The organism is Streptomyces sp. SAS_272 (assembly GCF_052543235.1).
The window spans coordinates 1-57,671 of record NZ_JBMNDR010000040.1 but is presented as its reverse complement, the minus strand read 5'-3'; the positions used below and the strand labels follow the sequence as shown (position 1 = coordinate 57,671).

Below are 57,671 nucleotides of genomic sequence, written 5' to 3'. Positions count from 1 at the left end.
GCCCGGCCCGTGCCGTTCCTGGCCGACGCCCTCACCTACGCGGCGGCAGCACTGGGCGTACGAGCCCTCCGCACTCCCCTCGACTCCCCCGCCCCCGCCACGGCCCCGCACAGGCCGTCAGGCACCGGTAGCGGTGCCGGTATTGATGCCGGCACCGGTAGGGATACCGGCCGGCGCGCATCGTGGACCGACCGGCTGGGCGCCGCGAAAGCCGGTGTGGTGACGGTGGCCGCCTCCCCCGTGCTGCGCCTCGTCCTGGTCTGGACGTCGACGGCCGGGGGCGCCCTGACGCTGCTGTTCTACACCGCGCTGTTCCGGCTGGGCGGCGACGCACGAAGCGCTGCCGCCGGCCTGGTCCTCGCCACGGCCGGAGCCGCCGGTCTGCTGGGCTCGCTGGTCGCCGCCCCCCTGGTGCGACGGCTCGGTGCGGTACGCCTACTGACCCTGGCAGCCTGGCTGTTGCCCCTTCCCTGCGGCTCGCTGGTGTGGGCGCAGGGCGCGATCGGCTGGGGAGCGGCGTTCGCCGGGCTGTCCTTGCTCGTGCCGTTGATCACCGTGGTCCTGTCCAGTGCCGCCGTGGCGTGCACACCCGTCGCCCTCCAGTCGCGCACCGCGAGTGTGCTCGGCTCGGCCTCCGCGCTGGCAGCGGCGAGCGCACCGCCGCTCGCCGGCGTCCTCGTCACCGCAGGCACCGTCCGCACGCCCGCGTTGCTGTGCACCGCGCTGTTCGCCGCCCTCGCCCTGTACACGCAGCTCAGAGCCACAGCCGTGCTGCGCGCGGGGGCGTCGGCCGCCGCGCACAGCAGGGCGGGGACGGGGGACGGCCGTGGGTGACGCCTTCAGGGTCTACCTCAGCGCGCTGCCGCACGTGTGCCCCGGCGACGCCCGGCGCATGGTGCTGACGGCCGACGCCGACGGCCGATGCGAGGTCTTCACCTGGGACGCGGCCACCCGACGCACACGACAGGTCACCGACCGGCCCGAGGGCACGGTGCACTGCGCCGTCGACTCCGACGCGTACGTATGGTGGTTCGACGAGGACGCCGCCGGCCGGGGGCACTGGTGGTTCCAGCCGTTCGACGGGGGCTGCCGGCTGCCCGGCCTGCCAGGGGCCCCGGCAGGCCTCCCGCGCGGACTGGCGGTCACGGCCGACGGGACGGTCGCCGCGGCGCTCGCACCCCGCGACGGCGGCACCCGGCTGCTGCTGGGCCGGCGCGGCCGGGCCCCACGCGACGTCTTCGGCGTCACCGGGGAGGGCCGGCTGGGCGGTGTCACGCCGGAGGGCGACCTGGTGGCCCTCGCGATCGTGTCCGACGGCGACGCGAGCGTCAGCGTCGTCACCTCGACGGGCCGGGTCGTCGCCGAACTGCCCGAAGCGGGCAGCCCCGAGGGAAGACTGTGGTGCCGGGGCTTCTCGCCACGGCCGGGCCGTCGCGAACTGCTGCTGGTGCACGAACTGGAGGACGGCTACCAGCTGGCCACGTGGACACCGCACCGCGGCCTCGTGACCCACCCCTGGTGCGATTTCGACACGGAGATCACCGCCCACTGGTACCCCGACACCGACGACGTGCTGGTGCGTCAGGAGCGCCACGGACGCTCGCTGCTGCACCGGGTGTCCCTGCACCGCCGTACCCGCCGTATCGTCCCGACCGCCCCGGGCACCCTGCTCGACGCGGCCCCGCGCGCGGGCGGGGCCCTGCACTACCTGTGGACGGACACCGCCCACCCGCCCGTGCCGCGCGCCACCGACGGGGTCGCCCTGCCGACGCCCGGTCTCCTGCCCCGCGTTCCCGGACGGCACACCGAGCTGTGGACCCCGACGCCACACGGCCCGGTCCACACCCTGCTCAGCCTGCCGCTCTCCGAAGGCCGCCCGCCCGCCGGCGACCGCCCGCACTCCGACGCGGGCCCCGGCGGCGACCCCGTGCCACCGCCGACCGTGTTCCTGGTGCACGGCGGGCCCGCCGACCACGACCGGGACGCGTACGACGCCACGGTGCACTCCCTGGTGGCCTCCGGCTATGCCGTCGCACGGGTCAACTACCGCGGCTCGACCGGCTACGGCCCCGCCTGGCGACGGGCGCTCGCGGCAGGCGTCGGTCATCCACAGGTCGACGACCTGGCCGCCGTCCGGGCCGACCTCGTCCGTCGCGGGCTCGCCGACGACCGCGCCACCGCCCTGTGGGGCGTCTCCTGGGGGGCGTACCTGGTGCTGCTCGCCCTCGGCACCCGCCCCGGGCTGTGGCAGGCCGGCGTCGCGGTGAAGCCCGTCGCCGACTGGGTGACCGCCCACCGGCTGACCACACCCGCGCTGCGCGCCCTCGACGTGCGCTGGTTCGGCGGCACTCCGCAACAGGTTCCCGACCGTTACGCCCGCAGCTCGCCCCTCACCTTCGCGCCGCAGGTGACGGCGCCTCTGCTCGTGGTCGGCGCGGACAAGGACGTCAAGTGCCCGCCCGAGCAGATCCGCAGCTACCTCGACGCCCTGACCGCCGCGGGAGTGGCCCACGAGCAGATGTGGCTCGACACCGGCCACGACGGCTACGACGGGGCGACGCACGTCGCCGTCCTGCGTCGTTCCCTGATCTTCCTGCGCACGCACCTGCCCGTACCGGCGCCCCGCGCCCCCTCGCGTCCCCCGGCACAGCCGGGTGGACCCCGGTCCCGCTGCTGACCGACGCAACGGGACCGGGCCGTGCACAGCACCACCCGCCCGAAGCACACGCCATGAACCCGAGAAGGAGGACGACCATGCAGAAGGACATCATCCACAACGATCCGCTCGCGGGCGACGAGGAGAACCGCAAGCCGGGCATCGGCATCACGATCACGATCCCGTTCCGCAACGCCGCCGAGAGCGACGACGAGGAGTGACCCACGGCCCGGCCGGCCCGACGCGACAAGGGCCGGCCGGGCTCCCCGCATCTCCCGTCCTGCCGGCCGCCCGTGCGCAAGGAGCCCACCGTGCGCGTTCTTCTCGTCAACATGCCCTGGTCCCCGATCGACCTGCCCTCATTGGCGCTCGGCATCCTGAAACGAAGCGTCGACGACAAAGTCCGGGACGCGACGTGCGAGGTGCTGCACGCCAATCTGGAGTTCACCGACTGGATCACCAGCCGCACCGAGTTCACCGCCGAGGACTACGAGTACTACGCCCTGTCCTCCTACTTCCTCGGCTGCGGTGACTGGGTGTTCTCCTCGGCGCTCTACGACGACCCGGAGTGGAGGGAGTCCGAGTTCGTCGACGTGATGGCGTCGAAGCTGCGCCGCTCCAGGATGCGCATGACCCGTGAACTCCACCGGCTCGTGCCCGAGTTCGTCGCGGACGTGGCCCGCCGTGTGGTGGATCTTCAGCCCGACGTGGTCGGGTTCACCTCCACTTTCCAGCAGAACACCGCGGCGCTGGCGGCGGCCCGGCAGATCAAACGCCTCGCCCCGCACATCGTGACCGTCATGGGCGGGGCCAACTGCGACGCCGAGCAGGGCGCCGCCGTGCACCGCAACTTCCCCTTCGTGGACTACGTGGTCCGCGGCGAGGGCGAGGACGCCTTTCCCCGGCTGCTGTCCGCGCTGCGCGACGGCGACCCGACGGCCGCGGCGGCCGTCCCGGGGCTGTGCCACCGCACGCAGGACGACCGGCACACGGCCAACCCCATGCCGACCGGACCGCTGCCGCCCGCGGCGATCCTGCCGCCCGACTACAGCGGCTACTTCGAACGTCTCGCCGCGTCCGTGGCACGCAACTGGGTGGAGCCCAAACTGGTCGTGGAGGGTGCGCGCGGCTGCTGGTGGGGAGAGAAGCACCACTGCACCTTCTGCGGCCTCAACGGCTCCTTCATGGAGTTCCGCAGCAAGAGCCCCGACACCTTCTACCGGGAGATCATGGATCTGGCGGAGCGCCACCGGGTGCTCGACATGTACGTGGTCGACAACATCCTGGACATGCGCTACCTGTCCACCGTCCTGCCCCGCATCGTCGACAGCGGCTACGACCTGCGCATGCACATCGAGATCAAGGCCAACATGCGGCGCCCGCAGCTGCAGGTGCTGGCGGACGCCGGGCTCATCTACGTCCAGCCCGGCATCGAAAGCCTCAACAGCCGTGTCCTCGACCTCATGGACAAGGGCGTCAGCGGCTGCCAGAACGTCCGCATGCTCCGCGACGCGGCCGAGACCGGACTGTCGGTGTCCTGGAACTACCTGCACGGCTTCCCCGGGGAGACCCCGGACGACTACGAACCCGTCATCCGTCAGCTCCCCGCCCTGGAACACCTCAACCCGCCGGTCGACCTGTCCGCCCGCATCGCGATCGAACGCTTCAGCCCGTACTTCAAACGCCCGGAACTGGGCTTCACCGGGCTGCGGCCCGAGGAGCACTACCTGTTCACCTACGACCTGCCCGAGGCGGAACTGCACGACCTCGCGTACGTCTTCCAGGCTCCGGAGCGCGGCATCGGCGAACCGACGGTCACTCTCCTCAACGACGCCATCGCCGCCTGGAAGAAGCACCACGCCGACGCCCGCCTCACCCACACCGACCTGGGCGACCGGATTCTGCTGGTCAGCAGGCGGCCGTCCTTCCCCTGGCGGACGATGCAGCTCACCGATCCGTTCGAGACCGCCGCCTTCCGCCTCCTGGACCAGCCGCACACCGTCGCGGCGCTGCACCGCAAGCTGACATCGGCCGCCGGGCTCCCAGAGGGCGCGTCGTGCACGGCGCCGGACGTGGAGGCGCTGCTCAAGGAGTGGGTCGCCCACGGTGTGGTGTTCACCGACGCGGGCCAGTACGTGCACATCGCCCCCGCGGCCGTGAACCAGGACCTGCTGCGCCTGGACTACATGCGCCACACCCACACCCGCGGGGAGACCACGGCGGCGACCGGAGCGGGGACGCAGCCCGCGTCCGTCCCGTCCTGAGCGCCGGACCCCGATCACCGATCACCGATCACCGGACGGGATACCCGTCGACCGCCCGCCGACCGCTGCCCGCCGCCCGAACCGGACGAAGGACCACGCATGACAGCAACCGCACCGGAGTTCGCGATACGCGCCTGGCGCGACTTCGACCCGCAGGCCCGCCTTCTGCCGGGCATGTCGCTGGGATCCCTCCCGGTGACCGCGCAGACCCACGAGGTCGAACGCCTCTGGGACCTTGGCGTGCGCCACGCCGAACTCGACGCGGACGTCGACCTGTCCACCGGCGATCCGACGACCCATCGCCGGGCCGTCGACCGGCTGTGCCTGGTCCGCGACCTCACCGCACGCGCCGTCTCCGTCGACTGGGACCTTCGCCTCTCACCCCGGGAGTCCGCCCACCACTGGAAGGTCCTGTCCCACCTTCAGCCGCCGCGCGCCATCACCGGTCTCGAAGACGCGCAGGAGGCACTGCACGCCTGGCGGACCCGGCACTACCTGTGCAAGCTCGTCTGGCGTCAAGGGCCGGGGTTCGTCCAGATCCGGGACCGCCGTTGGGGGGACCTGCGCCGCTTCACCGCCGACGAACCCCGCTACCGGGAGGCCATCGCCCTTCTGGGTACGGGTGTGCACCACGCCGACGTGGACGCGGACGTCCTGCGGGAGTTCACGACCGAGCACCTCGTCCTGCGCGTCGGCGAGCTCGCCTGGTGGCTGCCCTATCGGGTCTCGCGCTGGCTCCAGGAGGCCATGGCCGTGTGAGCCGCGCGAGCCCTGTCACCGTCGCCGCGCTCGCCGCACCCCGGGCCGCCTCGTGCTGATCGAGGCCTCGCGGTCGACGAGTCGGGCAGCGAGGACGGCCACGAACGCGGCGAGCACGTCCCCGGGCGCGGCACGCCGGTCCTCGCCCCAGGCCGCAGGGACCGGGCGCCGAGCCGGCGGCGGCATGACACTTGTCATACGCAACACCGGACGAGCGGCACTGACACCCCGAACCGCCTCGTCCGTACGGTACTTCCCATGACGAAGAACAACGGGAAGAGCCCGCAGAAGACCGATGTCAAGGTGAGCCTGATCGGCGGTCACCGCCTGGCGGGAGCCACCCTGCACGAGCGGACCGTCACCGCCTCCCTCATCGGTGGCGCGGACATCGACCTGACGGACGTCGACATCCCCGACAGCGCCGAGCTGCGCATCACCAAGCTGAGCCTGATCGGCGGCGTCAGTCTCAGGGTCCGCCGTGACGTCAGGGGGCCCCGTGGAGGTCCGCGGGCTGCGTCTCGGCGGTGTCAAGGACGAAGGGCCGAGTGAGCCGGGCGGCCCGACGGTGCGCATCGACGCGTGGGGCCTCGTCGGCGGCGTCACCGTCCACCGCTCCTAGCGCCCTGACCCGAACTGGATTCGTCGGGCCTCCGCCTGGGCAGTGGACTCCCTGAATGTCATGAGCACGACTGCCCTTTCCCCACAAGGAGGTCGATCATGCACGTCCGTACGCTCACCGGCGGCCTGGCCGCTGCCTGTCTGATGTCGCTGGCCCTGGCAGGCGGTCACGCCTCGGCCTCCCCTCGCCTCACGAGCGCCCCGGCAGCCGCCGCCCGTGTCCTGACCTACGACGCCGGCGGCTCCGCGGAGTTCCGCAGCGCCGTCGACCGCGGCGCGGCGATCTGGAACGAGAGCGTCGACGCCGTGGTGCTCCGGCCCGCTGCCGCCGGGCAACGGGCGAACATCCGCGTCCTCGCGGACGACGGCTGGCCGCGTGCCCTGCCCACCGCCCTGGGCAGCGGCACGGTGTACATCGGCCGCCAGGCCGTGGACCAGGGCTATGACACGGTCCGCATCTCCGCGCACGAACTCGGGCACATCCTGGGTCTGCCGGATCGCAAGCCGGGTCCGTGCTCGAGTCTGATGTCCGGTTCCAGCGCGGGCACCTCGTGCACGAACCGGTACCCGAACTCCGCGGAGAGGACCGAGGTCGAGGGGAACTTCGGCGGCGCCCTCGTCGGCCGGGATCCGGCGGCGGGCCGCGAGGTGATCGTGGACTGACGTCCCCCAGAGCGTCGTCGGCCGCCTGGCGCCGTACCACGCGCCGGACTGCGTCAGGCGGCAGGCGCCGGGCGCCTGCGCCGGGTGCGACGTGGACCGGGACCGTCCGGTGTGCCGCGGCGGTCCGACCGTCGGCCCGGCGTCAGTCCGCCGTCTGCGCCGGGCCCTGTGTCACCCTGCGCAGCAGCGGCCTGCTGCCGGTGATCGCAGCGAGCATGGCCAGCCCGCCGACGGTCACGCAGATCACCAGCTGCACGGCGCCGGAGGTGTTCATCGTGGTGCCCGCGGCCTTGTTGAGCTGCATGGCGCCGAAAACGCCCATCGCGGTGGTGCCGCCTGCCAGCACGGCCAACGGGATGACGGTCTCGCGGATCCGGGCTCGATCCAGCATCTTCAGCGGGGCGCCGGACAGCCGCAACAGGCCGTACACCCGGCGTCGGTCCAGGACGTTCGCTGCGGCCGTCAGCCCTGCGGAGGCGGCGGCGACGAGGAAACTCAGCACCAGGGTCGCGGTGCTGACGGTGGCGACGCGGGCGATGACGATGTCGTCCGGCGCGGACACGTACTCCTGTGTGACCGGGTACCTGCCCGACCCGAGGGGCGTCAGCGCGGTGACCGCCGTGTCGATGGCCGCCCGGCCGCCGGACACCTGGGCGATCACTCCGTCCACACCACCGAGCAGGCCGTCATAGGCGTCCTCGTTCGTCACGGTGACGGTCGCCGTGACGTCGGCCCTGTGCAGCAGCGTGCGGGCCTCGGCGGCGGCGTGCCGGGCGTCGGCGGCGTTCGCGGTGATCACCGCGACCTGACCCTGGTGGTTCGCGCCGTCGATGCTGAGCGTACTGACCGAGAAGAACCCGGCCACGAACCCGGCGAGCACCAGGCCGCTGACGGTGCGCCAGGCCCCGCGCGGGTCGTCGCTGAGCCGGCGCGCGGCGAGCAGCGTGGCCGGGCGCCTGGCCCGGCGACCCACGATCCGCCCCAGCCGGTCCACGACCCAGGGGCCGAACAGCCAGAACGCGCCGTAGAAGAGCACCAGCAGGGCGGCCAGCTGACGAGGCTTCAGCTGGCCGCTGTCACTCGTGGTCATCCAGATGTAGCCGAGCACTGCGACGAACAGCACCAGGCGGATCGCGCGGGTGCGACGCGGATTCGCCTGCTGGGCGACGCCCAGAGGTGAGGTGGCCACCTGACGGAGCATCGTCACCGCGCTCAGGGTGATCAACGCGGTGACGGCCGCCACCACCGCCGTGAGCCAGGGCAGTCCCACCCACAGCCGGCCGGTGTACCAGGCGCCGACGCCGTACGGCAGCGCGGCGAGCGCGGGCAGCAGTGCCGTGTAGGCGAGCGCCCCGGCCAGCGCGCCGACCGCGCCGACGGCCGCCGCCTCGACGGCGGTCATCGCGAGAATCTGCCGCGGGGTCGCCCCGGCCAGCCGCAGCGCGGCGAGCCGCTGTTCACGGCGGGCCGCGCCGAGCCGTCCGGCGGCCGAGGCCAGCACCACGACCGGCACGATCAGGAGCACCACGCCCAGCAGGACGGATCCCTGGTCGACGGCGGTGAACACACTCGGCCCGGCGCCGGTGAATCCGGAGATCAGCGCGCGCTCGGTCAGCCTCTCGTCGAAGTAGCTCTGCCCGCCGGCGGTCGCGGCGACGGTCGGATCGGAAGGCGCTCGTCCGACCACCGCGACCAGTTCGTCGGGCGAGGCGAGGCCGGCGGCGCCGATCGTGCCGTAGGACCTCACCTTCGGGAAGCGGTCGGCGAGTTGGCCGGCCGGAAGCTCGTGCAGCAGCACCGCAAGGGCGGGTGAGACATACACCTCGCCCGGCTTCGGGAAGGCGGTCAGACCGGGAGGCGCGGGCGTCCTGTCCCGGCCGGCCAGCTGCGCCAGGTTCACGACGGTGACGGGTTCGTCGCGGGCGTACGTGGCGGTCGTGACCTGCACGGCCGTCGCCCGCTGCACCGGTACCGCATCAGGGGCGCGCCATGTGGTGTGGTCTGCGCGAGCGCCCGCGCCGAGCGTGGCGGCGATCATCACCAGCAGGAGGAACGCGCCCATGGCGGCGGCGCCGGCCGCGAGCACCTGGGACTGGAGGCCGCGGCGACCGGAGGATTTGGCGAGGTGCCAGGTCAGGGGCAGGACAGGGGAACGCACGGGAGTCACTCCAGCGGGATCAGGCGACGGTGTACTGGGTGTGGCCGCTGATGCGGCCGTCGCGGACCTGCAGGACCCGCCCGCAGTGGGCGGCGACGTCCGCGTCGTGGGTGACCATGACCAGGGCGGCGCCGGTCTCCCGGGTCGCGAAGGTCAACAGCTGGACCACTTCCGTGCTGGTGCGCTGGTCGAGGGCGCCGGTCGGTTCGTCGGCGAAGACCACGTCCGGCTCGACGGCCAGGGCGCGGGCGATGGCGACCCGCTGCGCCTGCCCTCCGGAGAGCTGGCCGGGGCGGCGGTGTTCCAGGCCTTTGAGGCCCAGCGGGCCGAACCATCGGCGGGCGCGGGAGACGGCCTCGCGGCGCGGCACGCCCTCCAGCATCAGCGGCAGGGCGGCGTTCTCCTCGGCGGGCAGCTCGGGCAGCAGCTGGCCGAACTGGAAGACGAACCCGAAGCGCTTGCGCCGCAGGGCGCTCAGCCTGTTCTCGCCGAGGTCGTCGATGCGCCTCAGATCCTCGGCCGGGGGCCCGCTCTCGCTTCGTTCGGCGCGCAGCAGCACCTGCCCGTCGTCGGGGCGGACGATGCCGGCGAGGAGGTGCAGGAGGGTCGACTTGCCGGACCCTGACGGACCCATGATCGCCAGTGAGTCGCGCTCGCCGACCTCGACGTCCACGCCGTCCAGGGCGGTGGTGGATCCGTACTTCTTCACGAGGCCGTGACCGGCCAGTACCGTGCTCATGGTCTGTCGTGTCTCCGTCTCAGCGCTCGAACGCCCAGGTGAGGCTGTGAGCGCCGGCCTTGGTCACCCGCACGGGGATCTCGACCGTCTTGCCGTCGCTCTTCTTGCCGGTGCAGGTGACGGTGGCTCCGGCCACCGCCTTGAGCCCGGTCGGGCAGGTGACGCCGGAGACCTTGTCACCGACCCAGGGCAGCGGGTGGTACTTGCTCTGGGTGCGGCCCGCGACGATGTCCGCCGAGAGCGCCCGGTGGCCGTCCACCGACACGGTGGTCCGGGCGTCCAGGCCCGTGGTCGACTCGGTTCCGGAGAGCAGACAGGTGCCGATTCCGCCGAGCGCGACCACCGCGGTCGCGCCCCCGACGGCGCCGACGAGGAACTTGTTGCGCTGCATCGCCTACTCCTGATGTCCGTGGTGAGGATGTGGCTCCACCTTGGCCCGCGCCCCCGGGCGCACGCCTCGGCCGAACGGTCAGGATCGGTGGTCCGGGCTCGCCGGGGCCCTCGGCCGTTCGGCTGATCCCGCTGCCGGAGCTCCCGGCCGACGAGGCGTCGCACGCCGACGATGCCGGACCGGGAATGGTTCATCCGGCAGGGTGCGGTGTTCCTCACGAGACGTAGTCGGCGATCCCGTTCCGAGACCGCTCCCCCACCACGTAACATTCAGGCCGAATCAGTCAACTGCCGCGGTTGCCCGCTTAGTTGGAGAATTCTCCGCACCACGACCAAGGGCGACCGCGCAAGGGGGAAGGAAAAACCGAGATGACGTCATCCAGTCTGCGCCGGCGCGTCGCCGGAACCGCAGCCACCGTTCTCCTGATCGGCGCCGGCGCCCTGGCGACCGCGCCCTCCGCGTCGGCCAAGGCCAATCTGCTGTCCATCGAGAAGGTGTCACTGCGCACCCCCGGCCTGCAGGTGAAGGTCACCTACTCCTGCGACGTCGGCATGGACCACGAGCTCGTCGCCAACGCGAGGACGCTCAACCACAGCTCCCATGACCAGTCCATCGCTGCGGGCACCGTGAAGAAGGACCAGCTGGTCTGCGACTACAACGACCATGTCGCGCTGGTGACCATGCGCCCGGCCGCAGGGTCGCACTTCGACAAGGGGGACAAGGTCGAGGTCACCGTCTTCTACTTCGACAACGACGGGTTCAGGTACGCCGACGACGAAGCGACCGCCGTCCTCTAGGGCGGGCCTGCGCCGAGGCGGGCCACGTGCGCGACCGCGAACCGCCGAAGGACGGACCGATGTCGGGTCATCCAGGGGTGGAGACCCGACATCGGCTTCGACCTGTCGCGGCGCAGACCGCCGGGCCGTCCCGTGCCGTCCGTCCTTCTCGGCGTCCGCGCCCACCAGGAGGCCCGCTCTCAGGCCGGCGGGTCAGCCTGCGGCGCAGGAGACGGTGGGCCAGGTCCAGTTGCCGTTGGGCTGTACGGTGACGCCGAAGGTGTTACCGCTGCCGTTGGGTTTGCCGGTCAACACCTGAGGGCTCGGGTAGGTGGCGTTGACGTTCCAGGTGGAGAGGACCTTCGCGGGCGAGGGCAGGTTCATGGTGACAGTCCAGTCGGCGGCTCCGGTGACGGACACGTCGAGGTTGTACCGGTCACTCCACTGCTGACCGGCGGAGAGGGTTGCGGTGCACCTGCTGCCGCCACCGGAGCCGCCGCCGTCGGGGGCGACGGCTCGACCGGTCTGCGGGGAGATCATGCCGGCGCACAGTCCACGTGCGGCCAGCCCCTGTGCGATCCGCGGGACCGCCGCCCGGGTGTTCGCCGGCCAGTCGTGCATGAGGATGACCTGGCCGTTGGTGAGCCGGCCGGCGGCCTGCACGATCGCGTCGGTACTCGCGCCGTTCCAGTCCTGGGAGTCGACGTCCCAGATGATCTCGGTGAGACCGTACTTGGCTTCGACCGCCCTCACCGTCGAGTTGGTCTCGCCGTAGGGCGGCCGGAACAGTTTCGGGGTTCCGCCGCCCGCGCCGGCGATGGCCTGCTGGGTCCGGGAGATCTCCGAGTCGACCTGCGCCTGGCTCTGCTGGGTCAGGTGCGGGTGGGTGTAGCTGTGGTTGCCGACCCACATCCCGGCGTCGGCCTGGGCCCGCACCAGGGACGGGTTGGCCGCGGCGTACTGGCCCTCGTTGAACATCGTGGCCCGCAGTCCGCTCTGCCTGAGGGCGTTGAGCAGGGCGGAGGTGTTGCCGGACGGGCCGTCGTCGAAGGTGAGCCCGACATACCCGTTGCAGGTCGCGGCCTGCGCCGGCGCGGCGGCCGGGACGGTGAGGGCGCCTGCGGCGGCCATGGCGACGACGACCAGTCTGACGACCAGTGCGCGTAACGAGCGGGGTGGTCTGGTGCTCATGAGAAGTGGTCCTCCAACCGGGGAGCAGGGGTGGGGACAGGCTGCGATGGCAGGAGCGGGGTCGTCGTGACGGACGGGATCAGCCTGCGGCGCAGGAGACCGTCGGCCACGTCCAGTTGCCGTTGGGCTGGACGGTGACGCCGAAGGTGTTTCCGCTGCCGTTGGGTTTGGCGGTCAGCACCTGGGCGCTCGGGTAGCTGACGCTGGTGTTCCAGGTGGAGAGGACCTTCGCGGGCGAGGGCACGTTCATGGTGACCGTCCAGTTGCTGGATCCGGTGACCGAGACGTTGAGGTTGTACCGGTCGCTCCACTGCTGGCCCGCGGACACTGTCGCGGTGCACGCGCTTCCGCCGCCGCCCCCGCCTCCCGAGCCGGTCCCGCCCACCGTGATGTTGGAGCTGCCGCTGCTCTGGTAACCCTCGGTCGCGAGGATCATGTAGTAGTTGAAACTGCCGAGCGGCATACCCGCCCGCGCCCAGGCGTCGAAGTGGTTGCCGGTGGTGATGGTGCCACCGGTCCGCTTCGACTGCCGGACGCTCCAGTACTGGTCGAAGGTCCGATTGCCCTCGACGGAGGGGGCGTTGTACCGCGTCGTCCGGTAGATGTCGTACGTGCCGCCGTCGCTGGTCACGGTGCCCTTGTATGTGCCCGTGGGCCGGTACGTGCCCCAGTTGTCGACGATGTAGTACTCCACGAGCGGATTGGACGTCCATCCGTAGAGGGCCAGGTAGGCGTTGCCGGACGGATTGAAGGTGCCCGAGTACGACACGCTTCGCCGTCCGCCGTTGCTCCAGCCCTTGCCGGCGACGAAGTTGCCGGTGTTGCGCCAGGAAGTGCCGTAGTTGCCTGCGGAGCCGAGGTTCATGGAGACCGAGCCGGGCGAGTCGGTCCAGAACGAGTAGTAGTAACCGTTGTTGGTGCCGGTCTGGTTGCTGGTGACGACGGTGTCGGCGTGGGCGGTGCCGGGCGACGTCAGTGCGGCGACGGCGACCAGGACCGTGGTGCAGACACCGCTCATGAACAGCCTGAGGCGTGCGGGTGCGTTCATGTCGCGCTTCCTCCTCGTCCTCGTGAGGTCGACGGGGGCCGACGGGCGCAGGAAGCCCCCGGATTGACCGACAGTTTTAGTATGCGCATGCCAACTGTCAATCCTTTCGGCAATGATCCCGAAACATTCGCGAGTGGAGCAGTTGCGTCAAGTGCACATAGCCGCTGGCCACAGGCTTACCGATAAGCATGGAAGGGGAAAGGCATTCGGAGACTCGAGCTTCAAGATCCCGTGCTCTTTCAGAAAATCTCGAATGTTTCGACATGCTTCCGGTCCGTATGCCGGCACCTCCGACTGGTGGATCATGGTGAATCACCCGACTCCACGGATCCGGAACAGGCGAGGTGCACCCCACATGGCCGAGCTGTACCCACCGATCGAGCCCTACGAGCACGGCGCTCTCGATGTCGGCGACGGCAACCGCCTGTACTGGGAAGCCTGCGGAAACCCCGCAGGCAAGCCCGCCCTCGTCCTGCACGGTGGGCCGGGCTCCGGCGCAGGACCGTTCTGGCGCAGGCTGTTCGACCCCGCGGCCTACCGGATCGTCCTCTTCGATCAGCGTGGATGCGGGCGGAGCACACCCGATGCCGCTGATCCTCGGACCTCGCTCGCCGCGAACACCACACCACACCTGATCGCCGACATCGAACTGCTGCGGCAGCGCCTCGGCATCGAGACGTGGCTGATCTTGGGCGGCTCCTGGGGTGCGACCCTCGCGCTGGCCTACGCCGAGCAACAGCCGTCACGCGTATCGGAGCTGGTGCTCTTCAGCGTCACCAACACCACCCGGAGCGAGGTGGAGTGGATCACCCGGCACATGGGGCGGGTCTTCCCCGAGGAATGGGCGCGTTTCCGTGACGCCGTCCCGGAGCGGGAGCGCGACGGCGACCTCGCGGAGGCGTACGCCCGGATGCTCGCCGACTCCGATCCGTCCGTACGGGAGAGGGCAGCCCGGGAGTGGTGCCGGTGGGAGGACGTGCACGTGTCCACGCGCCCCGGGTCAAAGCCCGACGCCCGTTACGAGGACCCGCACTTCCGGCTCCGCTTCGCCCGCCTCGTCACGCACTACTGGCGGCACTCGGGCTTCCTGGAGGACGGCGTGCTGCTGCGCGACGCCGGAAAACTCGCCGGCATCCCCGGCGTCATGGTCCACGGGCGCTTGGACGTCAGCAGTCCCCCGGACGTCGCGTGGCGGCTGGCCCAGGTGTGGCCGGACGCGGAGCTCGTACTGATCGGCGAGGAGGGACACGGACTGTCCGGCGGAGGCACTATGGAGGCCGTCCTGACGGCCACCGACCGCTTCCGGCGTTTGTGAAGCCCGTCGTTCGAGACCCCCGAAGCATGTGGGGCCGGGGCCGCAGGTGCCGGGACAGAGCCACGATCGGGCCTGCGGAACGCCTCGACGGCACCACGAAACGCAGACCGCAACGGCTTCACCCCTCCCCCGGCCGCCCGGCCTCAAGGTTGTCCTGCCCCCCGCGGCGGGGCAACCCTGAAGCCGGACCAGCGGCCGAGGACACCGGCTGTGCGGGTCAGAGCCTGACGGCGGCGGAGCAGTTCCCGATTCCCGTCCGGCAGATACGGACGGACCACAGCGAGCGGGCTCCCGTCACGTACTGGTCGGCGGAGGAACAGACCATGTCGCCGTACCAGCGCCAACCGGTGTCGTCCGTGTCCTTCACCTGGAAGCGGGCGCAGTGGCCGTCGGTGAGCGGGTCATGGGCGTGGAGCGACCAGTCGCCGTTCCCGACATAGGTGGCCGTACCCGCGGCGCCCGTCGTACTCATGTTGTAGGTCAACGCCTGGGCGGGACCTGCCGAGAACCCTACGAGGGCGGCGGCGGCCGACACGGCGACGACGGCCAGCCGTTTGGGCGTCGATGCCTGCGTTCTGAATGTCATATGCGTCTCCTTCACATCGCGAGCGACCACACGCACCCGCACGCTTTCGGCCGGTCGCGGCTCCGAGGTCCGGCCCACACCGGCCGGCCGACCACCGCCCGGACGAAGCCCGCCGACGGACTGGGCCCCTACGGCCACGGGGCGCCTGTGGCCGGTCAGGGGCAGGAACGCCGTTTCCCGGTCGAGGACGTGCGCGTCAGCCCACGACAGCGGCGCCGTCCGGCGCGGCGACGACGACGACCGAGCGGACCCGCCCGGAGCCGAGCCGCTGAGCGCGCCCCCTCGTGTGCATCTGCACGCACCCTCCTTGCCGGGCGGCGACCACCCGCCGCGCGACCGTCCACGTGTTTCGTGACGCCAACGCTGGACCATCGACCTTGCGAAAACCTTGCGGCACCTGCCGGACACCGTCCCGGGCCGGCGACGGCCTCACCACGAGGACGAGTGCAAGCCCGCGTCGGCGCATCATGGTCCGGACGATGCGAACCCGCACCGTGCGGACGCGCCTTCCCCCTCTCGTACCTGGAGCCCGTGTGCCCTCGCATTCCCCCGTAGCGCTGCGCCCCAAGAACGTCGCACGGGTCGCCACGGTCTTCGGCACGGCGACCGTCCTGGGAGCCGGGCTGCTGTCCTGCCAGGCCGTCACCTCGGACGGCCCGCAGTCGGACACCCGGAAGTCCGCCACGGCGAAAGTCGCCCTGCCGACCCCGAACCAGCAGTTCGACTACCAGATCGGCCACCCGTACACCCCGCCGAAGGACGTCGAGGCCGTCTCCCGGGACCGCACCGCGAAGCCCCGACGCGGCCTGTACAACATCTGTTATGTCAACGCCTTCCAAGCCCAGCCGGACGCGCTGGACTGGTGGCAGAAGAACCATTCCGACCTGCTGCTGCGTGACGGTTCCCACGCGCTCGTCGAGGACGAGGACTGGGGCGAGGCACTTCTCGACACCTCCACCGCGAGCAAGCGGACCCGGCTTGCGAAGATCGTCGGCGGCTGGATCGACGGCTGCGCCGCGAGCGGATTCCAAGCCGTCGAGCCGGACAACCTCGACTCCTACGAGCGGTCCGGCAACCGGCTCACCAAGCAGCACAACGCCGCGTTCGCCAAGCTCCTCGCCCAGCGCTCCCATGCGGCTGGGCTCGCCGTCGGCCAGAAGAACACGACCGGCCTGCTGCCCGAACGCACGGCGATCGGCTTCGACTTCGCCGTGGTGGAGGAGTGCGGTCAGTACCACGAGTGCGGGGACTACGCCGAGGCGTACGCCGACCGGGTCTACGCGATCGAGTACACCGACAGCGGCTACCGACAGGCCTGCGCGGGCTGGGGCGGCACGCTGTCGATCGTCCAGCGGGATCGGGGCGTGAGCGCGCCCGGCAGCGGCGCTTACCGCCACCGTGCCTGCTGATCACACCGACGTCGGTCCGTGCCCCGTGTGCGTGGCCGGTGAGACGGCGCACGGCGTCCAGGTCACCCCTGCTGCTCCCCGCCGAGCAGAAGTCCCGAGTCGCGGCGCCAGGCTTCGCCCTCGGGCGTCCACGCCACGCGGGTGCCGAGGCGGATCCAGCAACCGAACTCACCGGGGGACACCTCGGTGGTCTGCTCCGTCCAGACGCTGTTCAGGCAGAGCTGCAAGCCACAGTCCTTGACATATGACATGCCCCGCCAGTTGCAAGTCCAGCCGACGTTCAGGCTCAGCGGCCCGAGCACGGAGACCATCTGGTCGAGCTCTTCCTCGGTGCAGTCGTCCTCGGGCTCGACGCCGGGACCGCCGAAGGGCGGAAACGAATCCAGGGCGAGGATCACGCCCTCGGGCAGCGGCCAGAGATCGGCCAGGTCAGGTCCGAGCCGCAGGTCCGCTTTGAACCACGACTTCGGCTGCTCCGCATCGAACGTGACGGCATCGCGGCGCCGCAGTTCGTCCAGGAACGGCACGACGCCCGGCCCCAGGTCCCCGTGAATGCGGGCGACACCGAAGGAACGGAGGGCGTGTGCGTACTGCTCCGCCGTTGCGACCGGCTTCAGTTGGGGCCAGGGGTCGGAGGTCAGGTCAGCCAGGTCACGCAGGATCGCCCGCGCGCGCGCGAGTGCACTGGGGGCGTCGGAAAACGATTCGCGCACTCGGTAGAGCATCGAAGCCAAGGAGCGTGCCTTTCAGAATGGGGACGGAGGCGGACGCGTCCTCACGGTACGCATCCGCCCCTGTCCCGGATCACAGCCTGACGTCGATCAGCGGCGGCAGGCGGTTCAGTACGAGTACCCGTTCGGTGAATAGTAGGTATGTCCCTCGACATGCCCTTCGTCTTGACTGCCGAGGTCGAAGTCGCCCAGTTCGGCGCCGCTTTCGTTGTACACCTGCAGATGGAACCCGCGGAGCTTGCCGAGGCTGCTTCCCCGGGACACCCGGACGTTCTGATAGCTGCGGACCCACTGCTTGACGGCGGGAGGGTCGGCCAGGTCAGGGACCTGAATGAAGATCTCGTTGACGTCGGTGCCCCCCTTGTAGTCCTGGCGCCAACGCAACTGATGGACAGCATCGCGAAGCGTGTCCGAGAAGTGTTCGGCGTCGGCCTTGGCGAGCGTCTTCCACTCGCCGTAGCCGACGACTTCGCCCTGCTGGTCGAGATATTCGAGGTCGGGGTTCTTCGCACCCTTCACGTTCTTGATCTCGTTCTCTTCGGGCATCACGCGGGCCCGGGTGCCCTCCGGAGCACCGTCCAGCGATCGATAGGCGTTGTCCAGCGTGAGCTGCTCGGTCCTCCCGCCCTTCTTGTGTTCCTTGACCAGTGACTGGGCATCTGCATCCCGGCTCGGATCCTCGGAGGCCGAGCCGTCGGAGCCGCCCCCGTCGTCGCCGCTTCCCTCGCCGCCGTCGCCGTTCTGCACGGCGTAGGCGATGTTGGGCGCGGCGACCGCCGATGCCACCGTGGCCGTGCCGGTCACGGCGAGTGCGGAGCCCGCGAGGATCAGGGCCTCGCCCGGTCCGAGCGCTCCGATGCCGGTCGCCATGAGCGCACCGCCCAGGCCGTCCATGGCTCCGCCGAGCAGCAGCTGCCCGAAGCCGAGTGCGGCCATGGGGGCGTTGGTCCGGTCGATGACCTGCTGTGCGGTGTCCGCCAGGCTGGAGACCGCGTTGGACAGGGAGCTGAACCAGCTCTGTCCGGTGGGGTCGCTGCCGGTCACCGGGTTGTTGGCGGCGTAGTCGTAGCCCGTCAGCTGCGAGGGGTCGGTGGCCTCCAGCTGCGGGTCGCGGCTGATGAAGCGGCCGCTCTGCGTGTCGTACTCGCGCAGCCCGAGATTGATCAGGCGGGTGGCGGTGTCGGCGGTGCCGCCGACGTAGCCCTTGTCGCCGAGCCAGCCGGCCGGAGCCGCGCCGCGGGCGCCGCCGAAGGGCAGGTACTGACGCCGGGTCACGGCCTGGGTCTGGTAGTCGACGGACAGGTAGTCGGTGCCCTGCCGGTCGGGGATCAGGTACTGGATGTCGCCGGTGCTGGAGCGGGCGGCCACGGTGGTGCCGTTGACGGAGTAGTAACGGGTGCCGGTCACCGCCTTGGTGGAGGCGTTCTCCACCAGTTCCTCGTCGCCCAGGTACAGGGTGGTCTGGGTCGGGTCGGTGCGCAGGACGAGGCCGCCGTCGAGGCCGTAGAGGTAGCTGGTGGCGCCGGCCGATGTGGTGTCGGTGTCCAGGCGGTTCTGGTGGTTCCAGCCAAGGGTCTGGTCGCCGGCGGCTCCGCCCTGGATGGAGGTGGTGTTGCCGGAGGCGTCGTAGTGGTAGGACGCCGTGTTCCCGGCGGCCGCCGGGCCGGTGGCCGTGGTGCTGCCGAGTGTGTGCGGCTGGTCGGTCGCGGAGCCCGCAGCCGGGTAGTGGTAGGTCGTGGTGTTGTCGGCGGTGCTGTTTCCGCTGGTGTCGTGGTCGGTCTGCGTCTGGCGCTGGCCGTCGGCGGCGTAGGTCCAGGTCTGCCAGTAGGGGTTGGGGCCGCCGACGGTGGCGCTGCTTCCGGTGTCGGGCGTGGCGGCGCAGTCGTCGGTGGCGGTCCAGGCCGAGGTCAGGCGGGCAGCCCAGTCGTAGCCGTAACACTGGGTGTCCACGACCGAGCCGCCGCTCTGGCTGTCGGTGGTCGCCGTGAGCAGTCCGGCGCCCTTGGAGACGGCCGGGTTCCCCCAGGTGTAACCGGTGTCGTCGACGACCGTTGCGCTCGTGGAGTCGGTGGTCTTGGCGTCGGTGGGCTGGCCGGTCTGCGGGTCGTACTTCAGGGTCAGGTCGACCCAGTCGGTGGTCGGGCCCATGGAGTACTGGAGCGGGTCGCCGTACTCGTCGTAGCCGATGGCGGAGACGTACGTCCAGGCGGTGGTGCCGGTGCCGGCGACGCTGGTGGGCCGGCCGTACTGGTCGTAGCCGTAGCCGACCGTCTCGGCGGGCAGGCCGCCGCCCGCCGGGGACTGGCTGGTGGCCAGGGTTCCGGTGGTCTTGTACGTGTACGACTCCGTGTAGCCGGCGGACGGAGCGAGCGGAGCCAGATCGCTGGGCAGGTTGGCCAGGGTGGTCTTCGCGGCGGCGACCTCGCCCATGCTGGTGTAGGCGAGCACCGCGTTGGTGACCGAGGGGCTGCCGGTGCCGAGCTGGTAGGAGGTGGAGGAGGTGAGAAGCCCCTTCTTCAGGGTGTCGTACGTCCAGGAGGCGATCTGGTCGGCGGTGGACGGGGTGGCGTTTGCGGTGGTGTCGTAGACCGCCGTCCTACGGCCGTCCTTGTCGTAGCTGTAGCCGGCCCGGTCGCCGCGGGCGTCCGTGGTGGTCAGCAGCTGGCCGGCGTTGTCGTAGGTCGCCGAGGAGGCCCCTGCGTCGGGGTCGGTCGCGGCGATCTGGTCGCCCAGGAGGTCGTAGGTCCAGGTCCAGGTGTTGCCGGCCGGGTCGGTCTGGCCGGACTGGTGGCCGTCCGGGTAGTACGTGTAGTGCGTGTCGGAGTAGTCCGAGGCGTCGTCGTGGACCGGGTCGGCCTGGGAGCCCGCGTGGTACTGGTAAAGGTCGGTCTTGCGTCCCCGGGCGTCGGTGAGCGTCGTCTCGGCCACGCCGCCCTTCGGGGGCACGGTGGTGGTGAAGTCGCCGCCGAAGACCGTCGTGGTGTTCCAGGTGGCGGTGCCCAGCGCATAGGCGGTGGCCACGGTCTTGCGTCCGGCGCCGTCGTAGGTGAAGCCCGTCTCCGACGGAATGTCACCGTCCTGGGCCTGCACCAGTGTTGCGCTGGGGGCGCCGGCCGCATAGTAGGGAGAGGTGGTCTTGGCCACCCATCCGTTGGTCTCGTAGACGGTGTCGGTGACGTCCCGGCCGCCGTCCACGGTGGCGATCTGCGTCTCGCGGGGTCGGAGGAAGGCGTCGAGCAGGAGTTCACTGCTGCGGTAGCTGCCGTCGTCGTTCAGGGTCTGGGTGATGACGGAGCTCGGCTTGTCGGCGGCGAGCGTGTAGCCGTACTTGGTCGCGGCGGCGGTGATCCCGGGCCGGAACACGGCGGTGATCCGCCCCAGCGCGTCGTACTGCGCCTTGGTGACGTAACCGGCCGCGGTGGTCTGCGTCAGCATCAGCCCGCGCAGCGGGTCGTAGGTCTGGCTGAGCGTCTGGTTCAGCGGGTCGGTGGAGACGATGGAGGCGGGTGCGGCGCCCGTGGTCGGGTCGTAGCTGGTCGTGGTGGTCCGCTGGTCGGCGTCGGTGCTGGTCAGCGGTCGGCCGTAGACGTCCGTCGTGAGGGACGACATGGTCGAGTAGACCGGGGTGGACCCCGTGTACGAAGTGGCCTGCTGGGTCGAGGTGGGGTCGCCGACGGTGGGGGCGGCGCCCAGGGTGGTGGAGCCGTCGTAGAAGGCCCTCTTGTCGCTGACGGCGTCGGCGGGAAGTGCCGGTGTGGAAGAGCACTTGACGGAGACCGTCTTCGTTTCGTCCACCAGGTCGAGGATCCAGGCGGACGCGTTGTCCGCGTAGGTCGTCGTGGTGCACAGGTCGTCGCCCGCGGCGGAGACGTCTCCCTTGTCGTCGGCCTCGGTGACCCGGCCGTGGGAGTCGTGGGTGTAGTCGGTCTCGGTCTCCCGGGTGGCGCCGGACGCCAGCGGCGTGAAGACCTCGACCGCGCTGCGGCCGGTCAGGAACGCCTTCTGCGCCGGCAGCCCGCCGGACAGGGCGTGGACGGCGGTCGCGCTGCTGCTCCAGGGGGCCGTGATCGTGTCGTTGACGACCTTTGCGCTGTTCAGCCCGTTGCGGAGAATCGCCTCATAGGTCAGGCCCGCGTACTGGGCCGAGTCGGTCACCGGCGGGTCGCCCCGGGAGTCGGCGACCGTCGCCGAGCGTGTCCCGCCGCCGGACTGGGCGTCCCCGTCCATGCCCCGGAAGTAGGTGTAGTCGGTCTCGGTGGCCGGGTCGGGCGCGGTGCCCGTGGTGACCTTCATGCCTGCATAGCCGCGCCACTGGTCCCAGGTGCGCTGGGCAGTGGGGGTCAGCGGGTTGTCGTCGTGGTGCCAGGCGGGGGCGCCCACCGGGATGTAGCGGGTGACGATGCTGTCGTTGACGCCGCCGCCGGTCGGATCCTGCTGGGTGACCGTGGTGACGATGTACTTGTTGAACCAGTCCAGCATCGGGCTGGTCTGTCCGGTGGGGGTCCAGTAGCCGGGGTAGCACAGAGAGGTGTTCTGTCCGGCGTCGCCCGGGGTGCCGCTGCCGCAGGCGGGGGCCGAGTAGCCGACGCTGATGATGCCGCCGGACTCGGTGGTGATGGTGTTGAGCCGGTAGCGGGTGATCGGCGGGTAGCCGTCGGTCAGGTTCACCCGGTTCGACAGCGGGGTCCCGGAGAAGGTCACCCGGGGCATGGCGAGGGCCGACGTGGAACCGCCGGCGGAGGTGTCCTGCCCGGTGCGGGTCACGGAGTTCAGCCACAGCGAGGGTGTGGTCGCGTCTCCGGTGGCGGGGAAGGAGTAGGTCAACGCCCAGGAGTCGACATCGGTCTCCGTGGAGCCGACGAGGGCCTGGGTCTGGACGCCCGTCAGCTCGTTCTCGGTCCAGAACGTCGGGGAGTTCGACGAGCAGGCCGCGCCGCTGGCGCAGTTCAGGTCGAACGGCACGTCAGGCCAGTGGGAGGCAGTGGTACTGGTCAGCGTGGAGGTGGCGCACCCGGTGGCGGAGGTGTTGCAGCGGCCGTTGTAGGTGAAGGCGACCTGGGCGGCCGGGCTGGTGGAGTACACCGAGCCGTCGCGCTGACCGTACTGGATCTTCGTGAGCACCGCGTCGCGCACATAGGGGGTGTCGGCGGTCTTGCCGAGGTTGCGCGCGTAGTAGGCGGTGGTGGGCGTGTAGAAGGACGACATCACGTCGCCGTGGGTGTCCTTGACGTAGTCGAGCATCCAGCGGTAGCCCTGCTGGCACCAGGAGTTGGACCAGGTGGCGTTGTAGCAGGGCTGGCCCGACGCGGTGGCGTAGACGGGCTCGGTCAGCACCGAGTCGGTGGTCGCCTTCCCCGTTGCCCAGCCCGGCAGTCTGTTCAGCCCGAACGTGTACTGGGTGCCGTTCGGCGTGGTCACCCGGAAGTACTCGCCGCTCTGGGCGCCGTTGGTCGCGCCGGTCAGCCGCTCGACCCGCTCGTCGGAGTCGCCCTGGGCCCGGAAGGTCCCGGTGGTGTCGTCCTTGATCAGGGTGGTGGTGGTGCCGTTGAGCGAAAGGGTGAGCCGGTTGTCGGCGGACCAGCAGTTGTCCCAGGTCTTGGTGGTGCCGCTGGGGTTGTCGTGGCAGGAGGCGTAGGAACGCTCGATGTAGTCACTCGGCAGCGAGAAACCGTCACCGACGACCGAGGCCTGGTTGTTGGTGGACGAGGTCAGGCCGTCCACGCCCTGCGAGTCGTAGCCCAGTGCGAGGTTGGGCGTCAGTCCGCCGGGGACGCCGGGCCCGGTGATCGGGTAGGACCAGGTGAACGCGTCGGTGCTGCCACCGGCCTGCCAGGAGCTGGAGGGCTTGAGCGAGGTGGCCGCGAAGTCCCCGCCGCCGCCGCTCGGCGCGGCCGTCGCGGCCAGGACCACGCTGTCCGCGGCGAGGGCGAGCGGGGCCGAAAGAGTCTGTGCCGTGGTGCTGTTGACGGAGGCCACGGGCGTCTGGGTGCGACAGGAGGCGAGTCGTGGCGTGGTCAGGGCACAGGCGGGGAGCTGCACGAGGCGCAGCCGCGAGCCCCAGTCGGCGCCGAACGCGGCGGTGAAGTCCCGGTAGTCCAGGCCGACTCGGACCTTGCCGTGGCTGCCGCCCGGCAGCCCGGACAGCTGGAGCAGCACTCCGTCGACTCCGGCCGGCTGTCCGGTTTCCCGTGGCAGAACGCGCGCCGTGGCGTGGCCGAGGGCGAGGCCGGAGGAGGGGGCGAGCCAGACCGGGAGGCTGCCGGCTCGGAGCCGGGCACCGGATGCCGCGGGCGTCTGCGGGGCAGTGCGGCCCGATGTCTTCGGGGCCGCTCCGTTGGTCGCGGCGGCAGCGAACGCGGCGGAGCCGCTGGGCCATGTCACTTTGGGAGAGGGTGAGTCGGCCAGGCGCCGGGCGGGGCCGTAGTGGGAGCGTACGGCGCTCACCGGGACCGGCTCGACCTGGGTGAAGCCGGGTTGGTGGCGTCCGTGGGCCGGTTCGCCCGCGCCGGTGACGCCCACGATCATGGCGATCACCGACGCCAGGGCCGTCAGACCATGTCTCAGGCGGCCCTGGTGCGTCACGCGTCTGCCCGTCCGGACGCGTGAACCTGTCGTCCTTGGCAAGGACTGCTCCTTCGCACGGCGATGAAGTCGATCTTCAAGACGCAACGGAGGCTACGGGCCTGTCGAGTTGGCACGCACCGGCGAACGGGAACCTCTTGTCTGATTCTTGACAGGGACACATACCCCTCTCACCTGGTCGGTTGATCTTTGCGGGGTCCCGGACGACCGCTTGCCTTTGTCCCGGGTCGGACCTTCGATCGAGCTCGAGAGACAGGAATCCGATGCACATACCTCGCGCACGCGCGGGAAACGGCAGACCGAGAGCAACGGTGGCGGCCGCCGCCGTGCTGGCGGTCAGCGCTGCCGGACTGGCCTGGGCACCAGCGGCCGCGGCGCAGCCGGCTCCGGGCCTACAGGTCACCGGCAGAAGCGTCCCGATCGCCAAGCCCCCCGCGAGGGACGGTGGTTCGCCGGTCCTGCCGGACGGCTTCGGGCCCACCACAGCCGACGCCGACGCCATGCGGGCCGCCGCCGCGAAAGCGCACGCCACCGGCAAGCCGGTGGCGGTGTCCTCGCTGACCAGCCCGACAGTGCAGGTGGAGGCGGAGCCGGGCGGCGAATTCCGCTCGGTCTCCAACCCGCTCCCGGTGCGCACCCGGCAGGGCGGCCGCTGGGCGCCGGTGGATCTGACGCTGGTCCACCGGGCCGACGGCAGTTGGGCCCCGAAGGCCACGGCCTACGGCACTGTGTCCTTCTCCGGCGGCGGCGCCGCCCCCCTCGCGGTCACCCGTTCCGGGAGCACCTCGCTCACCCTCGTCTGGCCGACCGCCCTGCCGGCCCCGTCCGTCTCGGGCGCCACCGCGACCTACCCGTCCGTGCTTCCCGGCGTGGACCTCCAGGTCTCCGCCACCGCGGCCGGCGGCCCCAGCGAAACCCTGGTCGTCCACGACGCCGCGGCGGCACGGAACCCCGCGCTGGGCTCGCTGCGCCTGGGCGCCCGGGTGGGCGGCGGGCAGCTGGCCACCGCCGCCGACGGGGGCCTCGCCGTCACCGACGCGCATGGATCGGTGGTGGCGGACGCGCCCACACCGCTGCAGTGGGACTCCAACCGGACCCTGCCCGCCGGCCGGCAGCCCCGGGGCGCCAAGGTGGCGGCCGACGCCTCCGACGCCGCGCACCCGGGTCTTGCCGCACACGTCGGCCCGGTCCGGGCGCGCGTCGGCTCCGGTACGCTGACGCTCGTCCCCGACCGTGCGATGCTCAGCCGCGCCTCGACCGTCTTCCCCGTCTTCGTCGACCCCTCGGTCAACTGGCACCCGGTCGACTACGCCAACCCGGCCTTCGACGAGGTCAAGCAGGGCTGCCCCGGCACCTCCTTCTACGACAAGACCGGCTCCCTGGCCGACAACGGCTACCTGGGTGTCGGCTACAACGGCTGGCCCGAGGGTTCCTGCAACACCGGCGACGAGCACGCCGTCTACCAGTGGAGCTTGTCCAAGACCGTCTTCGGCGCCGTCATCCACAGCGCCGAGGTCGACGCGACCGACGTCTACTCGGCCTCCTGCTCGACCACCGCGACGGTCAACCTGCACTGGTCCAAGGGCATCGGCTCGGGCACGGACTGGAGCAACCGCCCCGGCTACAACAGCTACTCGACCTCGGCGAGCTTCGGGCCGGCGTACAACCCCACCTTCTGTTCGGGCAACGGCAGCACGACCAACGGCTTCAACGTGCTGAGCCCGATCAAGACCGCGGCGAGCGGCCACGCAAGCAGCTTCACCGCCACCCTGAGCGAGGACTCCATGGAGTCCAGCCGCAACGACCTCGGGTTCAAGCGGTTCTCGCACAACCCGACGCTGCAGATCTTCTACGACAACCCGCCGAGCGCGCCCACCGCCGCCACCATGGCCGCCGTGTCCGGCGCCGCTGACGCGGCCTGCGACACCGTCTCGCCGTACCCGTACATGGGCAAGACCATCGCCTCCACCCCGCCGGTGCTGCGCGCCAAGGTCAAGGACCCGAACGGCGACAAGCTTCAGGCCACCTTCCAGTACTGGGTCGACGGCACGACCACCAAGTACACGCTCAAGAGCGGCGACAACCTCTCCGACAACACCTACGCCACGGCCTCGCTCCCGGCGTCCTTCGTCTCCGGGCTGACCGCCGGCAAGACCGTCGACTGGAACGTCACGGTCACCGACGGCATGGCATCCACCAGCTACAGCCAGTCGCCCACCTGCCACTTCACCGCCGAGCCCAACGCTCCTGACGAGCCGGCAGTCACTTCCGAGAGCAACGTCTTCCCCGACACGGACGTCACCGACGCCGCCGTCGGCGCGGCCGCCGGCACCGCGGGCAAGTTCGACATCACCGGCTCCGGCACCACCACGACCAAGTTCGTCTACCACCTCGACGTGCCGCCGCCGACCAGCAACCCGCCGGCGAACGAGACAGTCACCGCGAGCAGCAACAAGGCGACGGTCACCGTCGCCCCGCCCTCGCCCGGCCCGCACACGCTCTACGTCTACGCCGTCGACGGGGCCGGCGACGTCTCCGGCACCTCCGCCTACCCCTTCCTGGCCGCGGGGCACGCCCACACCACCTGTGCCAGCCTGGCCGCCTGCTTCGACAACGTGGGCGTCAGCGCCGACACCGACATGGCCGCAGGCAACCTCGACGGCGCCGGACACAGCTTTTCCGCCACCGACTGGGCCAACGCGGGCTGGACCAGCGGCGGCAAGGTGACCGTCGACGGCGCCACCATGACCCTGCCCGCCTTCGGCTCCGGCCAGAAGGACAACCTGCTGGCGGCCAACCAGACCGTCGGCTACTCCGGGCACGGCAGCGCGCTGGTCTTCCTGACCTCCTCCACCTACACCGACCTGGCCTCCCCCGGCGCCATCGCCGGTGACACCACCGCCCCCTATGTGCCGGCCGGCACCAGGGTCAGCGCCACGTACTGCTTCTCCGGCGACGACGCCGACGCCTTCTGCCCGGCCACCGGCGAGATCACCTACACCGACGGCACGAGCACCAGCTACACGTTGACCGTGCCCGACTGGTCCAACACCGACAGCTCCATCGCCGCCGCGGTCTTCCCGCATGTCAACGGCACCGCCCGGACCACGGCCGACCGTCGGCTGTTCGCCTTCTCGGCGCCGGTGGACCCGACCCGCACCATCGCCTCGGTCACCCTGCCGGACCTGACGGGCGCGGCCGGACCCAGCGAGTCGACCCTGCACGTCTTCGCCCTGGGCACCCGCGACACCACCGCGGGCACCGCCGAGGCGGGCGGCGGCTACGCCGCCGCTCCGGCCGGGCAGTCCTGGACCGGTGCCTGGGCCAGTGCCACCGAGGGCAGTTACGGGCTGCCGGGCGGCGGCGCCTTCTCCGACCAGACCATGCGTCTGGCCCTGCGACCCTCGGTGTCCGGCGGCACCGTCCGCGTCAAGCTCGACAACGCACTCGGGACGAACAAGCTCTCCATCGGACACGCCACCATCGCCCTCAGCTCCACGCCGAGCGCGATCGGTTCGGTCCCGGCCGGCACCCCGACGACGCTCAAGTTCGGCGGCAGCCAGTCGGTCACCGTCCCCGTCGGCGGCATGGTCTACAGCGACCCGCTGGCCTTCACCGTCACCGCGGGCCAGTACCTGCTGGTCTCCTACCAGCTCAGCAACGCGGTTCCCTACCTGGTGCAGCACTCCTATGCCGGCGGGTCCTACGAGTACATCACCGCGAGCGGCACCGGTGACCTCACCACCAGCACCAGTGCAACGCCGTTCACCACCGACGCGGCCGCCTACGGCAACTTCACCGACCTGGTCACCGACCTGGACGTGCAGTCGGCGAGCGTGCCCACCGAGGCCGTGCTGGGCGACCACCTGGTCGATCCCTTCCAGCCCGGCACCACCCTGCCCAACTCCAACGGGTACCGGGTGGCCGACGGGCTGACCGCAGCCGAGCCCTCGACGCCCACCCCCTACGGCGTCATCGCCGAGGGCATCGAAGCCAACCAGCTCATGACCGACAACCCGGAGACGTACAACGGCGGTGCCATCGGCGGGCCTTCGGTGCTCTCCCGCCTCGACCGCGACATCCTCGACCAGCCCGGCATCTCCACCGTCATCGTGGACGTCGGCCTCGAAGACCTGCTGGCCGGGACCACCAGCGACGACCTGGACGCCAACGGCTACACGGAGCTCGTGGAGCAGCTCCAGGGCTGGGGCATCAACGTGGTGCTCACCTCGCTCACGCCCTGCGAGGGCTTCACCGGCGACGGCGCCACGCCGAACGATGCCTGCACCGGCACCACGGACAGCAACCGAACGGACGTCAACGCCTTCCTCGGCGGTATGAACCTGGGCAACCCCTGGGCCTCCCCCGCCGTCTACTTCGCCGACTTCGACGCGGCTGTCGCCGTGACGGACGCGGCCTCCGGCGAGGAGAAGCTGGCGGCGGCAGCCGACAGCGGCGACCACGTCAACCTGTCCAACCCCGCCTTCGGCGCGCTCACCACGGCGCTGCTCTCACCCGTCGACGCCTGGAACCTGGACGACGGCGACGGCATGCCCGTGGCCACCGACACCGCCGCGACCGACACGCTCAACACCCTCAACGCGGCAGGCGCCGACCCGAACCTCGGCAACAGCCCGCTCACCCTGACCGGCGGCGCGACCTGGTCCACCGACACGACCCGGGGCACCGTGCTGAGCCTGGACGGCAGCACCGGCTACGCCGTCAGCCCCGACCCTCAGGTCGTGAACAGCACCGGGAGCTTCACCCTTTCCGCGTGGGTGAAACCGAACGCCGTCGGCACCGCCAACCAGACCGTCGTCGCGGAGGAAGGAACCCGGAACAGTCCCTTCTACCTCCAGTACAACCACTCCCACACCGGCAGCCCCGGCTGGGCCCTGGGCTTCACCAGCGCCGACGGCACGAGCCCCGCGTTCTCCTACGCCTACGCGGCAGGCGCATCGGCCAACGCCTGGACGCACCTGGTCGGCGTCTACAACGCCGCGACGAGGACCGCCCAGCTGTACGTGAACGGCATTCCGGCCGGCACCGCCACCGGCGTCACCCCCTGGGCCGCCACCGGGAACCTGGTCGTCGGACGGGGTCTGTACAACGGCAGCCAGGACGACTGGCTGAACGGTTCCGTGAGCGGCGTCCAGGCGTACGACTACGCACTGACGGCCAATCAGGTCACCGCGCTGTACCAGAGCATCCCCTGAGATCCACCGGCCTGACGGACTGACAGCGCCCCGGGACGGTTCACGCATGTGGGCCGCCCCGGGACCGCCGGTCTCACAGCACACCGGTCGGTGGCCCGCCTCCCGGCGCTCGCGCAGGCGCCGCCGCTGTTCGTTCGGGCCGGCCCACCCGGACGGCGTTTCGCTCATCGGCGGTCGGGCCCCCCGTTCTAGGCTCGGACCGTGGGGCAACCCGAGCAGCGCGCCGAGGGCGCGGGACCGTTCACCACCCGGCTCACCTGGCACCTCGCCGACGGCGGCACCGCCGTCTGGGAGTCCCGGCTCGCGCGTCGGCGCGGGGTGCTCGCCGTTCGTCCCCTGCACTCCGCGGACACGCATCACATCCGCGCCGACGCTGTCTCCCGCACGCGCCTGCGGCGGCTCAACGCCATCGCCGCGGTCGCGTTCGTCCTCGGCGGCGCCCTTTTCACGGCCGGAGCAGCCGTCGCCCAGTTCGGCGCCGGCGACGCCACCGAGTGCGCCTCGATCTACTTCGCGGGTGGCCTCTTCTTCACCACCGGCGGGTACGCCTCGCTGCTCCAGGCGATCAACGCGCCCCGCCATGTCCCCGGGGGCGAGGGACACTTGGTCACCCGCCCCTGGCGGTGGTGGAGCTATGAGCCGGCCCGGGTGGACTGGCTGAGCACCTTCGTCCTCTTCTCGGGCACGCTCGTCTTCGCCGTCGACCTGCTGGACTCCTTCCTGCAGGGCCTGACCGCCCAGCAGGTCAACCGGCTGATCTGGGCGCCCGACGTGATCGGCTGCGTCCTCTTCCTGATCTCCGGCCACCTGGCCTTCGTCGAAATCTGCCACGGACGGCTCCGCGTCCGGCCGTACGACCTCGGCTGGTGGATCGTCGCCGTCAACCAGCTCGGGTCCGTCCTGTTCATGGTCTCGGCTGTCGCCGCCTACACACGCCCCGCCACCGGCAGCCTCGTCAACGCCGACATCGCCGACTGGGGCACTCTCACCGGCGCCCTGTGCTTCTCCTTCGCAGGCTTCCTCCAACTCGGCGAACACTCTTGACGCCCGATCCCCGGCCATCGTCGACCACGAGAGCACCCCGCCAAGACCAAGGAGCCACAGGCCCCTCGCTCGCCTCGCGAGCGACTCGGGCCGCCTTCTGCAGTTCGCCCGTCCGGGATATTGACGTGCTGGCGACAACGGTGGCTTGATGGGCGGTACGTGGATGTGGGAGCGCTCCCACATCCGCCCGCACCGCCGATCCCACTCCCGCCCCCATTTCGGGAAGGACATCCCGTGCGCAGCAGAAGACGTCACCCGCTCCTCGCCACGTTCCTGGCCGCCCTGCTCGTCGTCGCCGGCCTCGGCCTGGTCGGCGCCCCGTCCGCCGCCGCCGCGACCCCCGTACGGATCATGCCGCTCGGCGACTCCATCACCGGCTCCCCGGGATGCTGGCGCTCGATGCTCTGGAACCAGTTGCAGAACGCCGGCTACACCGACATCGACTTCGTCGGCACACTGAACGCCCAGAGCTGCGCCCTCACGCACGACGCCGACAACGAAGGCCACGGCGGCTTCCAGGCCACCGCCACCGCCGACCAGAACCTGCTGCCCGGATGGCTGGCGGCCACCCGACCGGACATCGTTGTCATGCATTTCGGCACCAACGACGTCTGGAGCAGCATCGCACCGGACACCGTCCTCGCCGCGTTCACCAAACTGGTCGGCCAGATGCGGGCCTCCAACCCGTCGATGAAGGTGCTGGTGGCCCAGCTCATCCCGATCAATCCGAGCAGCTGCGCCGAGTGCGCCGCCCGGACCGTGGCCTTCAACCAGCGCATCCCGGCCTGGGCCCGTGGCATCACCACCGCGCAGTCGCCGGTGACCGTCGTCGACCAGTGGACAGGCTTCGACAGCGCCACCGACACCTACGACGGCGTCCACCCCAACGCCTCCGGCGACGCCAAGATGGCGGCCCGCTGGTACCCGGCGCTGTCAGCCCTGCTCACCCCGGGCGACCCCGGGGATCCCGGCGACCCCGGGAGCGGCGGCTGCTCGGCTGCGTTCCGCGCCGTGTCGGTGTGGCAGGGCGGCTACCAGGGCGAGATCACGGTCACCAACACCTCGTCGACGGCGGCGATCTCCTCCTGGGCGGTGAACCTGACGCTCCCGGCGGGCAGCCGGCTCACTCAGGTCTGGAACGGCGCGCTGACCGGGACGACGGTGCGCAACGCCGGGTGGAACGGCACGGTGACGGCGGGGGCGAGCACCACGTTCGGCTTCCTCGCGAGCACGTCGACCGCGGCGGACACGCCATCGGCGACGACCACGTGCTCGGCGTCCTGAATCCTGCGCGACGAGACGACCGAGTCGCCCGTGGCGCCCTCGGAAGCGGACGAGACCGCCGTGGCGCCGGCGCACGCAGCGCATGCCGGCGACGGCAGCGGGCGCCGGGGCACCGCCCGGCGCCGGGCGGGCAGCAGAGCGAGGCCGGAGCCGAGGCGTCCCCGGTCCGTCATGGAGACGGGTGATCGAAAGCGGTGCCGGCACATGCCGGGGAAGGGGGATCCGAGCCCGGACACCGCTGTGCGGACACCGCTTCGCCACGTCGTCAGTAGCCGGTGCCCCGCTTGACCTGGTTGCGCTCGATCCCGTGGGCCGCACCCTTGTCGTCGAGGGTGCGGCACGCGTCGGCGATGTCCTGGCTCAGGCGGTCGACCTGCTCGCGGCTCAGCGTCTCCTTCACCAGGGCCCGCAGGATCTTCACCCGCTCGGCGTTGGGCGGGAGCGTGTACGCCGGCACCATCCATCCGCGCTCGGCCGAGAGCTGCCAGGCGATGTCGGACTCGTCGTAGGCGTTCTCGCCGGCGAGCCGGAAGGCGACCAGCGGCAGTTGCTCCAGGTCGCTCCCGATCACCTCGAAGCGGCCGCTGCTGCGCAGGTTGTCCGCCAGTGCCCGGGCGTTGTCCTGCATCATCTTCATGATGTACGTGTAACCCTGGCGCCCCAGCCGCACGAAGTTGTAGTACTGCGCGAGCACCATCGAGGCGCCGGTGGAGAAGTTGAGCGTGAACGTCGCGTCGGTCTTGCCCAGGTAGTTCTCGTAGAACACCAGGTCCTCGGCGAGGTCGGACTCCTCGCGGAAGACGAGCCAGCCGATGCCGGGGTAGACCAGGCCGTACTTGTGGCCGGACACGTTGATCGAACGGACCTGCTCGAGCCGGAAGTCCCATTTCGAGTCGGGGTAGAGGAAGGGCCACACGAACGCCCCGCTGGCGCCGTCGACGTGGATCGGGATGTCGAGGTCACGCCTGGTGCGCACGTCCCTCAGGAGCGCGTCGATCCCTACGACGTCGTCCTTGTGGCCGGTGAACGTGGTGCCGAGGACGGCGACGACGCCGATCGTGTTCTCGTCGATGCGGGGCTCCACGTCCTCCGGGCCGATCGTGTACTTGCCCTCGGCGAGCGGCACGATCCGCGGTTCGACGTCGAAATAGCGACAGAACTTCTCCCACACGACGTGGACGTCGCCCCCGAAGACCAGGTTGGGCCGGTCGGCCGACAGACCGGCTGCCTGGCGGCGCTGGCGCCACTTCCACTTCAGCGACAGCGCGCCGAGCATGATCGCCTCGGACGACCCCTGGGTCCGGCAGCCGGTCGTCCTGCCGGGCGCGTGGAAGAGATCGGCGAGCATGCGCACGCAACGCTGCTCGATGTCCGCGGAGATGGGGTACTCCGCGTGGTCGATGAAATTGCGGTGCAGGTTCTCGGCGATCAGCTGCTGTGCCTCCGGCTCCATCCACGTGGTGACGAACGTCGCGAGGTTGCGCTGCGGGTCGCCCTCCATGGCGAGATCCACGTCCACGAGCCGCATCGCGTCGGTCGCGGTCATGCCCTGCTCGGGGAAGGTCTGCGAAGGAGCGGGCATGGTCAGGAACCGGTTGCCGAAAAGAACCGAATCGTCGCTGTTGGCCATACGACGATTCAAACAGCGTCGGGCCCTGCCGCGGGCGAGGGACACACGGAACACGCCCCCGCTCACCGGCCGGGGTCACGCGGGCGCCCCCGCCGGCCGCCCGGTCGTCGTACCGTCCGTCGCCGGGCCCGAGACCCGACCGCACGAGCGGGCCGAGGATGTCGTCTTGGCTCGCGACCATCACCGGGTCTGAGATACTTGCCGGTGGACTTGGTGCAGTCGCCGTCCACGCCCGCGAACAGCATCTTCACGTGCGCCCCGCGTCGGCGACGTAGGAGACGGTGGCGGCGACTCCGACCCGGGACGGGATGTCCGGCGTGGTCCGGCCGCCCCCGCACCCCTTGACCCACCCGCGCGTCAACCGGCGCGCGGCCAGATCGTCCGTCACGCCCGGTCGGCCGGGTCGGTGCGGCCCGGGGCGAGCGTGCAGGCCGTGGCCACCTCGTCCAGGCTGCCCGGGCAGAGTCCGCCCGCCTCCTCTCCGCACCCCCTGCACCGTCCGGCCGCGTGTCCCTGGGCCCCGCTTCAGCGGTGCTCGGGGTTGTCAGCGCCCGCGTGGCAATCCGCGTCCCACTGCGAACGCTGGTTGCCCTGCGCGGGGATGCCCCCGGCGCGTTTGAGCAGGGCCGCCATGTGCATGAGGTTCCAGGTCATGAAGGAGGTGTTGCGGTTGGTGAAGTCGTTCTCGGGGCCGCCCGAGCCGGGGTCGAGGTACGACGGGCCGGGGCCGGCCGCGCCGATCCAGCCGGCGTCCGCCTGGGGCGGGATCGTGTAGCCGAGGTGCTGCAGGCTGTAGAGGACGTTCATCGCGCAGTGTTTGACGCCGTCTTCGTTGCCTGTGATCAGGCACCCGCCGACCCGGCCGTAGTAGGCGTACTGGCCTTGGGAGTTGAGCAGCGAGGAACAGGCGTAGAGGCGCTCGACGACCTTCTTGGTCACCGAACTGTTGTCGCCCAGCCAGATCGGTCCGGCCAGGACCAGGATGTCGGCGGCCATCACTCTCGCGTAGAGGGCCGGCCACTCGTCGGAGGCGAAGCCGTGCTCGGTCATGTCGGGGTACACGCCGGTGGCGATGTCGTGGTCGACGGCCCTGATCTCGTCCGTCGCCACTCCCTGCGCCTCCATGATCGCGCGGCTCCGGTCGACCAACCCTTGTGTGTGACTGAGCTGAGGAGACGGCTTGAGGGTGCAGTTGACGTACAGCGCGCTGAGGTCGTCGAATCGGTGAGGAAGGGGTGTGTCCATGGCGGGCAGCGTCTCGCGTGTACGAGGTTTTGTCCTGGTTCGACGCGCCCACGAGGCCTTACGAAGCGGTGACGTGTCCGGCGGATCCAGGGACTCCCGGTACGCCTGCAGCCCCGGCGCCGGGCGTGCGCTGCACTCACCCTACGGCCGGCACCGGGCTTCCGGGCCCGACCGGGCGCGAGGCGCCTTCCGGCCGATCGACCAGGGCGGACGTGCCAGGCGTCGCCGGGCTGGGGGCGCACCTTCCGGGGGGAGGGACGTTCGAAACACGCCCGATGCACTGACCCGCAGCGATACGCCGGATCAAACCCGTTCGGCCCCTGGTCGGGGCCGAACGGCCCATGCGGAGGCGTCGGGACGGGCGGACAGTGGAATCGAAAGGCGTACGCGATATCAGCCGACAAGACCATGCGGCGCCGGGTGATGAGCGGCCTCATGACCACGCCGGTCGTCCGGACGCCGGCTTCCGGGAGATCGCCGAACGGCTCGCCGACTGCGGCATCGCACCATGCCGGCCCCGCCGCATGAGCAGCGTTGGGAGCTGATCGCCATGACCTCGACAGCGGCACGCCGGACCGTCCCCTCCGGGTCATCGCACAGCGTCGTGCACGGTTGCCCCGTCGGCCGTGGCCGGTGAGCAGACCCCGGTGATCCCGCACCCCGGTGATCCCGCACCGCGGGGACGCCGCCTTGCTCGACTGCGCGCGCCGATACCCAGTGGAACAGTGGAAGGGACGGGAACGGTGGATGAGACAGGAATCGACTCTTCGCGAACGACCGGTCGTCCCCGGAGGGAGGCGGGTCCGACGGCTGTCCGCACACTCGACGCGACGACCGTGACGGCCCTGCTCGAAGACGCCACAGCCGCCTCCTCGATGCACAACGCCCAGCCGTGGAAATTCCGCTTCCTGCACGGCGCCGGCACGCTCCATGTGCACTCGGACCTCGACCGCGCCATGCCGCGCGCCGACCCCGGCAACCGCGGTCTTCACCTGGGCTGCGCCGCAGCCCTCCACCGGGCGCCGTGGTGTCCCGGGGCCCGAGGGACCAAGGTTGCGTCGCGCCTTGATGCGCGCGGCCTGCGCCACGGCGTCGTCGGCGCGCACAGCGACGGCCGGTGCGGTCACCGGCTGCATGGCCTGGGCAGGCCCATGGCCTGGGCAGGCCACCGCAGCGGCCTGGTGAGGCCGTGGCGGTGACTCGACCGCGCGTCCGGGTCCGTTCGCCGTCCCGGAAGTCCCGGAAGTCCCGGAAGACCCGGAACACTCCTTGGGCAGCAGGTCGGCCTCGGACACCGGGCCGGTGACCGGCAGACCCGGAAGATCCGGAAGACCCGGAGCACCTCTTGGGCAGCAGGTCGGCCTCGGACGCCGCGCCGGTGACACGGAGGCCGCCGTCCGGTACGGGGAGGGCGCTGACCTTCCAGCGGCGCATGGTCTTCGCGATGTCCTGGAAGGCCGTGCCCGCGCGGAGGGCGGCCGCACTCCGGGTCATCACGTCGCTCACGAGGCAGAGCGTGCCGGGCATGGCGTTCTCCAGGCGCTCGGATGCCGTCCCGCGTACTGTCTCCGGCCTCGGCTGCGTGCCCGGGCGGCCCTGATCGCGGGCCGATGGGGCTCTGCTCACCGTGTGACGACCGGTATCCGGCCGACGGGTACCCGCGTGCGCCCGAGTCCTACCGCCTGCGCGCCGGCACTCGCCACACCAGCGTGGTGCCGCCGCCCTCGGGTTCCGTCAACTCCAGCCGGCCGCCCACTTGCCCGGCCCGTTCCGCCATGTTGCGCAGCCCGCTGCGGCGACCGTCGGCCGGGATGCCCACGCCGTTGTCGGTGACCGACAGGCGTACCTCCCGGCCGTCCGTGGCCAGGACCACCTCGGTGCGGTCGGCCCGGGCGTGCCGGGCGATGTTGGTCAGGGCCTCGGAGAGCACCGCCACCACGTGGTCGGCGATCTCCCTGGGCACGTCGGTGTCCAGCAGGCCTTCCATCCTCACACTCGGCGCGAAGCCCAGCACCGGCGCCGCCTCTCCGACCACTCGTACGGCCCGGGCCCGCAGACCCGCCTCGCCCGTGCCGTCACGGGTGCGCAGGCCGAAGATCGTCGACCTGATGATCTTGATGGTCTCGTCGAGGTCGTCCACCGCGCGCGCAACGCGCTCGGAGGCTTCCGCGTGCTCGATGAAGCGGCCCGCGCTCTGCAAGGTCATCCCGGTGGCGAACAGTCGCTGGATCGCCAGGTCGTGCAGGTCGCGGGCGATCCTGTCACGGTCCTCGAGCACGGCGATCTGCTCGGCGTCCTGGCGGCGCTCCGCGAGTTCCATGGCGACGGCGGCCTGCGCGGCGAAGGCTTGCAGGGTCTCGGTCTCCGTCGCCGCGAACGACGGCCCGCCGACTTCGCGCGCCAGCAGCACCACGCCTCGCGGACCCAGCTCGCCGGTGCCGATGGGCACGGCCACGGCGGGGCCGAGACCGCCGAAGCGCGGCGGCTCCAGGGAGATCCGTTCGTCGTGGCCGACATCCTCGCTGGTGACCGGAGCCGCGGCGGAGAAGGCCAGGCCCATCAGGCTCCGGTCCATGGAGAGGACGAGCCCGTGGTGCGCCTCGGCGTCCATTCCGACGGCGATCTCCACGGCGAGCGATTTGGTGTCCTGCATGGGCAGCGCGACCGCCGCCAGCGCCGATCCGGTGATCTCGCCTGCCCGCTCGGCGATCAGGCCGAGGACCTCGCTGCGCGCGCCGCCGGACATCAGGCGGTGGGTGATCTCCGCGTTCGCCTGAAGCCAGCGCTCCCGCTGCCGGGACTCGGCATACAGCCGCGCGTTGTCGATCGCGACCCCGGCCGCCACGGCCAGGGTGAGGGTGACCGAGATGTCGTCCTCGTCGAACTGGGCGCCGCCCCGTTTCTCGGTCAGGTACAGGTTGCCGAAGACCTGGTCCCGCACCCGGATCGGGACGCCGAGGAAAGTGTTCATCGGCGGGTGATGGGCCGGGAAGCCGTACGACGCCGCATGCTCGGAGATCTTCGTCAGGCGGAGCGGCTCCGGGTGCCGGATCAGCTCGCCCAGGATGCCGTGGCCTTCCGGGTACGGGCCGATCTCGGCGATCTGCTCCTCGCTCACCCCGACGGTGTGGAAGGCGGACAGGCGCCTCCCGTCCGGACCGATCACGCCGAGCGCCGCGTACTCCGCGTCGACCAGCACCGCCGCGGCCTCCACGATGCTGCGCAGCGCCTGCTCCAGATCCAGTTCCCGGCCGACCGAGAGCACCGCTTCGAGCAGGCTGTGCACCCGGTCCCGGGTGCCGCGGGCCGCGTCCAGCCGGGCCTGCAGCTCCTCCAGCAGCTCGTCCAGCCGCAGCTGTGGCAGCCGTACCCGGGCCTCCTCGGGGCTTCCCACCGGTGCTCCTCCAGGTCGCACGGACACCCGCCGGTCCGATCATGTGCCACGGTAGTGCTCGGCCGCATGCCGCGGTAGCGGATCGGGGCGGGGCGGGTTGCCCGGGTTCCCCACCTGGGCCGATCGACCCCCTGGCGGGGACCGGCAGCACCTCCTCGGACCGGTCCGCTCCCGGCGGAGGAACCCCCTCTCTCCGGCGAACGGCACGTAGGCGTGCGGCGCTGCTCCCCCACGTGGACGACCCGGAGGGGACGACCCGGAGGGGAATCCCGTACAGCCGTTCCCGGCCGCACTGCGCGCCCGCACGAGGGAGGGAAGTTCGGAGGTCACGTGCCGATGGCTCCACGAGTGCAGGAGACGAACTCCTCGCCCCGCGTCGCTCGGCCTCGGAGCCGTCCACTCCTACGACTGCGCGATGAAGGACCGTCGCCGTGCGTCCCCTTCTGTGAGCGATCGTCCGGTGGAGGCGTCGCCCGTCGGAGCGCCGAACCTCCGCTGCCCATGCCTGTCCTGTGTCGATGCCTCGGACAGAAGCCGAGAGGGACCCGGACAGGCCGAACGGCCCTTTCCGCGAAGGCCGTTCGGACTTCAGGACGGGAGCTGCACGCCGTACAGGGTGCGACCGGCGACGAGTTCGCGCCCGGTGACCAGCTCCGGGTCGATGCGCACGAAGACCTCTTGTGGCGCCGGGGCCCAGGAACGCGGGCCCGCCAGCAGAAGCCGTGCGTGCTCCGCGGGGTCGGTCACCAAGGCGGCCTCGCCGGTCACGACCACACTCCAGCCGGAGTGGGCGGCGGCGTCGACCTGGTCGGTCTCGAACGCGACCACCGCGCCGTCGATCGCGCGCACCAGTTGCGAGAAGGCCGACGTGCGCAGCAGCACCGCGCCGTCGTGGCCGAGGCAGAAGTTGACCGGCAGGACGGCGGGCAGCGCCTTCCGCGTGTACACGATGCGCCCCACCGGCACCTGGGTCAGCAGGCGCAGGCACTCCGGCCGGCCGAGTTCGCGAAATCCGTCGTTGGCATACATCGGCCTTCTCGTCTCTCACCTGACAATGCGGTTCGGCATCGGTCCATCCTCGAACGGCGAGGAACTCGCAGCCAGGGACCATGGGGCCCCGGCCGACCGGAGAACGACCCGTTCAGACCGCGATCCGGCGCCCCGTGACGGCGTACGGTTCGATACGCACCCACAGGTCCCGCCGGCCGCCGGCCCACGGCGTGCTGTGGGCCCGCCGGGCGAGCCGATGCGCCTCGTCGAGTTCCGTCACCAGGCGCGCGCGTCCGCGCACGAGCACGCTCCAGCCCTGGCTGAACGCGTCGTCGATCCGGTCGACCTCGAAGGCGACCGGGCCGTCGGTCGCCGGCGTCGCGCCTCGGGCGGTCCTGAAGACGATCGTGCCGTCGACGACGCTGTAGTTGACGGGGACGATCACCGGCCCGTGCGCCGTGGACACCGCGAGCCTCCCGACACCGTGTGTCGAGAGCAGGTCGCCGCACTCGGTCCTGCTCAGTTCGGTGAACTCGGGGGTATGCCCGGCCAGTCCGGGTCCGGGCGGGAGGTCGGCGTCGCCTCCGGTGAGCGCGGAGACCGTGGTCTGCAGGACCGCCGCCAGCGTGCCCAGTGCGCCCGGGCCCGGCGCTGCGGCGGGATGCTCCTCCAAGTGCGCCAGATAGGTGGCGGCCATGCCCGCGCGGGCGGCCGTCTCCTCCCGGGTGAGCCCAAGTTGGGTGCGGCGTGCCGCGATTCGGCGGCCCAGGTCGCCCGAGGGCGGGCCCTCCGTCACGTTGCCCTGCGTCTTTGCGTCCATGACCCGTCAGGTCCTCTCGTCAGGCCGCCGGGACGGCGACCTCGTCATGCGGCTGTTCGCCGAGCACCACCTTGAGGGCGCCGGTGTCGGCGGCCCGGGAGAAGACGTCGTACGCCTCCTCCATGCCGTCCAGCGGGAAGGCGTGGGTGACCAGCTGCGTGGTGGGCAGGCGGCCGGCTGCCGCCGTCCGCGGCAGGGTGGGCGTGGAGTGGGTGTCGACCAGGCCCGTGGTGACGGCGACGTTCTCGATCCAGACCCGGGACGTCCTCCCAGGCGGACCGGCCGGGACCTCGGAGGACGAAGCCCTTCATGATGATCATCACCGTTCTTCGTTCGGGTCCGGAGGTTCCCCAGGCATCCAGCTTGTCCTGCATTCACCTGATCCGCTTGGGCCGTCCGGCCCCGCCCACGGGCCGGACAGGTCCTTGCGGGGCGTGGACGGCAGAGGAGCACGCAGGTCCTGTCGGCCCCGCCCGGAAGGGACCGTACGACCCTTCCCCGAACCCGGCCGGCGCTCGGGGGGCGGCGTGCACCTGCAACGTCGCCGTGTCGGGGGCCGGCCGAAAGCGCCACGGCCGGCCGCGGCGCATCGAGGGCGCGGCGGCCCGGAGCGGCTGGGCCGCGAAGGCATGCGGACCGCTCCTCGCCGCCGGTGCGTCCTGCGCGGCCGGCTCCGCCTCGAGCCATCGCGTCTGCATGCGCGGGCGACCGCCCGGTGGCCGTCATCCGCTCGCGGCGTCCTCGGCCTCCCAGCGCAGCAGGTCTCCCGGCTGGCACGTGAGCGCCTCGCAGAGCGCGGCGAGCGTCGCGAAGCGCACCGCCTTGGCGCGGCCGTTCTTGAGTACCGCGAGGTTGGCGGGCGTGATCCCCACGCGGTCCGCGAGATCGCCCACGGACATCTTCCGCCTGGCCAGCATCACGTCGATGTCGACGACGATCGGCATCAGATCACCTCGTCCAGCTCGGCCTGCAGCTGCGCCGCTTCGCCGTCGCGCGCGACGGCCTGGGCGAGCAGCATCCGCAGCACGAGCACGATGAGCGCGACCCCGAGGATGGCCACACCGACCCCGCCCATGATGACGGTGACGCCCGGGTCGTCCCGCTGGCCCGGCGCATTGACGACCGTCACCGCGAACCACAACAGGGCAGCCGCCACGACCGCGCCGATCACGGCGTCCACGTACCGGAAGGCGGCGTGGGAGAACACGGTTCCGCGGCGCACCATCGTCACCAGCCGCCACACGCTGACCAGGGCGACCTGGGCCGCCGCCATGCCCAGGATCGTGATCACGCGCAGCGGAGTCAGCGGGATCGACCCGTCCTCCGGGTCGTTCCCGCCGACCAGTACCCACACCATCCCTGCCTGTACGAACACGGTGCCGGCGAGCACCACCGCGAGCACGGCGCGCAGCGCACGCACTGCCAGCTTTCCCATGACCCGTCCTTCCATCGAAACGCGATGAGAATCTATCGTTATTCGATAGCTTGGACAAGGCCGGGACGCAGGTCGGGCAGGAGTTTCGCGCGGTGACGGCTCCCGCCCACCACGGTATGGCGGTGCGCGGGCCGTCCTGAGCGTGCCGAAGCAGGCCTCGCTGCAATACGCCTTCGCTCTGCTCAGCGGCGCCGAGTCCGCAAACGGCGCCGGAGCCGGCCGCGGTGCTCGGGTTCGCTCCTCCTCCTTCTCGCCCTAGGGGTGCGTCAGGGCTTCGGCGACGCCTTCGGCCCATGTCTCGATCGCGCCGAAGTCCCGGAAGTCGCCGCCCTTGCCGGAGCGCAGGATCATCCCGGCCACCCGCCCTTTGGCGCCCTCTTCCAGGCATCCCCCGAAGGTGGCGTGGTCCCGGGCGTCCAGCCGGGTCATGGCCCGCCGCACGCCGCGCACAGGCGGAATGTCCCGCTCGGAGGCGGAGGCGTCGAGCGGTCCGCTGCTGAAGAACCACACCGGCCGCTCCGCGAGTCCGGCGCGGTGCCGGCGGACGAACCGCCGCGCGTCCTTGTGCCAGCGTCCCGCGTAGAGCCCCCCGCCGACCACCACGGCGTCGTACGACGTCACGCGCGCCACGGACCGGGCCGGGAGCAGGTCGACGGTCAGGCCGTCCTTGCGCAGAACCTCGGCGACGGCTTCGGCGATCCGGGCCGTGGATCCGTTCGTCGTTCCGTAGGTGACCAACACGCTGTCGGTCATGGCGGTTCGCCTCCTCTTACTCTGGGCTCACAGCCGGCGCGGCCAGTCGTCGGCCACGCCGTGCATGGTCTGTTCCTCGACACGGATGCGGGCGTCGTCGACCCGGTAGGCGAGCTGGTCGAGCACGTCCGCCACGCCGTCGATGCGCCGCGTCATGGACAGGGCGATCCCCTTCTCGCTCTTGCGCGCCGTACTCGGCGCGGACGACGTCCGCGGTCATCACGGAGCCGACCGTGTCGTGCCTCATGGCCGTTCCCTCCTCAGCGCAGTCGGCGCAGATACGGGTCTGGGGGGCGGCGCGGCAGCAGCCGCACCCTCGCGTCGAGCACGTGACGGCGACGGCCTCGACGGCCTGGGTGCCCTCTTCGGCACGGTCGAGATCGGCGCGCAGACAGGTGCGGCCGTTGCGGCGGAAGCCGTCGGTGCCGTCGGTGCCGTTGATGCCGTTGATGCCGTTGATGCCGACGCGTACGGTCATGACGGTGAACTCCTTCTGGGAGTGAGGTGTTCAGGCATCCCAGGTCCATTCGGCGACCTCGGGGAGGTCGGTGCCGTGCTCGCGGATCCAGGCCTGGTGGCGGGTGCGGGCGTCGGCCATCCGCTGGCGTGCCCCGGCGGCGCGGACCGCGAGGCCTGGGACGCGGTCGATGACGTCCATGACGAGCCGGTAGCGGTCGAGGTCGTTGCGGACGACCATGTCGAAGGGCGTGGTCGTGGTGCCGGACTCCTTGTAGCCGCGCACATGCAGGTTGGGGTGGCCGGTGCGGCGGTAGGCGAGGCGGTGGATCAGCCAGGGGTAGCCGTGGTAGGCGAAGATCACCGGCTTGTCGGTGGTGAACAGGCCGTCGTACTCGAAGTCGCTCATGCCGTGCGGGTGTTCCTCACGCGGCATGAGCCGGGTCATGTCGACCACGTTGACGACGCGGACGGCGAGCTCCGGGAGGTGGCGGCGGAGCAACTGGGCGGCGGCCAGGATCTCCTGGGTGGGCACGTCGCCGGCGCAGGCCAGGACGACGTCCGGTTCGCCGCCGTTCTCGGTGCCGGCCCACTCCCAGATCCCCGCGCCGCGGGCGCAGTGTGCGCGGGCCTGGTCCATCGAGAGCCAGTCGAAGCAGGGCTGCTTGCCGGCCACGATCACGTTGACGTAGTCGCGGCTGCGCAGGACGTGGTCGGCCACGGACAGCGCGGTGTTGGCGTCCGGCGGGAGGTAGACGCGGACGACCTCGGGGCTCTTGTTGAGGACGTGGTCGACGAAGCCGGGGTCCTGGTGGGAGAAACCGTTGTGGTCCTGGCGCCACACGTGCGAGGTGAGCAGGTAGTTGAGGGAGGCGACGGGCGCGCGCCACGGCAGCTCCCGTGACGTCTTGAGCCACTTGATGTGCTGGTTGACCATCGAGTCGACGATGTGCACGAACGCCTCGTAGCAGGAGAACAGTCCGTGCCGGCCGGTCAGCAGATAGCCCTCCAGCCAGCCCTGGCAGGTGTGTTCGGACAGGATCTCCATCACTCGGCCGTGATGCTCGAGGTGCTCGTCCACCGGAAGGTGCTGGGCCTGCCAGGCCTTTCCGCTGACGTCGAAGACCGCCTGGAGCCGGTTGGAGGCGGTCTCGTCGGGCCCGACCACCCGGAAGTCGCGGCGGCTTGCGGTGTCCTTCATCACCCGGGCGAGGAGGTCGCCGAGGATGCGGGTGGGCTCATGCAGGGTCGTGCCCGGCTTGTCGACGGGTACGGCGAAGTCGTCGAGGGACGCGAGGGGCAGGTCGCGGACGAGCAGTCCGCCGTTGGCGTACGGGGTGGCGCCGAGCCTGCGCGCGCCCTCGGGGACCGGAGCCAGGACGTCGGCGGCGGGCCTGCCGTCCGGGCCGAAGAGCTCCTCCGGCCGGTACGAGCGCAGCCACGCCTCCAACTGCTCCAGGTGCTGGGGGTTTTCGCGTACGCCGGCCAGCGGGACCTGATGGGCGCGCCAGGTTCCCTCGACGGGCACGCCGTCGACCTCGGCGGGGCCGGTCCAGCCTTTGGGTGTGCGCAGGACGATCATCGGCCAGTGCACGCGCTCGGTGACGCCGTCCTCGCGGGCGCTCCGCTGCATCACGCCGATGCGATCGAGCGCGTCGTCCAGTGCCGCCGCCATGGCCCGGTGCACCGTGGCGGGGTCGTCGCCGGTCACGTGGATCGGGTCGTGGCCGTATCCGCGCAGCAGCGCGTCGAGTTCGGCCTCGGGGAGCCGGGCGAGCACCGTCGGGTTGGCGATCTTGTAGCCGTTGAGGTGCAGGATCGGCAGGACGGCGCCGTCGTGCGCGGGGTCGAGGAACTTGTCGGAGTGCCAGGAGGCGGCCAGCGGCCCGGTCTCCGCCTCACCGTCTCCGATCACACAGGCGACCAGCAGGTTCGGGTTGTCGAAGGCGGCGCCGTACGCGTGGGAAAGGGAGTAGCCGAGTTCGCCTCCCTCATGGATCGAGCCGGGCGTCTCCGGGGCGACGTGGCTGGGCACGCCCCCGGGGAAGGAGAACTGCCGGAACAGCCTGGCCATGCCCGCCCCGTCCCGCGGCACGTCCGGGTAGGTCTCGCTGTAGCTTCCCTCCAGCCAGGAGTTCGCCAGGATCGACGGCCCTCCGTGGCCCGGTCCCCACACGCACAGCACGTCGAGCCCGCGTGCCTTGATGACGCGGTTGAGGTGGGTGTACACGAGGTTGAGGCCGGGCGAGGTGCCCCAGTGGCCGAGCAGTCGGGGCTTGATGTGCTCGGGCCGCAGCGCCTCGGTGAGCAGCGGGTTGGACATCAGGTAGATCTGGCCCGCCGCGAGGTAGTTGGCGGCGCGCCAGTGCGCGTACAGGGTGTGCAGCTCGTCGTCGGAAAGTTCGGTGGCGTTCTGGTGTTCGACCTTGGACATGGGTGAGACTCCAAAAGTCGTGGGCTCAGGTCATCGGACTTTGCGGGCAGCAGGGCGGCCCGTCACACCCGCTCGGGTACGACCGCGACGGCGCAGGCGCAATGGTGAAGTACGGCGTGGGCGACACGCCCCAGCTGGAGTCCGAGCTGCCTCGGGTTGCGGCGCGCGCCGACGACCAGGAGGTCGGCCTCGCGTGAGGCGGCCAGGAGCACCCTGCGGGCCGGGCCCTCGACCGTGCGCCGGCTCAGTTCCACCTCTGCCGGGGTGTCCTCCAGCGCCTTCTCCAGGATGCCGGCGGCCTGCTGTTCGTGCAGCCGTGCGGGTTCGCCGGCGAGCGTAGGGTGATCGGTGGTCTCGTGCGCCGGGCACCGCCAGGCCCGTACGGCGTCCAGCGTCGCGCCGCGGAGCCTCGCCTCCTGGATCGCGAAGCGCAGCGCGGCGGAGTCCGGGCCTGTGTCGCCGACGCCCACGACGACGCGGCCGTGTGTCCCGGCGCCGGTCTTGTCGTCGTCGCTGCCGCGCACCACGATCACGGGGCAGTCCGCGCGTGCGGCGACGGTCAGGCTGACCGACCCGAGCAGCATCTCGACGAGGCCGCTGCGACCGCGGGTGCCGAGCACCGCTGCGGCGGCGTTGCGTCCTTCGCGGACGAGGGCGTACTCGGGTTCCTCGGGAGTCACGTCGGTGGAGATCTTGATGCCGGTCTGACGCAGGCGGGCCCGCTGCGCGGCGGTCCGCACGATGTCCTCTGCGGTGACCTGCTCGGACGGCTTTTCCAGGTCCTGCGCGAGGGCGGCGCCCTCGTACCTCTCCCAGAGGGAGGCGTGTACGAGCCTCAGAGGCGCCCCGCGCCACGCGGCCTCGTCGGCCGCCCAGTCGACCGCGTGCAGGCTCGGCTCGGAGCCGTCCACGCCGACGACGATCGGGAGGTCCATGGTCGTCACCGTCCGGTGCCGAGATCGAAGACGATGCGGGCCTTGACGTCACCGCGCAGCACCTCGTCGATGGAGTCGTTGACGGAGGCGAGCGGGCGGGACTCGTAGACGACTTTGGTGCGGCCGGCCGCGTGCAGCTGGAAGACCTCGGCGAGGTCCTGCCGCGTGCCGACGATCGAACCGATCACACTCGTCCCGTTCAGGACGGTCTCGAAGACGGGCACGCGGACCGTGCCGTGCGCCGGCAGGGCCACCATGACCAGTTTGCCGCCGCGTCGCAGCCCGGAGCCCGCGGCCTCGAACGCGGCGTCGTTCACCGCGAGCGCGATGGCCGCGTGGGCGCCGCCGTGCTGCTTGAGGACCTCGCCCACGTCCTGCTCGCGGGCGTCGACGACGATGTCCGCACCGAGTTCCCGGGCGAGTTCGAGCTTGTCGTCGGTGACGTCTGTCGCGGCGACCGTCGCGCCGGCGATCTTCGCGTACTGCACGGCGAGATGCCCGAGACCGCCGACGCCGGAGATCGCGACGAGCTGGGCGGGCTTGACCTCGGCGACCTTCAGCGCCTTGTACGTCGTGACACCCGCGCAGGTGAGCGGAGCGGCCTCCAGGGCGGTGATCCCGTCGGGCACCGGCTGGGCGAAGTCGGCCCAGGCGAGCATCTTCTCGGCGTAGCCGCCGTCGCAGCCGTAGCCGGTGTTGATCTGCTGCTCGCACAGCGTCTCCCAGCCGGACAGGCAGTGCTCGCACCGCCCGCACGCCCTGCCGAGCCACGGTACGGCGACCCGCTGCCCGACGGCCAGGTGAGTGACGCCCTCACCGAGCTTCTCGACGAGGCCGACGCCCTCGTGCCCGGGGACGAACGGCAGGGTCGGCTTGACCGGCCAGTCGCCGTGCGCCGCATGGATGTCGGTGTGGCACAGCCCGGACGCCTCCACCCGGACGCGTACCTGGCCGGGGCCGGGGTCGGGGTCGGGTCGCTCCTCGATGACGAGGGGCTCGCCGAACGCTCGTACGACCGCTGCCTTCATGGGTCTCTTCTCCTCGGGAATGTCGGGTCGGGTCAGTCGTGGGCGACGACGGCGACGGGAGCGGTGGAGTGGTGCAGGGCGGCGTGCGTGACATGGCCGATGTGCGCGCCGAGCGGGCTGCGGCGGACGCGTCGGCCCACGACGAGGGAGGCCTCACGGGAGGCGTCCACGACGTGGACGGCCGGGCTGCCGTAACGGGACTCCTCGACGACCTCGACGTCCGGGTATATCCGCTCGGTCCGGTGCTGATGGGTCTCGGCGCCCAGAAGGGGGGTTCGGCCCATGGGCTCAGGTACCGGCTCCCAGACGTGGACGATCTTCAGGGGCAGGTCACGCAGCTCGGCTTCGCGTGCCGCTCATTCTGCCGCGGCCCTGCTCTCGGACGAGCCGTCGAGACCCACGGTGACGGTGCGGAGCATGATCTTCACCTCCTCGGGTGGGGGATCCGATTCCAGGCTCGTCTGTGCGGGGCTTCGCCGGCAGGGGCCACTGGTCCCGGATCGGGTCCGACGGTCCCCATGGCGCGGAGCGCGCGGCGGGCCACGGGCGGGGCCGACGGCGCCGCGGTGGTCGGCGCAGCCGGCTGTGGTCGCGGACGAAGGGCAGCCCGGCCCAGAGCCGGCCCGCGCCCAGGGTGTCGCCGGCGGGCGCAACGGCCAGGACGATCAGGGCCGGGGCTCACGCACGCTCCTGAGCTCCGGACCGAGGACGACCGCTCCGGTACCGAACGGCCCGATCGGTGGACCGGGTGGCCCATGGCCTGGTCGGCGGACTCGACACACGCTGGTCCTGGAAGTCCTTGCATCCCGCCGTGGAGGCTGCGCCGTGAACACTTCCCGCACACCCAGCATGCTGCGCTCGCTGTCCGCCGATCACCGCCTGCGGCTCATGCGCGTCGCCCGGGAGGTGTCCATCCCCCAGGGAACACGCCTCTTCGAGGAAGGCACACGTGCCGACCGCTTCTGGATCATCCGCACCGGCACGATCGAGCTCGACATGCGCGTGCCCGGCCGTCGGGCCGCCGTCATCGAGAGCCTCGGGCACAACGAACTGGTCGGCTGGTCCTGGCTCTTCACCCCGCACGTCTGGCACCTGGGGGCCGAGGCGACCACTCCGGTGCGGGCCTACGAGTTCGACGCCACGGCGGTCGGGTCGATGTGCCGGGACGACCCGGCCCTCGGCAACGACGTCGCCCGATGGGTGGGCGACGTACTCGCCCACCGTCTCCGCTCGGCCAGGACCCGTCTCCTGGACCTGTACGCCCCGTACGGCGCCGGCAGCCTCATCTGACCCGCCGCCCGGATCATGGTCCGGGCCGAGGTCAAGCGGCTCCCCGTGGTCGATGCCCTGGGCATTCTCGAAGGCGTCGTCAGCCGCGCCGACCCGCTCAAGGTCTTCCTGCGCACCCACCAGGACCTGGCCGCACCCCTCGAGGCGAGTGGGGCCGGTCGGCCCTGGTGGATTCGGTTCGGGCACGTGATGATCGGCGTGAGGGACAGCCCGCAGTCTGTCCTCGACCGGGGAACGAGGGGTCGCCATGCCAGAGCCACGCATTTTCACCGAGCAGAACCCGATCCGGGTGTTCCTGCTGGACGACCATGAAGTCGTCCGCCGCGGCCTGGCCGACCTGCTCGACGCCGAGCCCGACATCTCGGTGATCGGCGACGCCGGCACCGTAGAACACGCGCTGGCGCGCGGGCCCGCTCTGCGCCCCGACGTCGCCGTCCTCGACGTGCGCCTCCCGGACGGCGACGGCATCTCGGTCTGCCGGGAGCTGCGCAGCCAGATGCCGGAGCTGGCCTGTCTGATGCTGACCTCGTTCGACGACGAGGAGGCCCTGCTCGACGCGATCATGGCCGGCGCCTCCGGCTACGTCCTCAAGCAGATCAAGGGATCCGACCTGGTCTCGGCGGTCCGCACGGTGGCCTCGGGCCAGTCGATGCTGGACCCGGCGACCACCGCCCGCCTGATGCGCTCGCTGCGGGCGGATCCCGCCGACAGCCCTGCCGTGCCCTCCGAACTGGCGAGCCTGTCACCGCGCGAGAGGGACATCCTGGCCCTGATCGGCGACGGGCTGACCAACCGCGAGATCGGCAACAAGCTCTACCTGTCGGAGAAGACCGTCAAGAACCACATCTCCCGTCTCCTTGCCAAGCTGGGCGTGCAACGCCGGGTCCAGGCAGCGGTCCTCGCCTCCCACCTGGAGCAGCCGGACAGGGGCGACCATCGGCAGAAGTGATCGACCGCGGACCCATCGCGCCAAGGACCGTGGCGGTGATCGGGAACGGGGTCGACATGCTCTTCGCGTCGACGAACCTGACCGTGGTCAGGGCGCTGATCGCGGTGCCGCCACGCCTGCGCCGAAGACGCCGATCGCGAGGCCGCGCCGCTCGGGCGGAAACCATGCGTTGACCAGGGGCACGCCGACGGCGAAGGCATTGCCGCCGACGCCGAGGAAGAACCCGCCGACCAGCAGGGCGGTGAGCGAGGAGTGACCGGCCGGGCCGAGGTGGAGGACCGGCACGACGGTGACGGCCGACACGATCGGGAACATGACCCTGCCCCCGAACCGGTCGGTCAGCGCGCCGACCGGGTTGCGGCCCGGAGAGCCGACCACGACGGGCGCCGCCACCAGCAGCGACTGGTGGAAGCAGCGGCTGCTGGAAGGACGACAGGTCAAGGCTGTCCTTGGACCGGGACCGAGCCGGCTGAGCAGCGCTCACGCCCAGAAGTTCACCGCGAACCCGACGGTGGCCAGGGCCGGCATCAGCCAGTCCCGTCCGGACACCGGCGTGCCCTTCGGTGCGCTGCCGCTCGTCGACGTCGTCGGCTGGACCATGTCGTCCGCCCTCTCCCCCGCCCCAAGCGGCTGGAGGACTTCGAGTTCGACAAGAATCCGAACATCGTCCCGGAGCAGGTCAACACCCTCGCCGACCCGGCCTGGGTGAAGGCCGGCCTGCCGCTCTACCTGATCGGGGACTCCGGCACCGGCAAGTGGCACCTGCTGATCGGGATCGGCACCGCGATCGCCGAGGCGGGTCTACGGGTCCGCTACACGACCACGGCGAACCTGGTGAACGAGCTCGCCGAGGCCGCGGACGAGAAGAAGCTGAACCGGACGCTGGCCCGCTACGGGCGCGTCGACCTGCTCTGCCTGGACGAGTTCGGCTACCTCGACCTGGACAAGACCGGCGCGAAGCTGCTGTTCCAGGTGTTCGCCGAACGCGGGGAACGACGGGCGATCGCCATCGCGTCGAACGCTCCGTTGTCGGAGTGGAAGCAGACCTTCACCGATCCGCGGCTCTGCTCGGCGATCGTGGACCGGGTCACGTTCAACGCCCACATCATCGAGACCGGCACCGACAGCTTCCGCCTAGCCCAGACCCAGGAGAAGCAAGCACGACGCAGGGCCACGCAGGCATGACCAGCTATGACGCATTCCTAGCCCAAGTCCGCCACCGCAGCGGCTATGGCGACACCGCCCACGCCGAGCAGATCCTCGCCTCTGCCCTGGAGGTGCTGGCCGACCGGATCAGCCCGCCCACGGCCCAGGTCCTGGCCCGCGAACTGCCCGCCTTCCTGACCGAGGCCCTGGAAAGCCGCACGGATACGGAAGCCGAGCAGTTCAGCGCGGAGGCGTTCTGCCGCCGGATGGCCGAGTTGAACGAAACGGACCTCATCACCGCCCGCTGGGACGCCGAGGTCGTACTGACCTGCCTCGCCGACACGCAACCCCAGGAGTTAACCGCGCAACTCCTGCATGAACTGCCCCACGACTACTGGCCCCTGTTCGGCAGACCCGCCGGCTGACCTGACGGTTCAAGCCCCGGACCGAGGCCCGCGCCCCAAGGGGGGCGCCGGCCGTGGCCAAGTTGGGTCCGTCCGTTCTCCGACGGCCGAACCAATGCCCGTCCTCGTCGTCCACCGCGGATCGGAGAATCCGACCGTCCCGGATCGAACACGGGTCGAGTTCCTGCGGTCCGTCGAGCCTGTCGGGGCCCTCCGTCCGGTCCGGATCCGATGCGTTTCACGCTACCGTCCCGGCCCCCCTCCACGGCCAGAGAACCCACCCAATCGGCGTGGAGCCCAAACAACTTGCCAGAGCCAGGTTGAAGCCCCTCACACGCGCCCCGTCACACCCCAAGTAGAGCCACTTCCAGTGTCGAAGTGGAGCCAAAACAACCTGTCACAATCACAACCCAGTCTTCATTGGCTGTGTCAGTTTCTGTGGATTCCATTTCGAGGTGAGTTCGGGAGTCACTCGAGGGGCACGCGCATGATCAATGTCGATGTGAATTGATGTCACCGCGCCGTTGTGTCCCATTGTTAGCTCCCGACGCCGTCGAGGATCATGCGGTGTTCGAGTGACGTGCCAAAGGTCGGCCGATGGAGTTTGGTCAGAAGCCGAAGGAGTTGTGCGGTTCGGGGTCGGTCCAAAACATCCGAGCAAGACGTCCGATCGCGTCGTCGGCGTGCGTAGTGATGTGGCCCGCATGCGCCAGGTGGCGCGCCGACATGCCACCGAAGTACAAAGCCACTTCATCAACGTCGAGGTCAGTTCATCTGCCGACGGGCCTGTTTCACCTCGTGGTCGATGGCCCAGGCGTGGGCGACCGGGCCCAGGTGGCCCAGCTTGTCGGGGTTGATGACCGAGCGGATGGTCTGGATCTGCCTGTCGAGCACGTCGAGGCGCAGGACGCTGGCCCACTCACTCAGCCGCAGCCCGGCCCGCCCCCAGGGCCACGGGAACGGCTGCTTCATCAAGCTGGTGAGAGCGCCTCGGGGGGGCCAGGCGAGGCGCCCCTGGGCTACTACGTGCAAACCTGCTACCCGAAGGAAGGAGATGACCTGCGGTGCAACGCTTCACCGAGTTCGACTTCGGAGCCTCATGGGTGATGAGTTTTTTCCACCAGGACTGGATCTATGAGGCGAAGACCGCTGCTGAGCTCGTCGCGCGGCACCTGCCGCAAGGGGCCGACGAGTATGCCTTAGCCGTGCGTCGCGATGCACTGACGCTCCTCGGCGGCCTTCCGTCGGAGACACAGGAGGTGCTGTGGACGGCCGGATCGCAGTATGGCCCGAGCTTCCGGCGCACCACGGGAGCCGAGTGGACGCGGACGGTCGTCGGCGTCTGTGACGCCTGGTTGTCCGCGAAAGCGGAGGTACGCCCGCTCACCGGAGCCGACACGGACGACGGCCTGATCCACCGGAACGCGGTCGTCGCCGAGATCGAGCGGATGGGGTTCCTCACCGCCAAGGTGCGCCAGGCGCTCGTCGGCTGCGCTCACCGCTGCACGCCGGACCTGGCCTTGCGGGTGCTGCTGAGGGCTGCCGAGTACACGCCTGGTGCGTCGTTGTCCGAGGACCAGTACGAGAGACTGGAGAGCATCGGATCGGCCCTCCACTACGGCGAGTTCGTAGTGGACGGCGTCCGGTTCCTGGTCGAGCCGCCGTGACCGCGACACCAGGGTCCGCGCTCACCCGAGTGCGGGCCCCTTCTCATGCCGTCGTGCGCGGCACCCTGGTCGCACGGCGGGTCAGCCTCGGCTCGATCAGGGTGGCCTCAGGGTACGAGGTGGCCGTCCAGCTTCCGGTCGGACACGGCACTGGGCCTGCCTGGGTTCTGGCACAAGGTAATAGCGCGCCAGGTCGCCGAGGAACAGGTTCCTCGACCACCACGGGAACACGACCTCGAGGGCCGTGGTCTCGCAGAGGCTGTGCCGCTCGATGACGTCGGCAGCCTGGAGCGCGACCGCGTTGTAGATCGCGGACAGGGCGCCGAACGACGGCGCGAGCGTGATCGGCGTCGCCGTGTTCAGGGCCTGCTGGAACAGGACCGGCTTCACGCGGATCTCGTGCGCGACCATCGCGTTCCGCAGGTACCAGGCCACCAGCTCCGGGAAATGGCGCTGGGTCAGGATGCTGGCCTGGAGACACACACCGACGGCGTCGCAGCGGACCTCCACCGGGTCCGGGCACGGCACCCGGTAGCAGGGCTTCGTCGCACCGGAGATGTCGTCGGCCTCGGTGTGGACCCACGTCATCGCGCCGACGTCCAGGGACAGCGGCTTGTAGTAGCGCAGGCCGCCACGCGACAGCTGGAGCTCGGGGGCGTCCCACAGCATGTCCGGGCAGGCCACGCCGGTGATGTCGTACAGCGTCTCCGACGGGGCGCACCAGCCGCCCGACGCGACGAGCTCACCCTGCGGAAGCCGCGCCTGGGACTGCGCGGCGATCGCCACGGTCGTGCCCTCGGGCGCGGAGCTGGAGTCGGTGACAATGAGTTCCTGCGGGTACGGGTGCCGGTAGGAGATCACCTGTCCCATGCCTCCACCGGCCGTCTTGAGCGCGTTGGCACGGCTGATGATGCCGCTCACGACCTGCCCCAAGTCAAGTGGGGCCCTGCACAATCCGCACTCCTTCTTCCTGCCTGATTCAGTTCGCCGGGTCACGCCAGCGTCGGCCCTCTCTCGTCGACTGCCTCCCGTCAGCATTCCGGTGTCAGGGGTGTGATCGGGGGCTACGCCGCGCGTAGCTTCCGCACTGCGACTCCGGTCGGCGCGACCCACCCACAATTTGACAACTGGTTTGAGTCACCGAGTAGTTGACCAAAGCTGTGGGGTTCCTGTGCAAACCGTGACACCGGTCATAGTTCGAGGTCGTCAGCTTTGATGGGGTGATCTTCCCGTTCACGGTGGGAGGAGAAGCATCTTGCGTACTTCCGGACGATTATCAGCACTCGCTCTCGGCTTCGTCAGTCTCGGGGCGTTACTCAGCGGCACTAGCGCCCAGGCGGCGGATGTCACGGGCGGTAATCAGGGGCAGACCGTCTGGCTTCGGTCGAGCGCACCCGTCGACATTCCGTTGGGGTCCGACTACCGGTCGGCTCTGACCTCGCAGCGTTCTGCCGTCGCGGTGGAGCGGTTGCAGACCAGCGAGACGCCTCCGGTGCCGGAACCGTCGAGTGAGGCTGACGAACAGAAGATCGCACGCGACAGCGGAGCGACGTATGTAGCCGAAGCCGGCGACAAGGCCGCAGGTAAGCGGATTCGGTCTGCTCAGGCTCTCACCAAGGAGCAGTGCCGGGCTAGGGCTGATGCGCACAGCACGGTGGGCAAGGTCATCAATCACTTCAGCTTCTGCCGCTGGGGGTACAACACCGCCGTCAAGCTCAATGGGGAAGGCGCCGTCGAGGGGATGGTCCGGTTCCGGGAAACCGAGATCGGGACCGGCTCGGACAACATGCGGGATGCGTTGATCGAGGTCCACACCGACGAGGTCGTAGCGTCCGGCAAGTTCAACGACTCCGCGCTGATGAGCTTCAATGTCGCCCAGGCAGGATGGCCCTCCGCCAGTTCCTGCCAGGTGGCCGACATCTCCTCGAACCCCTTCACCACGACCGTGGGTGACTGGCGGGATGAGTACATCGCTTACGGGTTGGTGTCGGCCCGGGGTTCCGGAATAGGCCCGGACGATATTGCGACCTGTGTCTACCAGCACAACTGGAAGGTCACCGGCGGCGGTGCTACTACCCCCTGGAGCGGCGGTCCCCAAAGCGGTCTGCGGTTCGACTCCTCGAAGTCCTTGGGCAGCAACTTCTACGACCAAGGCGTGGTCTTCGACCGGGTTGTGCCGACGTTCTCGTACGATCGCGCCCAGGCCGACACCGCAGGCGTCGCGAAGCACGTCTACGACGCCCTGTACAAGCCGCAGACCACCTACCCGACCAAGGCGGGCAAGGTGATCCCAGGCGACATCTGGAGCGGTAGGCGGCCTCTGCATCGCAATTGGACCAACTACGACGCTGCCGCGGCCGAGGTGACCCGGAAGAATCGCAACGCCAAGGACGCCGCGTGCCGGGGGCTGAGCCGGCCGAACGACACGTACCAGTGCGATGAGTTCCCGTTCGCCTCCACCAAGGAAGGTGCTGGCGTGGGGGACGGGAACTTCTCCGTCCGCTATGTGCCGGGTGCGGAGAACGGGCAAGCGGGCCGTGAACTGGGCACCTGGTACGGCAGCGACCGAGTGCTTCACAACAACGAGTACGGGATCATCGTGTACTGATCGCTGCTTTCGGGTATGGCGGGGGAACGGTCGCAGCGGCCGTTCCCCCTACGCGTGGGTCGGTCAGCGCACGCCAAGCGGCGGCTTACCGTGCCGGGCTGTGAGCTGTTCTCGTCGGCTGACCCGCGGCGCCGGAGCTGGTGGTGTCTGCTTTCCGGACGGCGCGAAGACGACGGCGTACGCCTCGTACCAGTTGCTGTTCGCGTCTTGCTTCGAATCGGCCTCGAACCGGTCGCGCGAGTCGGCCCGTCCCTGGGCCCACACGTGCACGTCGTAGATACGGGATGGATCGAGAGCGAGGCTTGCGTCACCCGGCTCAGACAGCCGGCCGAAGGCGCCGATCGGCGCCTCGGCCGGTTTAGCAGGGCCGTTCATCGTGTCGAACGGGGCCATGCGGCCTGTGTACACAGGCCGGTAGTGCTCCGCGGCGAGCAATGTCCAGGGGGGGCCTGGGGCTTCGCCCTGCCGATGACTCAGGGCCAGCCCGACGAGAGCAGTGTGCTCTTGCATGCTGGTTCTGATCACGATCTGGCCGGGGCCGACGATGACCGGCTTGTCAGACCCGAAGTCTGGCTTGCTCTCCTTGCGCTCGAATCCCGGCTCCCACAACTCTCCGACGGGAAAGTGGCCGTACTCCACGCTGACGGCCCCCGCATGACTGATCTCTGACATGGCTAGAGCCTGCCAGGAGTACCGCCTTCGGTGCACAGGCACCAGTCAGCCAACGTCAGAAACCGGTCGGCGGTCGCACGCACCTTCCCCTCCGCCGCGTCCGCATCAACGCCCCGTAACCCCTCCAGCGTTCTACGGCTTCGCGGTACAACCGTTTGGTGACGGCGGTTGTCGACTATCCGCCCCGATCAACAGCGCCGAAAGTTCTCACATGACCATCCCGCCTCCCGCCGACATACCCCAGCCCGAGGTACCGCGATATCGTCTGCGCTCGTGGCCGGCGCTTCGGCGAGGAGGGCGGCGGCAACGGCCTGCATGCGCACACTGCGCAGCACGCGCTGCGCGGTGCCGGGGTGAATGCCGAGCCGCTCGCTGGCGCCGGCGGCCGTGACGTACGGGCGGGCCGCGAGCAGCGCGGCGATACGCGGCGTCAGTTCCCCGCGCGGAACGACGTCGCGGGCCCCGTCCGGGCGGCCGCTCCCCCGGCCGTGAGCGTCGGGTGCGTGCAGCGGTTTGAACGTGTTGCTGTGACCGGAGGCGTCGTTCACGAGTCAGCTCGTAGGCGGTTGACGGGATCCCGTCCGATCACTTCGATCGAGGCGGGATCTCTGCGCTTCGCCGGACGGGCGGCAGGCACCCATGGCGGGCTGGCGCCCGTAATCCGCTGTTCACCGCCTCCTTCGCGAGCAAGAATCGTCCGCATGTCTGCGATCCCCGGTGGCACGACCGCCTACCACGACCTGCCCGCGTTCCTCGCCCAGCCTCGCGTCAACTCCCTTGCGCTGTCCGCCGACGGTGGCCGTCTCGTCGCCACCGTGCAGACGCTGTCGCAGGACCGGACCAGGTTCGTGTCCGGGTTGTGGGAGATCGATCCGGCCGGGGAGCGCGAGGCGCTGCGCCTGACCCGGTCAGGGAAGGGCGAGTCCGGGCCCGCGTTCGGCCCGGACGGGGTGCTGTACTTCCTGTCGGAACGCGAGGACGGCAGTGAGGAGGACAAGCACGAGGGTGCCGCGCTGTGGGCGCTGCCCGGGCGTGGTGAGGCCGCCGTCGTGGCCCGCCACCCGGGCGGGATCACCGCGTTCACTGTCGCCCGGGAGTCCGGCGCGCTGGCCCACACCGCCGGGCTGCTGCCCGGGGCCGCCGACGCCGACGCGCACGGCAAGCTGCGCACGGCGCGCAAGGACGCGAAGGTCACCGCGATCCTGTACGAGGCCGGGCCGACCCGCGCCTGGGACCGCGATCTCGGCCCCGAGGAACAGCACACCTTCGTGCGCGCGGGGGCCGAGGGCGCCGTGGTCGACGCCGGCGGGCAGGGCGTCGGCCTCGAGCACCCCGGGGACGTGGCGCTGTCGCCCGACGGGACGCGAGTGGCCTACACCCGGTTCGTACCCGGCCGGGTGCCCGCCGAGAACCGCACCGCCGTGGTGGTGGCACACGCGGCCACCGGCGAGGAGGTCTTCGTCCTGGGCGATGTGGAGCATCTCTACGAGGCGCCGGTGTTCACGCACGACGGCTCGGCGGTCGTGTGCTCGCGGATGACGTGGCCGACTTACGACGAGTCGATGGACATGACGCTCGTCCGGGTCGGCGTGGACGGCAGCGAGGCCGTCGATCTGCTCCCCGGGTTCGACAACTGGCCTGTCGGCACCGTCTGTTCGACGGTCGACGACGCCCTCTTCTTCATGGCCGATGTGAAGGGTCACGCGCCCGTCTTCCAGCGGGACGCGGACGGCACCGTGACCCGGCTCACCGCCTCGGGCGCGTACAGCTCGCTCTGCGTGGCCCCCGACGGGCGGACGCTGTACGCGCTGCGCAACGCGATCGATTCGCCGCCGCGGCCGGTCAGGTTCGAGGCTGGCGTCGCCGACCAGACGCCGGTCGAGCTGCCCGCCCCCGGTGCGTTCGACGCGCTGCCGGGCACCCTCACCGAGGTGCACGCCAACGCGGCGGACGGGTACCGGCTGCGCGGCTGGCTCGTGCTGCCGGAGGGCGCGTCGGCCGAGAACCCCGCGCCGCTGCTCGTCGCCGTGCACGGCGGGCCGCAGGGCAGCTGGAACGGCTGGACCTGGCGGTGGAACCCGTGGCCGTTCGCGGCCCGCGGCTACGCGGTGCTGCTTCCCGACCCGGCCCTGTCGACCGGCTACGGTCAGGAGGGCCATCGGCGAGGCTGGGGGCAGTGGGGCGGGGTCCCGTACACGGACGTGATGGCGCTGACCGACGCAACCGAGGCCCGTGACGACATCGATGCAGCGCGCACCGCGCTCGGGGGCGGCTCCTACGGCGGCTACATGGCCAACCGGGTCGCCACGAGCACTGATCGGTTCAAGGCGATCGTGAGCCACGCGGGCCTGTGGGACCTGCGGTCCTTCCAGGGCGACACCGACG

Annotated in this window: 47 protein-coding genes and 4 pseudogenes (1 of these 51 running past the window's edge); 22 read left to right on the top strand and 29 right to left on the bottom strand. The window is 70.7% G+C overall.

Features of this window, described 5'->3' with window-relative positions; all coding sequences use genetic code 11:
• The 7 genes from ACN6LD_RS22720 to ACN6LD_RS22690 all read left to right on the top strand — a co-directional run.
• Positions 1-834 carry the 3' portion of an MFS transporter gene (locus tag ACN6LD_RS22720; protein WP_445044121.1) on the top strand. 606 nt of this gene lie to the left of the window's left edge, so only the last 834 of its 1,440 coding nucleotides appear in the window; the start codon falls outside the window, past its left edge; it ends in the stop codon at positions 832-834.
• On the top strand, positions 827-2,677 hold the full coding sequence (locus ACN6LD_RS22715; RefSeq protein WP_445044120.1) for an alpha/beta fold hydrolase: 1,851 nt from the start codon (positions 827-829) through the stop codon (positions 2,675-2,677). Before ACN6LD_RS22720 ends, ACN6LD_RS22715 begins: the two co-directional genes overlap by 8 nt.
• 77 nt (positions 2,678-2,754) lie before the next feature.
• On the top strand, positions 2,755-2,877 hold the full coding sequence (locus ACN6LD_RS22710; protein WP_266720057.1) for a hypothetical protein: 123 nt from the start codon (positions 2,755-2,757) through the stop codon (positions 2,875-2,877).
• 90 nt (positions 2,878-2,967) lie between these two features.
• A complete protein-coding gene (locus ACN6LD_RS22705) occupies positions 2,968-4,920 on the top strand; it encodes a RiPP maturation radical SAM C-methyltransferase (RefSeq protein ID WP_445044119.1) in 1,953 nt (650 codons plus the stop codon).
• Positions 4,921-5,019: 99 nt separating this feature from the next.
• A complete protein-coding gene (locus ACN6LD_RS22700; RefSeq protein WP_319186874.1) occupies positions 5,020-5,679 on the top strand; it encodes a DUF5825 family protein in 660 nt (219 codons plus the stop codon).
• A 258-nt stretch (positions 5,680-5,937) separates the two neighbouring features.
• Positions 5,938-6,228 carry a hypothetical protein gene (locus tag ACN6LD_RS22695; protein WP_445044118.1) on the top strand — a complete coding sequence of 97 codons (291 nt, stop codon included), beginning with the start codon at positions 5,938-5,940 and terminating at the stop codon, positions 6,226-6,228.
• 168 nt (positions 6,229-6,396) lie between these two features.
• Positions 6,397-6,960: a snapalysin family zinc-dependent metalloprotease gene (locus tag ACN6LD_RS22690; protein ID WP_319186872.1), complete on the top strand. Its 564-nt coding sequence runs from the start codon at positions 6,397-6,399 to the stop codon at positions 6,958-6,960.
• 142 nt (positions 6,961-7,102) lie between these two features.
• Here ACN6LD_RS22690 and ACN6LD_RS22685 read toward each other — a convergent pair whose 3' ends face one another.
• From ACN6LD_RS22685 to ACN6LD_RS22675, 3 genes are read right to left on the bottom strand one after another with little or no spacing between them, the layout of a single operon-like run.
• Positions 7,103-9,118 (bottom strand): FtsX-like permease family protein, encoded by a 2,016-nt coding sequence (locus tag ACN6LD_RS22685; RefSeq protein ID WP_319186871.1) that lies wholly within the window; start codon positions 9,116-9,118, stop codon positions 7,103-7,105.
• Between the two features lie 19 nt (positions 9,119-9,137).
• The gene (locus ACN6LD_RS22680; RefSeq protein WP_319186870.1) at positions 9,138-9,857 is read right to left on the bottom strand and encodes an ABC transporter ATP-binding protein; all 720 of its coding nucleotides are present in this window, start codon (positions 9,855-9,857) and stop codon (positions 9,138-9,140) included.
• A 19-nt stretch (positions 9,858-9,876) separates the two neighbouring features.
• On the bottom strand, positions 9,877-10,248 hold the full coding sequence (locus ACN6LD_RS22675) for a DUF4333 domain-containing protein (RefSeq protein ID WP_319186869.1): 372 nt from the start codon (positions 10,246-10,248) through the stop codon (positions 9,877-9,879).
• A 368-nt stretch (positions 10,249-10,616) separates the two neighbouring features.
• Between ACN6LD_RS22675 and ACN6LD_RS22670 the strand changes: the two genes are divergently transcribed.
• Positions 10,617-11,045, top strand: coding sequence for a hypothetical protein (locus tag ACN6LD_RS22670; RefSeq protein WP_445044117.1), 429 nt, complete (start codon positions 10,617-10,619; stop codon positions 11,043-11,045).
• Between the two features lie 192 nt (positions 11,046-11,237).
• On the opposite strand, the gene ACN6LD_RS22665 is transcribed toward ACN6LD_RS22670, so the two are convergent.
• Complete coding sequence (locus ACN6LD_RS22665; RefSeq protein WP_445044116.1) at positions 11,238-12,215, bottom strand: polysaccharide deacetylase family protein; 978 nt, start codon at positions 12,213-12,215, stop codon at positions 11,238-11,240.
• A 79-nt stretch (positions 12,216-12,294) separates the two neighbouring features.
• Positions 12,295-13,263 (bottom strand): glycoside hydrolase family 11 protein, encoded by a 969-nt coding sequence (locus ACN6LD_RS22660; protein ID WP_319186866.1) that lies wholly within the window; start codon positions 13,261-13,263, stop codon positions 12,295-12,297.
• Positions 13,264-13,618: 355 nt separating this feature from the next.
• On the opposite strand from ACN6LD_RS22660, the gene pip reads away from it, so the two are divergent.
• Positions 13,619-14,578, top strand: a complete 960-nt coding sequence (pip, locus tag ACN6LD_RS22655) for a prolyl aminopeptidase (protein ID WP_445044115.1) — start codon at positions 13,619-13,621, stop codon at positions 14,576-14,578.
• 217 nt (positions 14,579-14,795) lie between these two features.
• Here pip and ACN6LD_RS22650 read toward each other — a convergent pair whose 3' ends face one another.
• Positions 14,796-15,164: a hypothetical protein gene (locus tag ACN6LD_RS22650; RefSeq protein WP_319186864.1), complete on the bottom strand. Its 369-nt coding sequence runs from the start codon at positions 15,162-15,164 to the stop codon at positions 14,796-14,798.
• 533 nt (positions 15,165-15,697) lie between these two features.
• Here ACN6LD_RS22650 and ACN6LD_RS22645 point away from each other — a divergent pair.
• Positions 15,698-16,573, top strand: a complete 876-nt coding sequence (locus ACN6LD_RS22645) for an endo alpha-1,4 polygalactosaminidase (protein WP_445044114.1) — start codon at positions 15,698-15,700, stop codon at positions 16,571-16,573.
• A 62-nt stretch (positions 16,574-16,635) separates the two neighbouring features.
• On the opposite strand, the gene ACN6LD_RS22640 is transcribed toward ACN6LD_RS22645, so the two are convergent.
• Together ACN6LD_RS22640 and ACN6LD_RS22635 are read right to left on the bottom strand one after the other, a co-directional pair.
• The gene (locus tag ACN6LD_RS22640; RefSeq protein WP_445044134.1) at positions 16,636-17,298 is read right to left on the bottom strand and encodes a hypothetical protein; all 663 of its coding nucleotides are present in this window, start codon (positions 17,296-17,298) and stop codon (positions 16,636-16,638) included.
• A 114-nt stretch (positions 17,299-17,412) separates the two neighbouring features.
• A complete protein-coding gene (locus ACN6LD_RS22635; RefSeq protein WP_445044113.1) occupies positions 17,413-23,886 on the bottom strand; it encodes an RHS repeat domain-containing protein in 6,474 nt (2,157 codons plus the stop codon).
• 263 nt (positions 23,887-24,149) lie between these two features.
• Between ACN6LD_RS22635 and ACN6LD_RS22630 the strand changes: the two genes are divergently transcribed.
• The 3 genes from ACN6LD_RS22630 (at position 24,150) to ACN6LD_RS22620 (ending at position 31,430) form a co-directional block, all read left to right on the top strand.
• Positions 24,150-29,102: a LamG-like jellyroll fold domain-containing protein gene (locus ACN6LD_RS22630; protein ID WP_445044112.1), complete on the top strand. Its 4,953-nt coding sequence runs from the start codon at positions 24,150-24,152 to the stop codon at positions 29,100-29,102.
• Between the two features lie 201 nt (positions 29,103-29,303).
• Positions 29,304-30,146 (top strand): hypothetical protein, encoded by an 843-nt coding sequence (locus ACN6LD_RS22625; RefSeq protein ID WP_319186860.1) that lies wholly within the window; start codon positions 29,304-29,306, stop codon positions 30,144-30,146.
• 234 nt (positions 30,147-30,380) lie between these two features.
• The gene (locus ACN6LD_RS22620; RefSeq protein ID WP_445044111.1) at positions 30,381-31,430 is read left to right on the top strand and encodes a GDSL-type esterase/lipase family protein; all 1,050 of its coding nucleotides are present in this window, start codon (positions 30,381-30,383) and stop codon (positions 31,428-31,430) included.
• A 265-nt stretch (positions 31,431-31,695) separates the two neighbouring features.
• Here the strand turns inward: ACN6LD_RS22620 and ACN6LD_RS22615 are convergent, their stop codons facing one another.
• From ACN6LD_RS22615 to ACN6LD_RS22605, 3 genes are all read right to left on the bottom strand, one after another.
• Positions 31,696-33,060, bottom strand: a complete 1,365-nt coding sequence (locus ACN6LD_RS22615; RefSeq protein WP_319186858.1) for a glutamate decarboxylase — start codon at positions 33,058-33,060, stop codon at positions 31,696-31,698.
• Positions 33,061-33,307: 247 nt separating this feature from the next.
• Positions 33,308-33,448: a hypothetical protein gene (locus tag ACN6LD_RS22610; protein WP_319186857.1), complete on the bottom strand. Its 141-nt coding sequence runs from the start codon at positions 33,446-33,448 to the stop codon at positions 33,308-33,310.
• A gap of 137 nt (positions 33,449-33,585) precedes the next feature.
• A complete protein-coding gene (locus ACN6LD_RS22605; protein ID WP_319186856.1) occupies positions 33,586-34,305 on the bottom strand; it encodes a flavodoxin family protein in 720 nt (239 codons plus the stop codon).
• An 836-nt stretch (positions 34,306-35,141) separates the two neighbouring features.
• On the opposite strand from ACN6LD_RS22605, the gene ACN6LD_RS22600 reads away from it, so the two are divergent.
• Positions 35,142-35,504, top strand: a complete 363-nt coding sequence (locus ACN6LD_RS22600; RefSeq protein ID WP_319186855.1) for a hypothetical protein — start codon at positions 35,142-35,144, stop codon at positions 35,502-35,504.
• 476 nt (positions 35,505-35,980) lie between these two features.
• Here ACN6LD_RS22600 and ACN6LD_RS22595 read toward each other — a convergent pair whose 3' ends face one another.
• The 12 genes and pseudogenes from ACN6LD_RS22595 to ACN6LD_RS22540 form a co-directional block, all read right to left on the bottom strand.
• Positions 35,981-37,699 (bottom strand): GAF domain-containing sensor histidine kinase, encoded by a 1,719-nt coding sequence (locus ACN6LD_RS22595; RefSeq protein WP_319186854.1) that lies wholly within the window; start codon positions 37,697-37,699, stop codon positions 35,981-35,983.
• A 588-nt stretch (positions 37,700-38,287) separates the two neighbouring features.
• Positions 38,288-38,728, bottom strand: a complete 441-nt coding sequence (locus ACN6LD_RS22590) for a pyridoxamine 5'-phosphate oxidase family protein (RefSeq protein WP_445044110.1) — start codon at positions 38,726-38,728, stop codon at positions 38,288-38,290.
• A 112-nt stretch (positions 38,729-38,840) separates the two neighbouring features.
• On the bottom strand, positions 38,841-39,509 hold the full coding sequence (locus tag ACN6LD_RS22585; RefSeq protein ID WP_445044109.1) for a helix-turn-helix domain-containing protein: 669 nt from the start codon (positions 39,507-39,509) through the stop codon (positions 38,841-38,843).
• 19 nt (positions 39,510-39,528) lie between these two features.
• Positions 39,529-39,765: pseudogene (locus ACN6LD_RS22580) on the bottom strand (alcohol dehydrogenase); the annotation flags it as partial.
• A 466-nt stretch (positions 39,766-40,231) separates the two neighbouring features.
• Entirely contained in the window at positions 40,232-40,453 is a 222-nt protein-coding gene (locus tag ACN6LD_RS22575) for a helix-turn-helix domain-containing protein (protein WP_319186851.1), read from the bottom strand.
• On the bottom strand, positions 40,453-40,944 hold the full coding sequence (locus tag ACN6LD_RS22570; RefSeq protein ID WP_319186850.1) for a DUF2975 domain-containing protein: 492 nt from the start codon (positions 40,942-40,944) through the stop codon (positions 40,453-40,455). The genes ACN6LD_RS22575 and ACN6LD_RS22570 overlap by 1 nt, the downstream gene beginning before the upstream one ends.
• Positions 40,945-41,199: 255 nt before the next feature.
• A complete protein-coding gene (locus ACN6LD_RS22565) occupies positions 41,200-41,697 on the bottom strand; it encodes a flavodoxin domain-containing protein (RefSeq protein ID WP_319186849.1) in 498 nt (165 codons plus the stop codon).
• A gap of 27 nt (positions 41,698-41,724) precedes the next feature.
• Positions 41,725-41,853: a hypothetical protein gene (locus ACN6LD_RS22560; protein WP_445044108.1), complete on the bottom strand. Its 129-nt coding sequence runs from the start codon at positions 41,851-41,853 to the stop codon at positions 41,725-41,727.
• 352 nt (positions 41,854-42,205) lie between these two features.
• Positions 42,206-44,587, bottom strand: coding sequence for a phosphoketolase family protein (locus ACN6LD_RS22555; protein ID WP_445044107.1), 2,382 nt, complete (start codon positions 44,585-44,587; stop codon positions 42,206-42,208).
• Between the two features lie 62 nt (positions 44,588-44,649).
• Positions 44,650-45,522, bottom strand: a complete 873-nt coding sequence (locus ACN6LD_RS22550; RefSeq protein WP_445044106.1) for a universal stress protein — start codon at positions 45,520-45,522, stop codon at positions 44,650-44,652.
• Between the two features lie 5 nt (positions 45,523-45,527).
• Positions 45,528-46,550 (bottom strand): alcohol dehydrogenase AdhP, encoded by a 1,023-nt coding sequence (gene adhP / locus ACN6LD_RS22545; RefSeq protein ID WP_445044105.1) that lies wholly within the window; start codon positions 46,548-46,550, stop codon positions 45,528-45,530.
• 32 nt (positions 46,551-46,582) lie between these two features.
• Positions 46,583-46,867, bottom strand: coding sequence for a universal stress protein (locus ACN6LD_RS22540; protein ID WP_445044133.1), 285 nt, complete (start codon positions 46,865-46,867; stop codon positions 46,583-46,585).
• 532 nt (positions 46,868-47,399) lie between these two features.
• On the opposite strand from ACN6LD_RS22540, the gene ACN6LD_RS22535 reads away from it, so the two are divergent.
• From ACN6LD_RS22535 to ACN6LD_RS22525, 3 genes and pseudogenes are all read left to right on the top strand, one after another.
• Positions 47,400-47,840 carry a cyclic nucleotide-binding domain-containing protein gene (locus ACN6LD_RS22535; RefSeq protein ID WP_415924816.1) on the top strand — a complete coding sequence of 147 codons (441 nt, stop codon included), beginning with the start codon at positions 47,400-47,402 and terminating at the stop codon, positions 47,838-47,840.
• A gap of 3 nt (positions 47,841-47,843) precedes the next feature.
• Positions 47,844-47,972 (top strand): annotated as a pseudogene (locus tag ACN6LD_RS22530) (CBS domain-containing protein); the annotation flags it as partial.
• A gap of 115 nt (positions 47,973-48,087) precedes the next feature.
• Positions 48,088-48,789 (top strand): response regulator transcription factor, encoded by a 702-nt coding sequence (locus tag ACN6LD_RS22525; RefSeq protein ID WP_319186843.1) that lies wholly within the window; start codon positions 48,088-48,090, stop codon positions 48,787-48,789.
• A gap of 87 nt (positions 48,790-48,876) precedes the next feature.
• Here ACN6LD_RS22525 and ACN6LD_RS22520 read toward each other — a convergent pair whose 3' ends face one another.
• The gene (locus ACN6LD_RS22520) at positions 48,877-49,230 is read right to left on the bottom strand and encodes an MFS transporter (RefSeq protein WP_445044104.1); all 354 of its coding nucleotides are present in this window, start codon (positions 49,228-49,230) and stop codon (positions 48,877-48,879) included.
• Positions 49,231-49,365: 135 nt separating this feature from the next.
• On the opposite strand from ACN6LD_RS22520, the pseudogene ACN6LD_RS22515 reads away from it, so the two are divergent.
• Positions 49,366-49,974 (top strand): annotated as a pseudogene (locus ACN6LD_RS22515) (ATP-binding protein); the annotation flags it as partial.
• On the top strand, positions 49,971-50,360 hold the full coding sequence (locus ACN6LD_RS22510; RefSeq protein WP_445044103.1) for a DUF2267 domain-containing protein: 390 nt from the start codon (positions 49,971-49,973) through the stop codon (positions 50,358-50,360). The pseudogene ACN6LD_RS22515 and the gene ACN6LD_RS22510, both read left to right, overlap by 4 nt.
• A 587-nt stretch (positions 50,361-50,947) precedes the next feature.
• On the opposite strand, the gene ACN6LD_RS22505 is transcribed toward ACN6LD_RS22510, so the two are convergent.
• Both ACN6LD_RS22505 and ACN6LD_RS22500 read right to left on the bottom strand, forming a co-directional pair.
• On the bottom strand, positions 50,948-51,088 hold the full coding sequence (locus ACN6LD_RS22505) for a sterol carrier protein domain-containing protein (RefSeq protein ID WP_319186841.1): 141 nt from the start codon (positions 51,086-51,088) through the stop codon (positions 50,948-50,950).
• A gap of 16 nt (positions 51,089-51,104) precedes the next feature.
• Positions 51,105-51,245 (bottom strand): annotated as a pseudogene (locus ACN6LD_RS22500) (RNA polymerase subunit sigma-24); the annotation flags it as partial.
• Between the two features lie 158 nt (positions 51,246-51,403).
• Here ACN6LD_RS22500 and ACN6LD_RS22495 point away from each other — a divergent pair.
• Complete coding sequence (locus tag ACN6LD_RS22495) at positions 51,404-52,006, top strand: hypothetical protein (RefSeq protein ID WP_319186840.1); 603 nt, start codon at positions 51,404-51,406, stop codon at positions 52,004-52,006.
• Between the two features lie 96 nt (positions 52,007-52,102).
• Here ACN6LD_RS22495 and ACN6LD_RS22490 read toward each other — a convergent pair whose 3' ends face one another.
• A complete protein-coding gene (locus ACN6LD_RS22490; RefSeq protein ID WP_445044132.1) occupies positions 52,103-53,044 on the bottom strand; it encodes a major capsid protein in 942 nt (313 codons plus the stop codon).
• Positions 53,045-53,261: 217 nt separating this feature from the next.
• Here ACN6LD_RS22490 and ACN6LD_RS22485 point away from each other — a divergent pair, with 217 nt between their 5' ends.
• The gene (locus ACN6LD_RS22485) at positions 53,262-54,614 is read left to right on the top strand and encodes a NucA/NucB deoxyribonuclease domain-containing protein (protein WP_319186838.1); all 1,353 of its coding nucleotides are present in this window, start codon (positions 53,262-53,264) and stop codon (positions 54,612-54,614) included.
• 63 nt (positions 54,615-54,677) lie between these two features.
• Here the strand turns inward: ACN6LD_RS22485 and ACN6LD_RS22480 are convergent, their stop codons facing one another.
• A complete protein-coding gene (locus ACN6LD_RS22480; RefSeq protein ID WP_445044102.1) occupies positions 54,678-55,286 on the bottom strand; it encodes a hypothetical protein in 609 nt (202 codons plus the stop codon).
• A gap of 188 nt (positions 55,287-55,474) precedes the next feature.
• A complete protein-coding gene (locus tag ACN6LD_RS22475) occupies positions 55,475-55,834 on the bottom strand; it encodes a hypothetical protein (protein ID WP_445044101.1) in 360 nt (119 codons plus the stop codon).
• Positions 55,835-55,987: 153 nt separating this feature from the next.
• Here ACN6LD_RS22475 and ACN6LD_RS22470 point away from each other — a divergent pair.
• Positions 55,988-57,671: prolyl oligopeptidase family serine peptidase (locus tag ACN6LD_RS22470; protein WP_445044100.1), on the top strand; the 1,684-nt coding region annotated here is incomplete at its 3' end.

Coding starts and splice junctions, on each gene's coding strand:
- pip (WP_445044115.1), top strand. CDS start 13,619: ATGGCCGAGCTGTACCCACCGATCGAGCCCTACGAGCACGGCGCTCTC.
- ACN6LD_RS22510 (WP_445044103.1), top strand. CDS start 49,971: ATGACCAGCTATGACGCATTCCTAGCCCAAGTCCGCCACCGCAGCGGC.
- ACN6LD_RS22490 (WP_445044132.1), bottom strand. CDS start 53,044: ATGCTGACGGGAGGCAGTCGACGAGAGAGGGCCGACGCTGGCGTGACC.
- ACN6LD_RS22535 (WP_415924816.1), top strand. CDS start 47,400: ATGCTGCGCTCGCTGTCCGCCGATCACCGCCTGCGGCTCATGCGCGTC.
- ACN6LD_RS22670 (WP_445044117.1), top strand. CDS start 10,617: ATGACGTCATCCAGTCTGCGCCGGCGCGTCGCCGGAACCGCAGCCACC.
- ACN6LD_RS22560 (WP_445044108.1), bottom strand. CDS start 41,853: ATGACGCGGCGCATCGACGGCGTGGCGGACGTGCTCGACCAGCTCGCC.
- ACN6LD_RS22695 (WP_445044118.1), top strand. CDS start 5,938: ATGACGAAGAACAACGGGAAGAGCCCGCAGAAGACCGATGTCAAGGTG.
- ACN6LD_RS22665 (WP_445044116.1), bottom strand. CDS start 12,215: ATGAGCACCAGACCACCCCGCTCGTTACGCGCACTGGTCGTCAGACTG.
- ACN6LD_RS22565 (WP_319186849.1), bottom strand. CDS start 41,697: ATGACCGACAGCGTGTTGGTCACCTACGGAACGACGAACGGATCCACG.
- ACN6LD_RS22615 (WP_319186858.1), bottom strand. CDS start 33,060: ATGGCCAACAGCGACGATTCGGTTCTTTTCGGCAACCGGTTCCTGACC.
- ACN6LD_RS22590 (WP_445044110.1), bottom strand. CDS start 38,728: ATGTATGCCAACGACGGATTTCGCGAACTCGGCCGGCCGGAGTGCCTG.
- ACN6LD_RS22570 (WP_319186850.1), bottom strand. CDS start 40,944: ATGGGAAAGCTGGCAGTGCGTGCGCTGCGCGCCGTGCTCGCGGTGGTG.
- ACN6LD_RS22675 (WP_319186869.1), bottom strand. CDS start 10,248: ATGCAGCGCAACAAGTTCCTCGTCGGCGCCGTCGGGGGCGCGACCGCG.
- ACN6LD_RS22525 (WP_319186843.1), top strand. CDS start 48,088: ATGCCAGAGCCACGCATTTTCACCGAGCAGAACCCGATCCGGGTGTTC.
- adhP (WP_445044105.1), bottom strand. CDS start 46,550: ATGAAGGCAGCGGTCGTACGAGCGTTCGGCGAGCCCCTCGTCATCGAG.
- ACN6LD_RS22650 (WP_319186864.1), bottom strand. CDS start 15,164: ATGACATTCAGAACGCAGGCATCGACGCCCAAACGGCTGGCCGTCGTC.
- ACN6LD_RS22640 (WP_445044134.1), bottom strand. CDS start 17,298: ATGCTCTACCGAGTGCGCGAATCGTTTTCCGACGCCCCCAGTGCACTC.
- ACN6LD_RS22605 (WP_319186856.1), bottom strand. CDS start 34,305: ATGGACACACCCCTTCCTCACCGATTCGACGACCTCAGCGCGCTGTAC.
- ACN6LD_RS22660 (WP_319186866.1), bottom strand. CDS start 13,263: ATGAACGCACCCGCACGCCTCAGGCTGTTCATGAGCGGTGTCTGCACC.
- ACN6LD_RS22550 (WP_445044106.1), bottom strand. CDS start 45,522: ATGGACCTCCCGATCGTCGTCGGCGTGGACGGCTCCGAGCCGAGCCTG.
- ACN6LD_RS22690 (WP_319186872.1), top strand. CDS start 6,397: ATGCACGTCCGTACGCTCACCGGCGGCCTGGCCGCTGCCTGTCTGATG.
- ACN6LD_RS22710 (WP_266720057.1), top strand. CDS start 2,755: ATGCAGAAGGACATCATCCACAACGATCCGCTCGCGGGCGACGAGGAG.
- ACN6LD_RS22680 (WP_319186870.1), bottom strand. CDS start 9,857: ATGAGCACGGTACTGGCCGGTCACGGCCTCGTGAAGAAGTACGGATCC.
- ACN6LD_RS22575 (WP_319186851.1), bottom strand. CDS start 40,453: ATGCCGATCGTCGTCGACATCGACGTGATGCTGGCCAGGCGGAAGATG.
- ACN6LD_RS22700 (WP_319186874.1), top strand. CDS start 5,020: ATGACAGCAACCGCACCGGAGTTCGCGATACGCGCCTGGCGCGACTTC.
- ACN6LD_RS22480 (WP_445044102.1), bottom strand. CDS start 55,286: ATGTCAGAGATCAGTCATGCGGGGGCCGTCAGCGTGGAGTACGGCCAC.
- ACN6LD_RS22555 (WP_445044107.1), bottom strand. CDS start 44,587: ATGTCCAAGGTCGAACACCAGAACGCCACCGAACTTTCCGACGACGAG.
- ACN6LD_RS22585 (WP_445044109.1), bottom strand. CDS start 39,509: ATGGACGCAAAGACGCAGGGCAACGTGACGGAGGGCCCGCCCTCGGGC.
- ACN6LD_RS22630 (WP_445044112.1), top strand. CDS start 24,150: ATGCACATACCTCGCGCACGCGCGGGAAACGGCAGACCGAGAGCAACG.